The organism is Enterovibrio sp. FF113, assembly GCF_041439165.1.
GTDB classification, from domain to species: Bacteria; Pseudomonadota; Gammaproteobacteria; order Enterobacterales; family Vibrionaceae; genus Enterovibrio; species Enterovibrio norvegicus_A.
In genome coordinates this window covers 147126-204796 of record NZ_JBGONO010000003.1, presented here as the reverse complement: position 1 = coordinate 204796, position 57671 = coordinate 147126, and the positions used below count along the sequence as shown (strand labels likewise).

53 protein-coding genes (2 of these 53 cut by a window edge) are annotated in these 57671 nt (G+C 47.8%); 7 read left to right on the top strand and 46 right to left on the bottom strand.

What is annotated here, in order from left to right:
• Positions 1-569 carry the 3' portion of a sulfite exporter TauE/SafE family protein gene (locus tag ACED36_RS03875; protein WP_371732831.1) on the top strand. Its footprint begins 199 nt before the window's first position, so the window shows 569 of its 768 coding nt (coding positions 200-768); the start codon falls outside the window, past its left edge; the stop codon is at positions 567-569.
• A gap of 9 nt (positions 570-578) precedes the next feature.
• On the opposite strand, the gene ACED36_RS03870 is transcribed toward ACED36_RS03875, so the two are convergent.
• The 18 genes from ACED36_RS03870 to ACED36_RS03785 form a co-directional block, all read right to left on the bottom strand.
• Positions 579-1409 carry a MurR/RpiR family transcriptional regulator gene (locus ACED36_RS03870; RefSeq protein ID WP_017003851.1) on the bottom strand — a complete coding sequence of 277 codons (831 nt, stop codon included), beginning with the start codon at positions 1407-1409 and terminating at the stop codon, positions 579-581.
• Positions 1410-1566: 157 nt separating this feature from the next.
• Positions 1567-1821, bottom strand: coding sequence for a Rho-binding antiterminator (locus tag ACED36_RS03865; protein WP_016959145.1), 255 nt, complete (start codon positions 1819-1821; stop codon positions 1567-1569).
• A gap of 43 nt (positions 1822-1864) precedes the next feature.
• Positions 1865-2542: an OmpA family protein gene (locus ACED36_RS03860; RefSeq protein ID WP_016959146.1), complete on the bottom strand. Its 678-nt coding sequence runs from the start codon at positions 2540-2542 to the stop codon at positions 1865-1867.
• Between the two features lie 45 nt (positions 2543-2587).
• Positions 2588-3913: a TadE/TadG family type IV pilus assembly protein gene (locus tag ACED36_RS03855; protein WP_016959147.1), complete on the bottom strand. Its 1326-nt coding sequence runs from the start codon at positions 3911-3913 to the stop codon at positions 2588-2590.
• 9 nt (positions 3914-3922) lie between these two features.
• Positions 3923-4474, bottom strand: a complete 552-nt coding sequence (tadF, locus tag ACED36_RS03850; protein WP_016959148.1) for a tight adherence pilus pseudopilin TadF — start codon at positions 4472-4474, stop codon at positions 3923-3925.
• Complete coding sequence (locus tag ACED36_RS03845; protein ID WP_241824019.1) at positions 4458-4958, bottom strand: TadE/TadG family type IV pilus assembly protein; 501 nt, start codon at positions 4956-4958, stop codon at positions 4458-4460. Before ACED36_RS03845 ends, tadF begins: the two co-directional genes overlap by 17 nt.
• A gap of 36 nt (positions 4959-4994) precedes the next feature.
• Complete coding sequence (locus tag ACED36_RS03840; RefSeq protein WP_016959150.1) at positions 4995-6494, bottom strand: tetratricopeptide repeat protein; 1500 nt, start codon at positions 6492-6494, stop codon at positions 4995-4997.
• A complete protein-coding gene (locus ACED36_RS03835; RefSeq protein WP_016959151.1) occupies positions 6494-7360 on the bottom strand; it encodes a type II secretion system F family protein in 867 nt (288 codons plus the stop codon). Before ACED36_RS03835 ends, ACED36_RS03840 begins: the two co-directional genes overlap by 1 nt.
• Positions 7360-8286: a type II secretion system F family protein gene (locus tag ACED36_RS03830; RefSeq protein ID WP_016959152.1), complete on the bottom strand. Its 927-nt coding sequence runs from the start codon at positions 8284-8286 to the stop codon at positions 7360-7362. Before ACED36_RS03830 ends, ACED36_RS03835 begins: the two co-directional genes overlap by 1 nt.
• Positions 8283-9560 carry a CpaF family protein gene (locus ACED36_RS03825; protein WP_016959153.1) on the bottom strand — a complete coding sequence of 426 codons (1278 nt, stop codon included), beginning with the start codon at positions 9558-9560 and terminating at the stop codon, positions 8283-8285. Before ACED36_RS03825 ends, ACED36_RS03830 begins: the two co-directional genes overlap by 4 nt.
• Before the next feature lie 6 nt (positions 9561-9566).
• On the bottom strand, positions 9567-10829 hold the full coding sequence (locus ACED36_RS03820; protein WP_016959154.1) for a cellulose synthase operon protein YhjQ/BcsQ: 1263 nt from the start codon (positions 10827-10829) through the stop codon (positions 9567-9569).
• Positions 10830-10841: 12 nt separating this feature from the next.
• The gene (locus ACED36_RS03815) at positions 10842-11396 is read right to left on the bottom strand and encodes a hypothetical protein (RefSeq protein ID WP_016959155.1); all 555 of its coding nucleotides are present in this window, start codon (positions 11394-11396) and stop codon (positions 10842-10844) included.
• Positions 11393-12745: a type II and III secretion system protein family protein gene (locus ACED36_RS03810; protein WP_371732830.1), complete on the bottom strand. Its 1353-nt coding sequence runs from the start codon at positions 12743-12745 to the stop codon at positions 11393-11395. Before ACED36_RS03810 ends, ACED36_RS03815 begins: the two co-directional genes overlap by 4 nt.
• Positions 12746-12756: 11 nt before the next feature.
• Positions 12757-13530 (bottom strand): Flp pilus assembly protein CpaB, encoded by a 774-nt coding sequence (gene cpaB / locus ACED36_RS03805; RefSeq protein WP_016959157.1) that lies wholly within the window; start codon positions 13528-13530, stop codon positions 12757-12759.
• A 3-nt stretch (positions 13531-13533) separates the two neighbouring features.
• The gene (locus ACED36_RS03800; RefSeq protein WP_241819161.1) at positions 13534-13965 is read right to left on the bottom strand and encodes a prepilin peptidase; all 432 of its coding nucleotides are present in this window, start codon (positions 13963-13965) and stop codon (positions 13534-13536) included.
• 22 nt (positions 13966-13987) lie between these two features.
• Positions 13988-14185: a Flp family type IVb pilin gene (locus ACED36_RS03795; protein WP_016959159.1), complete on the bottom strand. Its 198-nt coding sequence runs from the start codon at positions 14183-14185 to the stop codon at positions 13988-13990.
• Positions 14186-14965: 780 nt separating this feature from the next.
• The gene (locus ACED36_RS03790; RefSeq protein ID WP_016959160.1) at positions 14966-15412 is read right to left on the bottom strand and encodes a YeeE/YedE family protein; all 447 of its coding nucleotides are present in this window, start codon (positions 15410-15412) and stop codon (positions 14966-14968) included.
• 9 nt (positions 15413-15421) lie between these two features.
• On the bottom strand, positions 15422-15862 hold the full coding sequence (locus ACED36_RS03785; protein WP_016959161.1) for a YeeE/YedE family protein: 441 nt from the start codon (positions 15860-15862) through the stop codon (positions 15422-15424).
• A gap of 239 nt (positions 15863-16101) precedes the next feature.
• Between ACED36_RS03785 and ACED36_RS03780 the strand changes: the two genes are divergently transcribed.
• Both ACED36_RS03780 and ACED36_RS03775 read left to right on the top strand, forming a co-directional pair.
• Positions 16102-17769, top strand: a complete 1668-nt coding sequence (locus tag ACED36_RS03780) for an FAD-dependent oxidoreductase (protein WP_371732829.1) — start codon at positions 16102-16104, stop codon at positions 17767-17769.
• Between the two features lie 193 nt (positions 17770-17962).
• Complete coding sequence (locus ACED36_RS03775; protein WP_016959163.1) at positions 17963-18388, top strand: DUF4399 domain-containing protein; 426 nt, start codon at positions 17963-17965, stop codon at positions 18386-18388.
• A 135-nt stretch (positions 18389-18523) separates the two neighbouring features.
• Here ACED36_RS03775 and ACED36_RS03770 read toward each other — a convergent pair whose 3' ends face one another.
• The 11 genes from ACED36_RS03770 to ACED36_RS03720 all read right to left on the bottom strand — a co-directional run bounded on the left by ACED36_RS03770 (position 18524) and on the right by ACED36_RS03720 (position 32650).
• Positions 18524-19177 carry a sugar transferase gene (locus ACED36_RS03770; RefSeq protein WP_198928791.1) on the bottom strand — a complete coding sequence of 218 codons (654 nt, stop codon included), beginning with the start codon at positions 19175-19177 and terminating at the stop codon, positions 18524-18526.
• Positions 19178-19185: 8 nt separating this feature from the next.
• On the bottom strand, positions 19186-20418 hold the full coding sequence (locus tag ACED36_RS03765; protein ID WP_371732828.1) for a glycosyltransferase family 2 protein: 1233 nt from the start codon (positions 20416-20418) through the stop codon (positions 19186-19188).
• 1 nt (position 20419) lies between these two features.
• Positions 20420-21490, bottom strand: coding sequence for a glycosyltransferase (locus tag ACED36_RS03760; protein ID WP_371732827.1), 1071 nt, complete (start codon positions 21488-21490; stop codon positions 20420-20422).
• A gap of 154 nt (positions 21491-21644) precedes the next feature.
• A complete protein-coding gene (locus ACED36_RS03755; RefSeq protein ID WP_371732826.1) occupies positions 21645-24005 on the bottom strand; it encodes a hypothetical protein in 2361 nt (786 codons plus the stop codon).
• Between the two features lie 40 nt (positions 24006-24045).
• Positions 24046-25551: a Wzz/FepE/Etk N-terminal domain-containing protein gene (locus ACED36_RS03750; protein WP_017003836.1), complete on the bottom strand. Its 1506-nt coding sequence runs from the start codon at positions 25549-25551 to the stop codon at positions 24046-24048.
• Positions 25548-26675, bottom strand: coding sequence for a glycosyltransferase (locus ACED36_RS03745; RefSeq protein WP_371732825.1), 1128 nt, complete (start codon positions 26673-26675; stop codon positions 25548-25550). Before ACED36_RS03745 ends, ACED36_RS03750 begins: the two co-directional genes overlap by 4 nt.
• Complete coding sequence (locus tag ACED36_RS03740) at positions 26672-27394, bottom strand: acyltransferase (RefSeq protein WP_016959170.1); 723 nt, start codon at positions 27392-27394, stop codon at positions 26672-26674. Before ACED36_RS03740 ends, ACED36_RS03745 begins: the two co-directional genes overlap by 4 nt.
• Positions 27395-27631: 237 nt before the next feature.
• Positions 27632-29056, bottom strand: coding sequence for a lipopolysaccharide biosynthesis protein (locus ACED36_RS03735; protein WP_016959171.1), 1425 nt, complete (start codon positions 29054-29056; stop codon positions 27632-27634).
• Positions 29053-30195, bottom strand: coding sequence for a glycosyltransferase family 4 protein (locus tag ACED36_RS03730; protein WP_016959172.1), 1143 nt, complete (start codon positions 30193-30195; stop codon positions 29053-29055). The genes ACED36_RS03735 and ACED36_RS03730 overlap by 4 nt, the downstream gene beginning before the upstream one ends.
• Positions 30192-31448, bottom strand: coding sequence for a glycosyltransferase (locus tag ACED36_RS03725; protein ID WP_016959173.1), 1257 nt, complete (start codon positions 31446-31448; stop codon positions 30192-30194). The genes ACED36_RS03730 and ACED36_RS03725 overlap by 4 nt, the downstream gene beginning before the upstream one ends.
• A 185-nt stretch (positions 31449-31633) precedes the next feature.
• Positions 31634-32650, bottom strand: coding sequence for a glycosyltransferase family 4 protein (locus tag ACED36_RS03720; protein ID WP_016959174.1), 1017 nt, complete (start codon positions 32648-32650; stop codon positions 31634-31636).
• A gap of 426 nt (positions 32651-33076) precedes the next feature.
• Here ACED36_RS03720 and ACED36_RS03715 point away from each other — a divergent pair, with 426 nt between their 5' ends.
• Positions 33077-34021 (top strand): NAD-dependent epimerase/dehydratase family protein, encoded by a 945-nt coding sequence (locus ACED36_RS03715; protein ID WP_016959175.1) that lies wholly within the window; start codon positions 33077-33079, stop codon positions 34019-34021.
• A 162-nt stretch (positions 34022-34183) separates the two neighbouring features.
• On the opposite strand, the gene ACED36_RS03710 is transcribed toward ACED36_RS03715, so the two are convergent.
• The 12 genes from ACED36_RS03710 to ACED36_RS03655 form a co-directional block, all read right to left on the bottom strand.
• Positions 34184-35617, bottom strand: a complete 1434-nt coding sequence (locus ACED36_RS03710) for a sigma-54 dependent transcriptional regulator (protein ID WP_016959176.1) — start codon at positions 35615-35617, stop codon at positions 34184-34186.
• A 118-nt stretch (positions 35618-35735) separates the two neighbouring features.
• Positions 35736-38696 (bottom strand): PAS domain S-box protein, encoded by a 2961-nt coding sequence (locus ACED36_RS03705; RefSeq protein ID WP_241819160.1) that lies wholly within the window; start codon positions 38694-38696, stop codon positions 35736-35738.
• Between the two features lie 160 nt (positions 38697-38856).
• Positions 38857-40386, bottom strand: a complete 1530-nt coding sequence (locus tag ACED36_RS03700) for a SpoIIE family protein phosphatase (RefSeq protein ID WP_241819159.1) — start codon at positions 40384-40386, stop codon at positions 38857-38859.
• Positions 40387-40400: 14 nt separating this feature from the next.
• A complete protein-coding gene (locus ACED36_RS03695) occupies positions 40401-41108 on the bottom strand; it encodes a tyrosine-protein kinase family protein (RefSeq protein WP_016959179.1) in 708 nt (235 codons plus the stop codon).
• The gene (locus ACED36_RS03690) at positions 41108-43210 is read right to left on the bottom strand and encodes an SLBB domain-containing protein (protein ID WP_371732824.1); all 2103 of its coding nucleotides are present in this window, start codon (positions 43208-43210) and stop codon (positions 41108-41110) included. The genes ACED36_RS03695 and ACED36_RS03690 overlap by 1 nt, the downstream gene beginning before the upstream one ends.
• Positions 43207-44016 carry an OmpA family protein gene (locus tag ACED36_RS03685; protein ID WP_371732823.1) on the bottom strand — a complete coding sequence of 270 codons (810 nt, stop codon included), beginning with the start codon at positions 44014-44016 and terminating at the stop codon, positions 43207-43209. Before ACED36_RS03685 ends, ACED36_RS03690 begins: the two co-directional genes overlap by 4 nt.
• Positions 44017-44045: 29 nt before the next feature.
• Positions 44046-44369, bottom strand: a complete 324-nt coding sequence (locus tag ACED36_RS03680; RefSeq protein ID WP_016959182.1) for an STAS domain-containing protein — start codon at positions 44367-44369, stop codon at positions 44046-44048.
• A gap of 289 nt (positions 44370-44658) precedes the next feature.
• Entirely contained in the window at positions 44659-46491 is a 1833-nt protein-coding gene (locus tag ACED36_RS03675; RefSeq protein WP_017003826.1) for a response regulator, read from the bottom strand.
• A gap of 13 nt (positions 46492-46504) precedes the next feature.
• Positions 46505-48022, bottom strand: a complete 1518-nt coding sequence (locus ACED36_RS03670) for an O-antigen ligase (protein ID WP_017003825.1) — start codon at positions 48020-48022, stop codon at positions 46505-46507.
• A gap of 206 nt (positions 48023-48228) precedes the next feature.
• A complete protein-coding gene (locus tag ACED36_RS03665) occupies positions 48229-49245 on the bottom strand; it encodes a succinylglutamate desuccinylase/aspartoacylase family protein (RefSeq protein WP_026024263.1) in 1017 nt (338 codons plus the stop codon).
• An 81-nt stretch (positions 49246-49326) separates the two neighbouring features.
• The gene (yfcC, locus tag ACED36_RS03660; protein ID WP_083248060.1) at positions 49327-50856 is read right to left on the bottom strand and encodes a putative basic amino acid antiporter YfcC; all 1530 of its coding nucleotides are present in this window, start codon (positions 50854-50856) and stop codon (positions 49327-49329) included.
• A gap of 307 nt (positions 50857-51163) precedes the next feature.
• Positions 51164-52039 (bottom strand): DMT family transporter, encoded by an 876-nt coding sequence (locus ACED36_RS03655; protein ID WP_016959187.1) that lies wholly within the window; start codon positions 52037-52039, stop codon positions 51164-51166.
• 329 nt (positions 52040-52368) lie between these two features.
• Here ACED36_RS03655 and ACED36_RS03650 point away from each other — a divergent pair, with 329 nt between their 5' ends.
• Positions 52369-52494: a hypothetical protein gene (locus ACED36_RS03650; RefSeq protein WP_016959188.1), complete on the top strand. Its 126-nt coding sequence runs from the start codon at positions 52369-52371 to the stop codon at positions 52492-52494.
• 169 nt (positions 52495-52663) lie between these two features.
• Here the strand turns inward: ACED36_RS03650 and ACED36_RS03645 are convergent, their stop codons facing one another.
• Together ACED36_RS03645 and ACED36_RS03640 are read right to left on the bottom strand one after the other, a co-directional pair.
• On the bottom strand, positions 52664-52954 hold the full coding sequence (locus ACED36_RS03645) for a putative quinol monooxygenase (RefSeq protein ID WP_016959189.1): 291 nt from the start codon (positions 52952-52954) through the stop codon (positions 52664-52666).
• Between the two features lie 54 nt (positions 52955-53008).
• Positions 53009-54034 carry a zinc-binding alcohol dehydrogenase family protein gene (locus ACED36_RS03640; RefSeq protein WP_016959190.1) on the bottom strand — a complete coding sequence of 342 codons (1026 nt, stop codon included), beginning with the start codon at positions 54032-54034 and terminating at the stop codon, positions 53009-53011.
• Between the two features lie 108 nt (positions 54035-54142).
• Between ACED36_RS03640 and ACED36_RS03635 the strand changes: the two genes are divergently transcribed.
• Entirely contained in the window at positions 54143-55150 is a 1008-nt protein-coding gene (locus tag ACED36_RS03635) for a LysR family transcriptional regulator (protein WP_017003820.1), read from the top strand.
• Positions 55151-55206: 56 nt separating this feature from the next.
• Here ACED36_RS03635 and ACED36_RS03630 read toward each other — a convergent pair whose 3' ends face one another.
• From ACED36_RS03630 to ACED36_RS03620, 3 genes are all read right to left on the bottom strand, one after another.
• Positions 55207-55410: a hypothetical protein gene (locus tag ACED36_RS03630; RefSeq protein ID WP_371732822.1), complete on the bottom strand. Its 204-nt coding sequence runs from the start codon at positions 55408-55410 to the stop codon at positions 55207-55209.
• Between the two features lie 156 nt (positions 55411-55566).
• A complete protein-coding gene (locus ACED36_RS03625; protein ID WP_017003818.1) occupies positions 55567-56085 on the bottom strand; it encodes a lipocalin family protein in 519 nt (172 codons plus the stop codon).
• A gap of 84 nt (positions 56086-56169) precedes the next feature.
• Positions 56170-56811: an SGNH/GDSL hydrolase family protein gene (locus tag ACED36_RS03620; RefSeq protein ID WP_017006571.1), complete on the bottom strand. Its 642-nt coding sequence runs from the start codon at positions 56809-56811 to the stop codon at positions 56170-56172.
• A gap of 345 nt (positions 56812-57156) precedes the next feature.
• On the opposite strand from ACED36_RS03620, the gene ACED36_RS03615 reads away from it, so the two are divergent.
• A protein-coding gene (locus tag ACED36_RS03615; RefSeq protein ID WP_371732821.1) for a formate--tetrahydrofolate ligase crosses the window boundary here: on the top strand, positions 57157-57671 show its beginning. 1216 nt of this gene lie beyond the right edge of the window; the window shows 515 of its 1731 coding nt (coding positions 1-515); the start codon lies at positions 57157-57159; its stop codon lies off the right edge, out of view.

The window sequence follows — 57671 nt, the reverse complement described above, 5'->3', positions numbered from 1 at the left end:
ACTACAAGAATGCGGATTACAGCGTCATAAAACGCATGTTACCGGGCGGGCTGGTGGGCATTGCGCTCGCAGGTTTTTATATGCATGCCGTGCCACAGGCGGGGCTGAAATTCACCATCGGCGTCTTGTCCCTGTGGTTCTGCGGGCACTATGTGCTGTCTGAACTGGGCGTCATGAAAGCCGCGAAAAGACGAAGAGGGAGACTGTCGGGATCAATTTGGGGCGGTATTAGTGGATTTTCGAGCACCACGGTGCATGCGGGTGGCGGACCCGCGAGTATTTACCTGTTGCCGCTGAAACTCGAAAAAGTGACGCTAGTAGCGACCATGGCGGTGTTCTTTGCCATGCTGAACGTGGTGAAAATTATTCCTTATGCCGCCATTGGTGAATTTGACCAAACCAACTTGCTGACGGCGCTGATCTTAATTCCTCTTGCCCCATTGGGTGTGGCGATGGGCGTGTGGTTGCTCCATCGCGTCAGCCAAACGCTAATCTATCAACTCTGTTATCTCTTTCTGTTTCTATCAGGTATCAAGCTTTCTGCTGATGGTCTATTGAGTCTTATCTGAGCGTTGCGTTTAAAGTTGCCTGCTCAATCGAAACGCGAGCGAAACGGCGAGCGATTGTGCCAAACACAAAGTCGCTGTTTGTGAGCGGAATGACTCAACTTCTGCTTCTTTAATCACAAAACACACATCACTGTTTGCCGCCAATGGGCTGACTTGGCTATCAGTAAACACGATTTGTTTTGCTTTGGCGGCGGCTCCTCGCTCACAAAGCTCGATGGTCTCGGGCGAGTACGGAGAAAAGCTGGCACCAATGACCACATCTTTTTCATTCACGAGTGCTAATTGCTCGGAGGCCATGCAGCCAAAGCCATCCACTAACACAACGCGACGTTCCAAATGGCGTAAAGCATAGGTCAGGTAAGAGGCAATGCTGAATGCGCGCCGCATGGCGACCACGTAAATGGTATCGGCGTTTTCCAGCAAATTCACCGCGGTATTCAGTTGCTCGGGACTCACTGCACTGGTTAGTTCTTGTAAAGCGACCGTATTGGCATGAGAAAACTGCTGAAGAATGTTGCTAGGGGTATCTAAGGACGCGTCAGTTTGGCTTTCTTTAAGCAGCTTGGCGCGTTCAGTGTAACTGCTGGTTTCTTCCACCAGATTCTTGCGAAAAAGCTGCTTCATTTCGTTGAAGCCACTGAAATCAAACGCATTGGCAAAACGGATCAGCGTGGAAGGTGGCACACTGGCATGGGTCGCAATCACGGCGACAGTATCAAAGGCGATGCTGTTTGGGTTGTCGAGCACATAATGGGCGACTTGTTGTAATCGCTTGCTCAAGTCGTGATAGCGCTGTCGGATTTGCTGTTGTAATTCAGCGAGGTGTGTTGCCGTTGCCATAGTGTATCCAGTTAGACTCCATCTATGGCAAGTGTAATGTTTCGAAATCAAATTGGAAATGGAATTTTTGTTTCGCCACTGGAAAGGTATCGCCCAATCTGGTGTTGGGCAAACCGTGATCAGTGAAATACGATTGGCGAAGACCTATTGCGAAGACCTATTGCGAAAAAGTGATGTGTTTAAAATGCGGATTGTCGATAAGGACATCTAATGTGAGTACTTGGTCTAACAAGACAAGCACAGTCTTGCTATTCACATTCATGGCGATGCATTCTTGTTTGTCGCCGTTGCGTGCTGTGTCTTGCGCAATTCCTTCCACCACCTCACCGGATTTTAATACGAGCTTGATGGGGTAATGAAACAGACAGACGATTTCTACATAGTCATATTCTTCGCATTTGATCAACGCCATATCCTCCTGTGTGACCCTTGTATTAGTGTCGTCTAGGATTATGTTAATTGCTCGTCGTGTCTTCAGGTAACACCAATGTACGCACTTCCACTCGTCGGTTTTGGGTTTTGCCTGCTGTGGTTTTATTACTGGCAATGGGGGCGGTTTCGCCACGCGTCAGTGTCTTGATTTTTCCTGATGAATTTGGGTTGACCGATGTCACCAACTGGACTTTTACCGACTCTGCACGTTGCAAGCCGAGTTTAAGGTTGTATGCATGGGTACCAACACTGTCAGTATGACCTTCAATGGACAGCGGCGTGTCAGTACGCTTTATGGTGTCAACGATGCCCGCCAGAATTTTCTTACCCGTTGGCGTGAGCGATGATTTATCAAAACCAAAATGCACCATGGCAATTAGCTGGTTGTGCTTCACTGCAACACTTGGGGTTTCTCTGACTAAAAACTCGGCACATTGTTTGTTTAAGCCAGCATTGACCATTGCTTCAATGAACAAAGGGGTCGCAGGATGGCTATCCACAGATCGTTCTAACTGCAGATATTGTGCGCGATGAAACAGAACTTCTGTGGAGGGTTCAAGCTTGACACGAAAGGCGACCTCGGTATTTTTGTCGACGCAAATGTCTTCAAAAACCGTGGCTGGAAGCGTTGCTGCTGCACATTGCATGGGCAGAAGACTCGCGGTAAAAAGCAAAGCTGTAAGAGTAAGCGCTGGTTTCATAATTATTCTCGTAGTGTTCTTTTTCTAAATTAGCCGAAATGAGCGTTATTGATCGTAGTGACGGAAATAGAGGTGGCCTACTTCTTCGCTGATGAGTTCGAGCACCGTGTCGTAGATCTCCTGATACGAATCAGCCGATTGAATATTGTCCTCGCCAGCACAGATTTTTAGCCCCGGGTTCTTATCAATGTCATAGCCAAATCCGATGACGAAAATCTTTGCTTCTACTTGTCTTCCCTCAATATTATTGCTTTCTAATGAGCTAAGAATATTATCGCAAAGGCCACGGTTGTAGAGCTGAAGTGCGGCATAGCCGGGGTATCTATTGTCACTGGAATTATTTTGGTTAGGAGAATCTTCGCCATCAGAAAGCACGATGATAAGTTTTCTCACGTTCTTGCCGCGGTTAACAATCTTCCCAGCTTCAATGATTCCTTCATAGGACGCCGTACCGTAAGAAGGATAGAAACGCGAAATGGTTGATCGAAAACTCGGGAAGTCTTCAGTGAGATCGAGTGTTCTGAATGATGAATAATCCTGGGCGTATCGGCCGGTGATACTGGTACGCTTGTTATTTAGTGGGTCGGAGACTGTCGCATTAAAATTGATGTTGGGAATGTTTTTCCACCACTCCCAAGTTAGGCTCGAATAGTTCCCGTAATAGTCCACATTGCTGTAATAGCGGCTTCCATCATGGGGATACATATTGTAACCAATTAAGGAAACGCGGTTGAGGATGCGCTGACCATTGAGCTCAAGTTCTGTTGACTCATTAAACGCTTCGAGTTTTTGAGTGATATCTGAAATCACCTTAATCACGCCTAAGTACTTTGTGTCGCCATTCCAACTATCCAGCATGGAGCCTGAAAAATCTGCCACAAAGGCGACATCAATAGTAAACCCTTGGTACTTTCGCGCGACGGCTGAGCCTTCTAATACCAAGGTTTCTTCATAGCCAGCAGCATAGTCATCTTCTGGGTACCAAGATTCAAATTCTGAGCTGAGAGTGACTCTGTATTCGGTGAATACCAGCCCCTCTTTATCGTATATCCCAGGTTTCCCGCAGTTGCTGCCGTATATCTGATCGCAACTTTTACGGACGATATTAATGTCTGATAGGGTGATTTCACCATCAGGCACATACGCGTCGACAATACCTTTTGCTAATTCCTGATTGGTCGTGGTGTCGAAGGTTGCATTTGCGGCGACTGCAAGTGACGCAACTTCAACGCTATCACCGATCCGTGCATGTGTTTGTAGGTAACGCGTCGATTCCACCGCGAGTGCGAAAACACTGAAAAGCAGCGGGAAGATGATGACAAAGATGATGGAGGCAATGCCGCGTTGATGAGAAGGCAAAGAAACCTGCATGGTGATTTCCTATCGACCGAAAGAAAGAGAGATAGAGCGAACGCGCTCGAATGTTTCGCCAGCCAAATCGCCGTACCAATTGTCGGTGCGATAGCACAGCGTGACCTGATAAAGTGCCAACTTGTTGTCAAACTGAGTCACAGGAGAGAGAGCCACTTTTTGCCTGAGCGCTTCCTCGGGCTCACAGGAATATGCACCTAGAGTAAAAATATGTTGGTTCACAACGGCAGTAATGGGGTTTTTATTTGCATCGAATCTTTGCTGCTCGATCACCATACCTAGGCGTGAAATGTCGAAGTTGCCCATGGTGCTGTTGAGCGAGCGTTGTATGAGTGAAAACGACTTAGCGGCCTCGTCGAAGGTCATGGTTTCATTGCCCTCGAACAGCTGTGAGCGTTCTCGCAATAGGCTAACTAAGGAATAGGAAAGGCGATCGAGCTTACCTTTCACGGTTTGTTTGACCACCACGTCCATGCTAAACACGATGATTAGGCTAAGTACGAGTAAGACCATCGAAAGTTCGATGATAAAAACACCACGTTGTTTACTGACTGAATGCATCACGCTCAAACTCTTGTAGGCCAAAAACTTCACGTGACAGTGTCACGGACTCGTCATCAAAAAATAGGGCAAAAATTGGCTTGTATTCATAGCTGATGCGATAGAGCGCAATGGGATTATTCTCTCTGTTGCTTCCGCCACTAAATGCCGGATTACTGACTTGGTTAAAGGAGGAGAAATAGCGCACTGAGACATCAAATTTGTTTGGGTCAACGATCTTCACCCACAGTTGGTCGCTATCAAGCAAAGCTTCGCGAAATAGCGCTTCATAATCCGCATTGGCTGAGGTTCGTGCCGCGCGTGATGACTCTGAAATAGAATAATCGACAACGGAAGATATAAAGCCCATCACACATATTTCTGCCCAAGCAATCATTGAGTAAAAAAGCATAATGAAACCCATCGCGAACTCGATACTGACAATACCTTGTTGCTTCTTTGATGTGGCTCGTCTGTGCGACGGCTTTTGTTTAAGCGATGACATTGTTGTGTTTTTTGGTAATAAACGCATAGCTTATCGTTAAGCCTCCCAGCGAATAGTGAGCGTGTTACCGTCTACAGCGACAACGGGTTTACCTTTCGCGCCATCACGAAGCGTAAGCACAATTCGCACGTAGTTTTTGTGCTCGCCAAGCTCGATCATTTTTGCGGGCCCCTCTTTTAAGTATTGTTTTCTCTTGGTGGTGAAATCCTTTGCACCTCGCACGTCAAACACCCATTTATTGCGTTTCTCGAGGAACATGGTGCGCACTTTTCCCAATTCAAAATCAGCCGTGGCGACATACTGTTCGTTACCACTGCCGTTGGCCGTGACAGGTTGGTATTGCATAGCAGTAATGAGCTTGCGAGAGCGCTTTTTGCTGCTGGTTTTTCTCTTTTTCGCTTTAGCTTCTGCAATTTCTTTTGCTTTTGCTGTTGCGGCCAGTTCGGCAACCTGCTTTGCTTTTTTTTCTTTGGCTGCTTTTACTCGCTCTCGCGCCAATGTAAGAGGATCACGGGCATGCTCTTTGGTTTTCTCGATTTGTGACGCTATGTCTTGGTTTGCTGCCGTATTGATGGCTTTGAGAGCTAAGGGCTTAGGTTGTGTTTTTTCGGGCTTGGCTTCTAGTACGGGTTTGATGCCTTTTTCTACATTGTGTTTTGGTTGGGCTGAATCCATGGCCTTAACCAAGTTGGAGGAAGGAGCCTTTGCTATTGTTGATGAAGGTGCGTTGTTTGGTGAAGGCGATGGCACTTTTGCGATAGTGCTTAGCCCTGCAGTGGATTGGGTTAGGTTTGTTAATGTGGTCGTCGGCGTCAACTGAGAATGATGGATCTTAGCGCTATTCAGGCTTTGGAATTTCTCAGCCAGATGGATATCGCTTTCACTGCCTGCGAGCATTTGGCTAAATGCTCGGGTACGTCCTGCTTTGGCAAAAGCCAGTACCAGATTGGCTTTGGCAGTATCGTCGGCACGTCCGCTTTGTACCAAAGGCATTAAAATATCAATGGCTTGATCAAAATCCCCTTGCAGCATTGCAATCATCGCCAGATTGTTCTTGACCGTCGCATCATCGAAATGAAATTGCCTTGCCGATTCAAACGCGACTTTCGCCTCCGCCAATTGACCTTTGCCAGCCAATATCAGGCCTCTCAAGTTATGTGCTTCGCCCAATTCGTTATCTATGCGAATCGCTGCGTTTGTGTATTGTTCTGCTGATGGCATTTTGCCTTGATCGAAAAACACGTTGGCGCGAAGCAAGGCAAGTTCGGCTGTATTCCGAGCCTTTGGTGGAATTTGAGAGAGCTGGAACATCGCGGCTTCAGGATCCCCCATTAAGTAATGCACATTGGCAAGCTTGTGGCGTACCTCGGCACTTGGCTCTTTTTGTAATTCTGTCTGATACCGTGTGATGAGTGCAGAATAGCTGCCAGAATCCATGAGAAGTTTCTCGCCGTTTTGGCGTGCGTAATCGCTAGGTGACGAGGTGGTACAACTCACAACCAGCAAGGTTGTGGCGAGCGCTAAGGGTATTTTCATTATCCGAGCATCCTCATAATTCCTGGTGCCGTGATGAGAATCACGATAGGCATCACGATGAATAAAATGAGTGGCACAGACATTTTCGATGATAGCTTTCCCGCTTTTTCTTCTAGCGAAAGTAACTGAATCTCACGAATGTCTCTCGCCAGCGTAGAGAGCACTTCATAGATAGATGTGCCGTGTTTCATACTTTGCGTTAGTGTCATCACAAAGCTGTGCATTTCAGGGGCGGGTACACGGTCGTGAAGTTCTAGCAAGGCTTTGTCTAAACCCACGGTTTGCGCTCTGTCTCGTAGTCGTTTGAGTACGTAGGCAATATCGCGGTCAAACGCAGCCATTTCTGAGGTCAGGTAGAACAGCGTGGTTTCAACCGTCATACCGGTCTGAACGCAAACTCCCATGATATCGAGTAGGTAGGGAAGTTGACGGGTGATTTTCCCCGCGAGTGAACGGCGGCGCATTTCGAGGTACATATCTGGCGCAATAATGACCAGCACCACAAGCAGGCTCAACCACATGATTTTTGTTTGGTAGTCTTCTAGCAGGGGTTTATCACCGGCAAATAAGATAATGCCGAAACCCACCGCGCCAACGGTGTATTTCACGAGAAAGTAATAAGGGGCAAAGCGTGTGTTGTAGAAACCCGCGCCGATAAATTTTTCAGAAATTTCGGTGTTGGTAGCGGAAAAGAAACTCGACGCGATCCGTGAAATCTCCGCCATGGCTGATGGCTTTTCAACCGAGGTTGTCAAGGTGCCTTTGATAGAGCGATGGCGACGCATGGAGGTATAGACAATCGTCAACAGCAACGCGCCCCCAAAGGTGAAAAATAGTGCGTACAGTACTAACGATAAACCGCTCATTACTTTACGCTCCGCATCAAGGCAGTGATGATAGACATGCCTATCGCTTGACTAATCAATGTGTAATAAAGCAAAGGACGACCTTCAGGATTATTCATGACAAAGTCATAATTTTCCGGGCTGAGTAACCGCATGACACCAAACAAGAAAAAGAACGGGATGGCACACACAATATACGCTGACATTCTTGCTTCAGCGGTCATTGCGCGCTTTTTCATGTCAATGCTTCTGGCATCAAACAACACCCGATTTAATCGCGTGATCACATGACGCAACTGTCCACCGCGATTCACATTGACGCGCATAGAGATAACAAAAAATTGAAAAGCAGGGGTTGGGAAGCGGGAACAGGCTTTGCGAAAAACGGTGTCCGTAGACTCCCCCATGTTCAGTCGCTCCCCCATGATCTTAAATTCTTTTCCGACAATGTTGTCGAGCGATTGACCGACAAATTGGATAGCGTGAAGCAAACTTTCGCCCGCAGACACCGAGCTCGCAATCATATTCAGTGCATCAGGGAAATGATTTTCAAATGCCCGTTGAGCGCGGATATCGAGATAGCGAATCCCTAAAAAAGTCGCGAGTGGCAAGACAATAACAAGACCAGCAAGCGTGCCGACCTTGAATAGCGTCGAGAGCATATAAACCCCAGCAGACGCAGTGACGAAGTAAAATGCGATGATTTTTAGTACGGCAAATTCACCAATGCCAGCGAAAATATTTTCAGCATATCGGCGTATACGCTGTGGCAAGGTAGTTTGTGTTAGGGCTTCCATGTCTACGGCACGGTTTTCTAAAAATCGTGTGACAGGCAGTGGGTTGTTATCACGAAGCATACTTTCTCGGCGGGCTTTTAGTCGCGTTTGCTTGTGAAAAATATACAAACCTACAGCCACGAATAGGCAATAGATAAGGTTCGCAATCATGCAGTTACTCCACTGAAAATGCTGTTTAGTTCTTTTTCAAGACCGAAATAACGTGCCTTTTCATACAAAGCAGAGCGCTCCATTAAACCGGCGGTCACGAAATCACCCAACACTTTGCCTTTACTTGATAGCCCCTGGTGTTCAAAGCGGAATATTTCTTCCATCACCACGTTCTGGCCTTCCATGCCAATCACTTCACTGATGCTCATCACTTTGCGGCTACCATCATGTAATCGACTGATCTGAATGATGACATCGACGGCGCTCACTACGGTGCGTCGAATGGCTTCCAAAGGGAGCGACGCTGTCGCCATCATCACCATGCTTTCGATACGGGAAATGGCATCACGTGGGTTGTTAGCGTGAAGGGTGGTCATGGAGCCATCATGTCCCGTGTTCATCGCTTGCAGCATTTCAAAGGCTTCAGAGCCACGACACTCACCAATAATGATGCGATCGGGGCGCATACGAAGTGCGTTTATCACCAAATTCCGTTGGTTAATTTCGCCCGTGCCTTCAATGCCTGCTGTGCGTGTTTCTAAACGAACAATGTGAGGCTGTTGTAATCGCAGTTCTGCCGCATCCTCAATGGTGACAATCCGCTCTCTTTCCGAAATGTACTGGGATAGGGCGTTCATCATGGTGGTTTTGCCTGAGCCGGTACCACCAGAAATCACGATGTTGAGCCGACAGCGAGAGGCAATTACCATCAGTTTGGCGACTTCCGGGCTCATGGCACCAAACTCAATGAGATCGCCAAAACCGATGCTTTTCTTTTTGAATTTACGAATGGAAATCGACGCGCCATCAATGGCGATGGGCGGTAAAACGATATTGACTCGACTACCGTCCATAAGGCGTGCATCACACAGTGGGACAGATTCATCAACGCGACGCCCCACTTTGGCGGCAATGCGTTTGGCGATGGTAAGGAGTTGTTCGTTGTCGATAAAGGTAATGGGTGATTTCTCAACCAAGCCGTTTCGCTCAATGAAAACGGCTTGAGGCCCATTGATCATGATGTCGGAAATAGAGTCATCTTCAATCAATGATTGAATGGGACCCAGCCCACGAAGTTCGTCATACATCATCTTCACATAGTCATTGCGAAGTGATGTTGGCATGGGCACATTGTCCTGCTCTGTTAGCAGGTTAATGGCTTGGGTGAGCTGACTGTTTAATTCTTCTTTTGACAGCGTGGTAATGGCTTCCGCGTCAATGGCATCAAAAATACGTTCGCGGAATGAGCGATAGAGTTCCTTTGGACCAAGCATAAATAATTACTCGCTACTGGAACGTGTAAAGGAGAAAAGCTTACGTTTAGGGGCGATTTCTTCGCCGATGATCCGTGAGCAAAGGTGCTTGATCTGGGTGCCAATTTTAGATTTCCCGGCACTGAGATAGGTGCCATTCAATAGCGCTTCTTCCACCGTGATCTCGTAGGGGAGAACAATGTTGACGGGAACATCTAGGTACTTTTCGACTTCCGCCTGCGTCACGCTGTTAAAGCGGGAAGCACGGTGGTTGTTCAACACTAAAATGATACGCACGGTGCGTTTGTATTCGGGCTCTTCGAATAATTTTTTCATTTTACTGAGCATCGCGGCGGTTTCGCGTAGACAAGAAATGGTCGGTTCCATCACCAGCACGGCAACATCCAGCGTTTTTAATAAGTTTCTGGGCTGTATATCAAACCCGACGGACGCGGAGTAATCGTCGAGAATAAAATTCGTGTCTGGGGCGAGATAATTGAGCACCAATTCAGTCATCTCATCCAGATCTGCAGATCGTTCGTCGCTGAGTCCGAGGGCGAGATAATCAAGGCGGTTACTCACGCGTGTGACGAGGTTTTTGGATGATGTTTGATCGATTTCTCCCCCGCCGGTTTCTGTATCGTTAAGCCGCCGTTTTTCGCGGTTTTTGATGCCGAGGAAAATATCGAGATTGCTGGAAAGGTAGTTGTGATCGACAACAAGACACGACGTCTGTTTATCGTTGGATAAAATCCAGCTAAGTTCTGCGGTGAGCATGGTGGTGCCCACGCCGCCACGCATGCCAATTACACCAATACGCTTGGCTTTGCGTCGACCGTGGAGAGAGTTCGCTTCAATATGTCGCGTTACGACCGTATCAACAAACTCGGCCAACTCAATTTTATCGACAGGCCAAAAAAGGTAGTAAAAGCCCAGTGATTTTAATTCTCGGATCACTGAAATTGCATCCACATCCCCCAGAATGATGACAGAAAGATAAGAGGGTAGCCGAGCAGATAACTGGCGACACTCTTTGAGCGTGTCTGGGCAGCCAACTAAATCAATGACCACGAGTTGAGCGTTATGCTCTTCGACCTGCGTGGGAATATCTTTGAATTTGTACGCATAGGAAATGGGGACTGAGTGACCATCAAATCTGAAGGTCTCATCCACCAGAATTTTAACTTCTTCAGTACGAAAGAATTGCAGAGACTTCAGGCCATGCTGGCTCCCGATCGCAGGTTCGCTGTCAGTCGTTTCTTTTTTTAGGAGATCGCCAAAATCTAACATAGATAACCTCCTTTATAGGGTGTCTGGTGTGATGATAGAAAGACGTCCTTGCCCAGCAAGCTTGTTTTCCGGATACACCATGGATTCCCATCGCATCGCCTCATGGATACAACCATCATTGTTACGATGATATTGACCGATAACGGCGTAACCACACGCTGGGTTTTGTACCTGATGGATGGTGGTGGACAGGGTCACGTTGCTTTGTTTTGTTCCCGTGCTTTTGCTCATGGTTTTGGCTTCTGAGAGCAACAATTTATCCAGAGAGATACCGCGTTTTATGAGCCACTGTTGTGCATGTTTCGCAATCGTCTTTCCGTGTCTACCATTCCATGAAATCGTGGCACCATGTACCAACAATGCATATTCGTTTTGCTCCAAGTATGCTGAAATTTCTTTCTGCGCGTGCTGCAGAGCCTTATTTTTGACAGTCACCGAATATTCGTAAACAACAGGGGTCACTAATAGGTGGCTACCCGTAATAGCAGGCCCTGTGGCGCAGCCCATTAAGGTGGTTGCAAGTGCTAACGAAAGAAATAGTGTTGCTCTGTGCTTAATGATCATCATTTTTTGAAGCCTCCAGTTGAGAGGATTTCTTCCTGCCACTTCGACACTTCAGGAGAACTGTTTATACCTACACCAAAGAACCGAGACAGTGCGGACGTTCGCTGCATACTGGGCAGTTTGACGTTGGTTGAAGAAATTGGCTCCACCAGTGAAACCGTGGCGACGATAATCAACTCGGTTTTTCGGCGGGTTGTTGAGGTATGGCGAAAAAGAGCACCCAAGATAGGCACATCACCGATAAACGGAATTTTAGATAAGGCTTCTTCATCTTCACTGCTGAGCAAGCCTGCCAGTACAAAGCTGTCACCGTCACCCAGTTCTAACGTGGTGCGAGCGCGTCGTACTTTAAATGATGGGATGTCGAGTAAGGTATCGCCGTATTGACTGTCCACTGAGCTGACTTGCGGCATGATGGACAGCTTGATTTTGTCATCGCGAAGCACTTCGGCAGCCAAATCAAGGCCAATACCGAACTCTTTATATTCAATGCGATAGCCATCATCAATACGATAGGTGATCGGGATTTCACCGCCGACTAAGAAGCTTGCCGTTTCGCCAGAAATCACCGAAACATTCGGCTCCGAAAGCACTTGACCGACATTGTCGTCATTAATGGCTGAGATGTAAGCCGCAATGTTGGTCGCGCTACCATTAAAGCCAGTAATGCCTCTAAAGAACTGTCCGTTACCGCCAAATCCGTCGGAAAAGATCGTTCCCCATTTAATGCCCAGTTCGTTAACCAGCGAGCTGTTGACCTCCGCAATGGTGAGTTTGACGTTGACCTGTTTTGTGACCGCGACTTCTAGATTATTCACTAATCCGTCATAGGTGCGTCGCGCCATGAAATCGATATCGAAACTTTCTCGTGTTGACGTTTTCCATTCCGTTCGCCGTTCGGTGAATTTCTTTTTCAACAACTCCCCAACAATGGAATAGATCTCATTTTTTTCTTTTTGCGTGGGCACAAAACCTGAAAGTACGACTTGCTCGCCAAGGTTAAGCACTGACACTTCGACATTGGGGTATTGAATCGCCAAAATTTGCTCAATCTTGGTGAGGCTTTGGTTAACGACAATTTTCTTTTTGGTGAGTGTTCGACTGTTTTCACCAAAAACAATCAGTGTGGTGGTGCCTATTTCACGTCCAAAAACGACAAGACGGTTGTTGTCGATAACTTGATAGTCGGCGACGTCTGGATCGGAGATGAAAACGGTGCCGATCACGGCATCAAAGGACAAAGATCGCGCGTCCCCTGTCCCTAGGTTTAAAATTCCAGCAGCAAAAGCAGAAGAGGTGCCACCGAGGAGCAAGCCAACAGAAAAAATGACAGATAAGTAATGGCGTCGCATGTTCTTGCTCTCTAGTTAAAGGCCTTATTTTGGCCACGAATTTCAGTAACGGATTTGAAGTTAGGAAGTACATCGTGAGTATCAGCGTTCATTGAACCACTGCTATAAAGCTCATTGCCTGATGCCTTGATGATTTCAACAATGCCTATTCGACGAGCGATCACCATTTTGGCGATTTGCTCACGATTGAGCTCAATCGTGAGAGGAAGCAATTCATCGTGGTCATCTTCAATCGCTAATACGCGTATGTTACGCAGAAGCGGAGACACGGAAAGTGAACGGAAAGACTCGATATAAGTAGACCTAGACGTTTCCCCAATATTCTGTTCGTCAGAGGTTAAAATCATCACATCAACTTTATCCCCCACTGAAATACCTGAGCCAATAAATTCTTTTCGATCAATGGTTAGGGCGTAGGGCGACATGCCATCTTTGATGACAGCATCTAAATAATTGGGGTCATTGGGGAGCAAAAAATCACTCGAGGAAAGGTACACGGCATCGCCAATATCGCGTTTGGCGACCATGCCGGGAACATGCGAGATGATGATATCGCTGACGATCCCATTTTTCAGGGCGTCTTCTTCTCGCAGTTTGAAATATCGGATGTTTTCACGAGTCAGAGTATCACCGCGTTTAACCGATGATTTTAGTTGAGCAACCTGATAGGAAATATTCGATATTCCGGATGCGGTAGTGTGCTTACTTTGGAAAAACCCACTTAGGCCTAAAACGCCTACACCTATGGACAGTAAAGCAATAAGAAAGAATACACGTTGGCTCATGGTTTAATTCAACTTACTTAAATAAATGCTAAACAAACTCGCAACCACAATGGGAACGCCATAAGGCACACCTTTATTGGTTTTGTTTTCTGATATGAATTGCATAACCAAAATGACTAATGCTGTTATTGCGCCTAGAAAGCTAATAATGAATATTGTTAATGAGAAATATTGGGTGTCAATAATGAGTGCATATGCTGAAAATAACTTTGTGTCTCCTGCCCCTAAAATCCCAAAATAAAATAGCACTAGCCCAATAGCGACAACAGATAGAGATTGATATACATGAAGTTGCAATTTCTGTTCGAAAAATGCCAATAATAGACATGTTAGAAGAATGCCAAAGCACAATTTATTGCTTATCTTTCTATGTAAAATATCAGTCGCCATCCCTGCTATTGAGCCAGAGATTAAAAGCAGTTCTAAAGCGCTCAACGAGCTAACCCGTTAGAGTGAATTAGCCCCCAGTGTTAGCAGAGGTGATATTGGTGGAAATCTGAGTCATAGCGTTACTGATAGCCGTTCCAAGAGTAGAATCGTTTGCGACAGCTGCCAGAATGATTGCTGAAATCGCAACGCCAAGTATTGCATATTCAACTGCTGTTACGCCACGTTCGTCATTAATAAAACGCTTTGTGATTTGAGATAATGACATAGATAAGCTCCGTTTGTTTAAGATGATATTTACTAAGAGAAGCATGTGCTTGCATAACCACTCTTTAAGCGAATTTCCCTTGAAGAATATATAAGCACATACTTCACAATAAGATATAACTGATATTAAAAATTATCCACCATCGGTTTTGTCTATTTTTATGTCATATACCGTTGGTTGCTTCAGTTATAAGACGGATGATTGGGTTTACTCTCTGTTTCATAAGCGATCGTTTTAATGCTTTGATGTCAATGACATGATTTACATCACGGTTGGATATATGAAACTAAACGTCGCTTATCATGGTTGAGAACAAATGAGACACTGTTAATTATTCTATTTATTTGATGGTTATCACATAGAAAAACATGAGGAGTGACGGTTTATTATACTATTTAAATTTCAGGATTTATTGGGTGCATAATAATCTGCATGAATAATTGAGCACTTATAAATGAAAGTTAGTCAAAGTGTAAAGGTGGTTATTAAATGTGCACTTTGGTTTTCTCTTTCTTTTGCCCAATATTTTATGCGATGAGTGTATATGGTTACGTTTTTTGGGCTGTTCTTTTGTGAGGTGGAAAAGAAAAGCGGGAGGTCGATATTTTTGTTTTTTAACGATAGACCCGAGTGATTTCAGGATTCCTGAGGCAGGATTCAGACCCTCTTCCGAGGGTGAATATTCGCGCTGAACAGGTTTCTTTAGATGACTTAGCTATCGTGTGCGAGGTGGGAGTAATGTGAGAGGCAAATGATTAAGCAAAAAAGCGAATATGAAAATTAACGCTGTGGGCTAATATCGAGCGCTGCGCGTTTGTCGTCAACGATATTTACCAGATACATTCCTGCGAGCATGCTTAGAAAGAACAGTGCGACGGAGCCAGAGCCAGAACCAAGCAGTGTGATGGCAGGTCCTGGACAGATGCCTGCCAAGCCCCAACCTATGCCAAACAGCGCAGAACCCGAGACCAATCGTTTATCTAACGATTGGTTGTCACTCAAGCAAAATGTTTCCGCAAGCATGGGTTTGGGTTGTCGACGAATCAACAAAAAATAACCCGGCATGAACACAAGCAGCGCACCGCCCATTACAAATGCCAAACTTGGGTTCCATTGGCCGAAAATATCGAGAAAACCAATTACATTGGTAGGGTTCACCATGCCAGAAATCATCATGCCCAAGCCGAAAAGTAAACCTGCTAATAGTGCGATTGCGCGAAAAAACATAGAAACCTCCTAGGCGTGAAGACGTAAAAATACGGTGACAAACGCTGCCGTCATAAAAATTAGCGTAGCGGCGATAGAACGTTTAGATAACCGACCCATACCGCAAATTCCATGACCGCTTGTGCAGCCATTGGCAAGCCGAGTACCGATGCCGACCAGTAAGCCCGCGAGAACTGCGATCATCGGCGAAATACTTGGTGCGAGAGAAGACAGGTCTGGGTATTCGAATCCGAACTGAGGGGCAGTCAAACCCGCGATAACCATGCCGCTAAGAAACAACAAGCGCCAAGAAAATTCGGATTTTCGTGGTTTGAGCAACCCACCGACTATGCCACTGATTCCGGCAATACGCCCGTTGAAAGCGAGCAGTACCAACCCTGAAACACCGAGTAGCATTCCACCGAACAATGGGCTCCAAGAGAATGTATCCCAAGGGATCTGAAACGACATAACTACTCCCTGATTTTCTTCAATTAAACAAATGCATATGCGTTTATGATGATATTAATCATACGACGATCTTTATTTAAGTCAATGCTAATTTAGAGTCTTGTATATGAGTTTAATCTAATATAGTGTAGCAGTTATTGGCTCGTACTGACAGAAAACGACGAGTCCCCCATTTTTGTTTATGTATCATTTTTCGATACCACGATGCATTCGTAGGTGGAGAAACACAGGAGTGAGTTATGGCGAAGATCCTTATTATTGGCGGCGTTGCAGGTGGAGCCTCAGCCGCGGCACGTGCCCGTCGATTGAGTGAAAGTGCTGAGATCATTATGTTTGAGCGCGGCCCCTTTGTGTCGTTTGCGAACTGTGGTTTGCCATATCATATTGGCGGAGACATTAAAGACCGAGCCAAGCTTCTTCTGCAAACCCCTGAAAGTTTCCTATCGCGATTCAACGTGGATGTCCGCGTGATGAACGAAGTCATCAGTATTCAACGTGAAGCTAAAACCGTTACTGTTAAAAATTTGCTCGACGACACTGAGTACACGGAAAGTTATGACTTCTTGCTTCTCAGTCCCGGCGCGAGCCCTGTTGTACCGCCTATTCCCGGTATTGATAACCCGCTTACTTTCTCGCTTCGCAATATTCCAGACATGGACAAGATCCTTACTTCTATCAAACACAATCAACCTAAACATGCGACGGTGATTGGTGGTGGCTTCATTGGCTTAGAGATGATGGAGGCGTTTCATCAATTAGGCATTGAAACTGCATTGGTAGAAATGGCTGATCAGGTCATGACGCCAGTAGACAAAGAAATGGCAGGATTTGTTCATCAAGAAATTCGCGCAAAAGATATTGATTTGCGTTTGGGGGTTGCGTTGCAATCGGCAGAGTTTCAGGCAGCAGCAGATGACGCAGAACGTGGCGCACTCACACTGCAATTGAGTAACGGTGAGAGCTTGAACACCGAGTTATTGATCATGGCGATTGGCGTTCGCCCTGAAACCACATTGGCACGCGCCACGGGACTAAGAATTGGCGAGCTTGGCGGCATTTGGGTGAATGATGAAATGCAAACCAGCGATCCGTTTATCTATGCCGTGGGTGACGCCATCGAAGAAAAAGACTTTTTGACAGGTAAGCAAACCGTGGTGCCACTTGCTGGCCCAGCAAACCGTCAAGGACGCATGGCGGCAGACAACATGTTAGGCGCACACGAAACCTACAAAGGCACGCAAGGTACGGCGATTTGTAAAGTGTTTGATTTGGCTGTCGCTTCAACCGGTAAGAATGAGAAGCAACTCAGGCGTGATGAAATGGCGTATGAGAAAGTCTATGTGCACACAGCCAGCCATGCGAGCTATTATCCGGGTGCGGAAGTGGTATCACTGAAACTGCTGTTCTCGCCAGAATCGGGCAAAATTCTGGGTGCGCAAGCTATTGGTAAAGATGGCGTTGATAAACGCATTGATATCTTGGCGGTTGCACAGCGCGCGGGTATGACCGTTGAACAGCTACAACATGTAGAGCTGACGTATGCCCCCCCTTATGGCAGCGCGAAAGATGTGATTAATCAGGCGGCGTTTGTGGCAACCAACGTGATGAAAGGCGACGTTAATGGCATTCATTATGACGCGTTGACGAATTTAACCGCCGACCAAGTTCTGTTAGATGTGCGTAATCCGGGTGAGCTGGAGTCGGTCGGTACATTCCCCGGCGCTATTAATATCCCCGTTGATCAACTTCGCGGGCGTATGAATGAACTGCCGAAAGACAAAGAAATCATTGTGGCGTGTCAGGTGGGCTTGCGCGGAAACGTGGCCTATCGCCAATTGGCGAACAGTGGCTTTATAGTGAAAAACCTCATTGGTGGGTATCGCACGTGGAAAACGTCTCAATGCTAACGTCTCAATGCTAACGTTTCAATATTACGCCTCATGGCGGATGACATCGCGCTAATTGACCCCTGAAAAATGATTCACCATGCCGCCCTTTGATTGGGCGGTATTTTTTTGCAAAGTCCCATTTCCTGACACTTATCCCTTCTCAACATCAGTCATGCTGAAAGCTGTTAGACGGCTTTATTAAGGGAACATTATGAAACATGCACTGCTCTCATCGCTATTGCTTGTAACCGCTTCGCTTCTGCCTTCATCGTTACTCGCGGCTACGCCTTCTGCTGCCGGTGCAGATGTGTATTTTGTGCAACCCAAAGATGGTGAAACTGTACCTGAGACCTTCAAAGTGGTGTTTGGGTTAAAAGGCATGGATGTCGCACCAGCGGGTGATAATCAACCCAACTCGGGTCACCATCACCTGCTGATTGATGTCGATTCGCTGGTGGATTTTGCCTTACCGCTACCCGCCAATGATAATGTGAAGCACTTTGGGGGAGGGCAAACTGAAACCCTGCTGACATTGCCTAAAGGTAAGCACACACTACAATTGTTGCTGGCGGATTTTGTGCATATCCCCCATGACAAACCCGTTCTCTCTCAAAAAATCACCATTAATGTTCAGTAACCTAAATTAAGTCATCTCAATGACCTGCTAGCGTCAATTGTGTACGCATGAAAAGGCCGTTTCCGGCTCGCTTTTTCGCGAAGGGAAACGGCGTTTTTTGTGATGAATCAAATGTATGAATGACCGCCTTTGGGGTTACTGGCCTCTACCACATACCATCACGACAATAGTACGAACCATGATGTAGCAATCCATCTTGAACCACGTTATTGGTGATGAAAGCGCCAATGCATAAGAGTGGTCGTATCCCACTTTAGATCGCACATCGTCAATACAAGTGTCGTAGCCTTGATTAACTTGCGCTAGACCCGTGATACCTGGTGTTACGCCGTATGTACGCTCTGCAAAGTAAGGGATAGCGTTTTCCAGCTTTTGGTAGAAACCTGGACGTTCAGGGCGTGGGCCGATCAGTGACATATCACCTACGAGTACATTGATAAATTGTGGGATTTCATCCAAGCGTGTTTTTCTTAGAAAACGACCAATGCGTGTGACACGAGGGTCCGTTTTGGTCGCCCATGTTGCACCAGAAACGCTTTCGGCATCGGTACGCATGGTGCGGAACTTCAGCATTTCAAAAATCAGACTTCTGTCAGGTAACGCACGACCGATACGCATTTGGCTAAAGAATACCGGACCACGGCTGTCGATCTTGATAGCAAGCGCAATCAGAGGAAACAGCGGAAGGGTTAGCCCCAGTCCAATTAAAGCAAAGAAAATGTCGAATCCACGTTTTGCTTTCGCTGTGATGGGGTTGATGTCGCTGTTCACGTTCGCGTTCAAATTCATGATGAGATTCATTTTGATGCTTCCTTGTGAGTATTCTTCGACACCTCAGAGATGCGGGTCCATTTCCCTGTCTCTAAGCCTGTGATGTAACGTAACGTACCGATGAAATTGGCGGTGTGTCCTGTAACCAAATACACCAGCGATTTCGCGATACTGCCTTTGGGCTGATAGCCCGAAAGGTGCCAAAAACCCACCGCAAGATAGATGAAGATTTGACCGAGCACCGCAAGGGCAAAGAACCCATTTGATGGTGCAAGCAGTGCGCTACCCAACAAAGCGGTTAGCATGAAAAAGGGCATCAATACTCGCAAACCTTTTCCTGATGCGAACGTGAAGGCGATGCCACCACGCGCAGGGTTGAGTAAACGAAAAAGACGCAGAAGTTGTTGGCAGTTCCCCGCGCCAATACGGAGGCGGCGGCGAAAATCTTGATGTGCATTGGTTGGCTCAAGCTCTACGGCTTGAATCGCATCGTGGACATCAGCACGAAAGCCTTTTTCCACGATTTGCATTGGCAACACGAAATCATCATTGATGGTGTCTTGCGCTAATGGTGTAAACAGATGGCCTCGAATGAAATACAACGCGCCATGTGCACCAAGCGATGAACCCAGTTGAGCTTCATTGCTCTGGATTTTGCTTTGATAATCCCAGTATTTTTGCTCTCCTTCGGCGGGGTTAAGCAAGCAGTAACGGCTGTTCAACACACCGACTGTTGGGTCTTGAAAATGGCGAGCCGCGATGTAGAACGCATCGATAGAAATCAGCGCCGAGATATCACTGAACGCCACAATGTCCGATTTGATTTGCGGCATGGTGGTATTGATCACCGCGACTTTTCCTGCGTTCTCTGTATATTCAATCACCGTGACATTAAGGTGAGCACACAGCGCCTCCGCGGCAGTTTGGCGGGCGATGTTTGCGGTATCGTCACTGCATCCATCACAGGCCAATATCACCTGTAACTTGTTGCTTGGGTAATCCAGTGCTGCGAGGTTACGGATCTTGTCTGCGATCCAGTTTGCTTCGTTGTAAGCTGGCATCAGGACACTAATGGTCGGCAAGTCGCTATCTGCAACACTTTCACGGTAGCCTCGAGCAGGCGTTCCTTCGTGTGTATTTTCTTCGTTAGAAGAAGGACGGCGCACCAGCAGTTTTAGCAGTAGGGGATAGCCGAGGTGATGGTATATCACCAAAAATATGCTGATGGCCGTAAGCCAGAAAATCAGTTGATGTGTCATGTTATAGACCCTCTGCGAGAGAATCGTAGGCATGTGCCATGGTGCGTACGTCTGCGTGTTTCGAGATAAATGCGCGTGGGTTTGATGATTTGACGCCATGAATTCGGGTGATGATTTTTTCCGCCATATCATTTGCGTCACCGGCTTTGAGTATCAGCCCTGATTCGGGGCACAGTGTTTCTACTGCACCGCCAACGTTGGTCACGGCAGTCGGAATACCACAGGCTTGGGCTTCCAATGGGGCAAGCGGAAACCCTTCATTGAAAGACGGCAGGCAAAATAAATCGAGTGATTGGTAGAACTGCGGCATGTTTTCGACATGACCGAGAAAGTGAATGCGATCGCTCAGGTTCAAGGATTTGGCCTTATCTTTTAACTGCATTTCCATTGAGCCAGAACCTGCAATGGCGAGGTGAATGTGGCTAGGTAACTCGGCCATGGCGGAAATCAACACGCCGTGTCCTTTAACTTCCTCAAGACGTCCGCTTGCTCCTACCATTTTTACGTGGGTGGGCAGTTGCATCGCAACGCGTGCAGCAGTTTTTTCACCTGGTACATATTTCGCCGTATCTACCCCATTTTTGATCACGCGAATGTCATTCATGCCTGATATTGAAGAGAGGGCGTGGGCAACTACATCAGCATCGGCAACGCGAATAGGGTTACCAAATATAGAAACGATACGATGCAGCATTTGGTGGCGCTTGTTGCTGTAATGCCAAGCATCATGCTCGGTATGAACATGAGGGATACGGCTAAGAAAAGCGGCGAGGCCGCCGTAAAAATACGGACCAATGTGGTGAGTGTGGATAAGGTCTGCATTTAACGATGTGAGCAGGCGCTTGAGTGAGACCACTGTTGATGGCGTGAACCCCGGTGCTTTATTCATGAACACCAACTGATTATCAAACTCGCGAAGACGAGGCCATGCTGCAAGGGCGGATGTTGCATCACCTTCAAGGCTGACAATCTTCATTGCGTGACCGTGATGAGAGAACTTCATCAGCTCTAACGCCATCACTTCTAATCCGCCTGGTCTGAGATGTTGCACTACCTGAACAATGGTCTTCATGACAACCTCGAGTAAAAAAACGAACAACTGAGAGTGTTATTGCAGAAGACGTGCCACTTTTTTTGGTGAGTATAATGTGTTGATTAAAAACGAACTAAGCCGGAAAAAAATTCTCCGGCTTAGTGTTTTCTCATTCTGAGAGTCGCCTTGACTGTCACTGAGCGAGTTGAATAATCTGTTGGCGCCATGTTTCCATTTGTTGAGGTGTGACTTTTAGCATGGCTTCCCATGTATCCGGCACATCACGTTTCAATTGAGTCAGAAGACGTTTGGCGTCAGGGTTCGTTTGGGCTTTATTCTGCAGCCATAACACCCAGCGATAATCCGTAATACCTTCCATGATGTCGTAGAGCGTGATGTTGATATCAGGTTCTTCAGGACAAGGTTCCTTTGATGGGTAGAGAAACTGCACATCATATTCTCGTCCGTCAGTGGGGTCGAACGGATCGGCGGTTGGCATTCGCCCATGCCATTTGAGAAAGCCGTCAGCGTCCGACTGCCAAAGGTAGAAGCCTGCGGCAGCACGTGGGTTGGGTAAGTTATACAACCACACCTTGCGTTCATCCCGTTGCGCTTGCTGTATTTCGTTTTTGTCCACGCCATAGCCGTCGTTTATCAAAATCAAATCGAACATGGAGAGGTATTCTCTGTCTTTGTCATGGTTTAAATGTCCGGCTAATTTTGCGGACGGGGCAAAGATAGAAAACTGACGATGCATGTCTTTAAATAAATCAACATTACCAGGGTTGCTCGGTTCATCGGCGATTGACCAATACGGCGTGCTTTGCAGACGTTGTTGGTGTTGCTGTTCAATATTCGCTACCACATTGGCTGCATTTCCTGCTCCGAGTGATTGTGTCAGCCGTTTCGCGGGTGTGTAGGCCATGGATTCACGAAAACCCATTTTATTCAGTGTGATAGACATGTCCTCGAACGCTTGAAGTGCCTCGGTGTTTTGTGGCGTGGGGTAAGGCGGTGAGATCCCCGTGAGTCCCAATGTTCTCAAAAAGGTGAGATCACACAACGTGGCTTGATGGCTTATGGCGGCGAGTTCCTTAAACCATCCAAAGTGCACCGACGGTTCAAGATAAATACCAACAGGTTTGGTCATATCAGGCAAAGACGCATTGACCACGTTAATGGAAAACGGTGCCTTTAGGCTTTTACCTTGCATCATCACAAACAGTTCTCCGTGATAAATACCGGGTGGTGTTGCGGTGGGTACATCGACACGAATAACCATGCGGCGCGGCATTGCAACGCCCTCGTTTTCTGGCATTAAGCCATAACGTAAAAAGTCATCATTTGCCTCTAACAGTGTTGAAGAGAGATGCGTCCGCGTTAATTGCCACTGACTCCAGTGCCAATTGGCGGGAATGGAAACACCATTCAACACGGGTTGGCGCAGCATCACCATGGGTGCGCCGGGAATATTGCCTTGTTCAAACGCAAATTGAAGCACAGCAGATGTACCCGGTGCGACGTTGGTTTCTGTGGTATTGGTTTGTAGGCGAGGTTGTCCGGTTGGCCATTTCTTCCAATTTGCGATGGGCCAATTCTTCTCCCACCATACTTTGCGTTGGCGTGTGAGCATGTCCAAAATCAGCGGGTTACTCTGTGGGACAGCCAGAATGCCACTCATAAACTGGGCATCGGTTGTTTTGCCACTTAACCGCAAGATCACGGGATTGCCATCACTGGAAATGTTGAAAGTGACACGGTCACTTTTACGTTCGCCATAATGTGTCCAACTGCTGCTATTGGGCGAAATATCTACATTGCGCCGGCCAAGGTAGACGTTTTCAATCCATTCAGTCGGTGACATGTTTTGAGTGAATACAGGCTCGCCGTTGGCAGTAATCTTGCGCTGAAGTGGATGGGGAAGGTATTCCCACTCGCCGGCATCGCGAAGCCAAAGGGTGATTTGCCAATTTCCTGCGGGCAGAGGGAGTGCTGCGGATTCGATACCACGTATACCATCAATGGTCAGGGCATCAGCAGCTTGTGCGCGGGCACCTCGATCAATGGCGTTGAGCCCCGGTCCCGTCAACAACCCTGACTTGATGGTGAGTGGTTGAAAGCCCGGCCATATTGCGCTGCCTACTGGGCCAAGGTCCCACGCATACACATTCTCCCCAAGTGGTTTTGGTGTTTCAATTCGTGCATTGGACAGAGCGAAACCGCGCTCACTGTTGCCAGAAAATACGATGATTTGCTGCAGTTTGTTGAGATCCAATTGGCGGCCGCTGGGGGTACGCAAGCTGGCAAACGGGATCTGCAATTCAAAACTACCTTGTGGGATCACACGCTCGATGTTGGCGCGATCTGAGTATCCAGGGTTCTTGGTGTCATCTGCACGTATGACGATAATGACATCGGAAGCGGTCAGGTTATTCCCGGAGATCAACAACATGCTGGTTTGCGATATGTCGATTAACTCGGTTTTATCGAGTCTTAAATCGGCAAGTGCTGGCGTGCAAAGCATCAGTGTTAGCGACAGTAGCCAATGTTTCATGAATTTATCCTCTTCAACTTCAACCTCAATCCAATCTCAATTAATTCACGTCAATGATTCTTCCGCCGCCGTTACCGCCGTTAGGTGGTGCGCTAGGCCCTGAAGGAAGAGGAGGAAACTCTGAGGTCATTTTAGGAACACGGGTCAGAACGGGAGTACCTGTGATGGCTTCCAAGGTTGAAATACGGCGAATAGTGGTATCGGTCAGCTCAAGGAGAACGGCCATGCCGCAACCGAGGAAAAAGCCGCCAATCAATCCTGCAATCGTAAAAATAATCAAAGGAAGGTTGCTGGGTATGCCCGGCGAATAAGGGCGATCGATGATTTTGATGCGCTTGTCTTGCTCGAACACACCGAGGGAGCTGGTCAGGCGCGCCATTTCGTGACGTTCTAGTAATTCTTGGAATAGCTGACGTTTCACGTCAAGGTCGCGTTCAAGCTTACGGATCTTCTGCTCTTTTTCGCCAGATTGGCTGGTTTTGTTTTCCAGTGTGAGGATCATCTTGCGCAAGCTGACGGTTTCTTCATCGAGTGTTTCGACTTTGCTTCGCGCCAGTTGAAGATTCTCTAGTTGTGAAATCAACAGAGGCTGAGATTCGGTACTTGAATTAATGGCTGCGCTGCTGGCCATGTCCCACAGTTTGTCGGTATCAACGGGCTGTTGGTTGGAAGCTAGAAGCTGAGTGCGTTGCTCTTCTAAACGACGTAACGTCCTCAACGCCCCCTGCACCAAGCTGTGTTGATCGGTATAGCGTGATTTGAACATGGCAAGTTCACTGCGATGCTTCACGATTTGATCTTCAATGCGACCCACAACGGGGTTGGTGCTGGAAAGCTGATGATCAAGCCCGCCTAGACTTCTTTTCGCACCCGCCATCTCGGCTTCCTTCTCAGACAATCGCTGTTTCAGTGTCTCGATACGCGCGTAATTGGCGAGCTGTAACTCAGGCAGACCATCAGCATGTTTACTGCGAAAATCTGACAATGCGGCTTCTGCTTTATCGAGTTCTATGCGGCGAAAATCGATGTGTTCGGAAAGAAAGTCGCTGGAGTCTTTCATCGACGAGCGCTCAGGTGCCAGCAATTCTTCGATGACATGGTCGCTAACAATCTGCAACGTCTCTTTCATCCCTTCGGGGGTATTAGAGCGGAACTCAATGCGGATCACGTCTTTGCCTATGGTCGACATGTTGAGGCCGCCAGAGAGCTGGGCAATGGTTTCGTCTATTTTTACGGGAGAGGAATCTTCTTCAATTAACCCGCGTTCCAGCGCCACTTTACCCAAGATATGGCGACTGTGAAGCAGAGTTTGCAAGCCACTGAAGCGCTCTTTCATCTGTGAAGAAACGGACAAGTCTTCGAGAAAGGGGTTCATCTTAGACGTTTCTTGGATCAGCATGGTGGTGTGTGAGTTGTATTTCTTAGGCGTTAGCATGCCAATGGCCGTGCCCATTAACGGAAAGATGATGATGGGCATGATGATCACATAGCGACGACGCCATGCACCATCAAGCAAAATGAGCAACTTATACGTTAACGTATTCATAAAGCATCCAACCATGTGGCAAGCTTTTCAGCCCGCGCATCCCAAGTGTGCGCGCTAACCGCAGTTTGCTGGTGAGCATTGGGTGCTTGCTCGGCCGCATTACGAAGCGCTTTGGCCATTTCTTCGGCGTTCTGTACCACTGAGACAAAGGTGCGATATTCATTCACTGCAGGAAAGGGCGTGCTGATGACAGGCCTTCCCGCAGCGAGATATTCTCGAAGCTTCAGTGGATTACATGCTTTGATTTGGTCGTTATTAGTAAAAGGTAGCAGACTGGCTGACCAATGCTGACTGTAGCCAGGTAGCTCATGGTGAGATTTAGGGCCGAGTAGGGTGACATTGTCGTGTTGCTTGAGCGCCAATGCGGCCTCGCAAGGTTTGCCGATAAATACGAAATCCCAATCGGGAAGAAGCGTGATGGTTTTTGCGAGCATCTTGTAGTCGAGCCATTCTGATAATGAGCCATAAAAACCCGCAATAGGACGGCCATTATTCGGTAAATCTTCGGCGCGAGGACAAAGGGTAGAAAATAGGGAATAGTCGACACCGTGTGGCAGTAAGCGAGTGCATTTATCAGAAAAGCGCGTGAAGAGCGTTTCACTCGCGGTCAGGATAAGATCGGCTTTTTCTACCAACTCCTGTTCGCGTTGAGCCACGGTGTGGTGATCAACCCCTGCCAATGAAGAAAAATCATCACCGCAGTAATACACCAATGACGAAGTACCGAGTTGGTCGGAAACGTCAACAGCGGTAGGAAGTGACGTCCACAAGATAGGATTGTGCAGATTTGCTTGCGCAATGATGGGTGCAAGCTGATTGCGCAGCATACCCGCCGCCAGTTTGCGTCCCAGCATCGTGCGTGGTGCAGGCAATGTCGAAGGGTTCACAACGGTGAGGCTCTGCGGCGTCGCACAGGTTTTTGATGCTCCCTTGTTGCTGACTGAGCGGGTTGTGAGTTTCTGCCAGGCACGTTTGCAATCATTAACCGTCAATGTTGGACGACGCAAACCAATGGAATTGACCCAAACAATTTTGCGATCTTGTGACAGGCGGCGGATCAAATGTTGTGTACTGGAGGGTAAACCGCCCCAGTCTTCGCCAAAAACAATCAGGTCGCGTTTCATTGGGTCATCTCCTCGACAGTGAGATTGCGAAGCACTTTAGCCGGGATACCGCCAGCAACGACGTTTGGGGGAAGATCAGACGTGACGACACTGCCTGCTGCGACAATGGTGCCATGCCCGATGGTGACACCTGCCATGACAGACACGCCAGTGGCGAGCCAAACATCGGGTTCAAGAATGATGTCGCCGACTTGGCTGTCTAATTCTGGCATGCCAGCAGCGCGATCTTGTGCGTTGATCGGGTGGCCGGGATAGCCCGCAAGAAACGCCCGTCCTGCAATGCGAACGTTGTCACCGATTACCACTTTTCGGCCGACTGCAATGGTGGTTTGCCAGCCGATATCGATGTTATCGCCAATTAACAGCTGAGGTTGTTCGTTGCTGCAGGTGCGACCTGAAAACGTGGTCTGTCCGGAGACGCGACAATCATCACCCATGGAAATGGAAAGAGGGCCACTGACTAACGGCATGCCGCCATAGAGATAAAAGTTTTTGCCTACGTGATGCAGGCGACCTTTAAACACGGGCGTCCACCATATTGTGCGTGTCATGTTTTCCCATAGCCCTTGAGTTAATCGGGTTAGCTGATACAGCGGAACAACAATCAGTTTTGGCGCGGGAATGCTCATGTGGAGGCAGGCTTTTAGGGTACGAAATAGGCCGCGAGCCACAGGGCTGGGGCTGTGCTTTAACCAATGTCGCGTCGCTTGTATGTTCATCGCCTTTCTCCTTGCTATTCCGGTACCAGTGACCGTCTAACAAGTGATAAAGCACGAAGCGAGCCAACTTATTTTATTTCTACTTATCAGAGAGATAGGGGGTATTCGATAAGGGCGGGGGGCACGTTTTTCATTTTGACATTCAAATAGACAAAAGCACGCGTTAAAGAAACCGCTGACTGCGATGATTGCAGTCAGCCGTTGTGAGTGCTAGGCACATCTCGTTGTCGAATGCGCCTATACGGTTTGTCCGGCAAAACGTTTGAATGACAATTTCGGCAGTAACCCAAGTTTTTGGCTTGCCAACATCAAGCTAAGTGGTGCCAGCGCGAGCAATATGATTCGGGTAACCGGTGACCAGTCGAGATGTGATACTGCTAACCAACCAAAACACAAAATGCCAAGTAGGATGAGTGAATATATTGGGTAAGGCAGGTGATATAGCGATTGGCTAACAACAAAAAACAGAACAAAGCGCAGACACTGTGTGAAGGCCAACGCCATCAGTACACCAAACACGCCGTATTCGTGACCCCACCACCATAGCGTTGTTATTGCAACGACAGCCGCTACCGCATTGATCCCCATTTGCGCATAAGTGGTGTCACCTGCAAAGCTGCCAAGGTTGACCAGTTCAGCCATTTCTTTGAACAAAGCTGCTGCTACCAAGAATGCGATAAATTGTGCGGCTAAAATGTAGCTTTCTGGCAGTAGCCAAGTAATGGCGAGTGGCGCGACAAAGGCGACGCTAACGGCAATCAACATCACCGCGACTAAACCGTAGCAAGTAAATTGTGTGGCTTTCTTTCTGCCATCGATGCCGTAGAGAACATCAAAGCGTTTAGGCATCCACCACATCCCAAAAGGTTGTAGCAATAACACCACGGCCAAACCAAACTTGGCGGCCACACCAAATTGCGCCAGTTCCTCTAATGAACTCACGTCTGCGAGCACCCAGCGGTCAAGGCCGTTGAGTGTAAAAGCCATGATGCCGCTTGCCATAATCGGCATGCTATAAACTAACGATTGTCCCGTTACCGAGCGTGAGAATGAAAACCCCGTTTCTTTTAATTGCACAATGGTCAGGATCACGGCTTGCGTTATTGCAGCAATAACGCCCGCTTCCAGCACCCCATCAATGCCTCTGCCATTAAGCAGCATCACTATGGTTAACCCCGCATGCAAAAAGGCGCGGCCTACGGCAACAGAGAAAAACGCGACGGCGCGGTTTTGCATTCTTAGCCAGCCTAATGGCACGGCGATGCAGCCTTCCAATGCCAGCATGAGTAACACCAAGCGCAATTGATAGGTTGTCAGTCCGCCCGGCAAATAGCTGTCGAGCATGGCAGCACCGACCCAACCTAGTGGAATCATTACGGCACAGACCATCAGTGTTAGAGTGAATATTCGAGCCGCCATGGTAATGCGTTCGCGTTGGGTTTTACTGCCACCCACAAAGCGATATAACGCATCTTCAAGCCCTAAACCCACAAGGATACTGCCAAGCGCTGCGATACTGCTGATAATTTCCAGTAGTCCAAATTCTGCTTGTGGCAGTTGGTGAGTGATAAAGGGCAACATCAGCAATGAAATCCCTTTCATCAATGCGATGCTGCTGCCGTAGAGCAGGGTTTGTTTCATGACGGGCGACAACGATTTCATCCTTGTACCTCATTGCGGCTCAATGACGAAAAACGCGATCCTGAGTTGGGCACTAATGCCTCACAGATATCAGAAAAACAATACTCAGCGCGATATTGCTGCGAGACGATATTGGCCGCTTTGCCGATGCACTGAAGGGTTCGCATGTCACTTTGTGCATCGATGAGTGAGCCAGCCAGCGCGTTCACATCGTGCGGTGCATATTTCAAACAGTTCACACCGTGGGTTAATTGGGTATCCCAATAGGCGCCGTCTTCGGGAATGATCACGCACATTCCGGCCGCCATTGCTTCAAGAATGGAAAGTCCAAAGGGTTCTTTGGTGCTGGTGGACACGAAAATGTTGGCGCGAGCGCGAATACCATCGAGGTCATCGGGCGCTTCATACCAGAATACCTTGCTAACGCTTTGTGGCGCGTCACTAACTGTAAGCGTAGTTTGCTCGGGGCGAATAAAACAAATATGTGTTTCAGCACGCTGAGACGGGGGAACACTGCTCAATGCTTGTATCAAGGTGTCCAACCCTTTCCATTTCAACAGAGATGCTGCCCAGAAGACGACGGCATAGTCGTGTTGACACGGGCTTGGCCAAGCACTTTTCGGTAAGCCGTTATTAAACGTTTGAAAGTGCGGGTACGCAGACACATCGTCCGTGTTGCCTGTGGCTTTGAGCGCCGAACACAATGATTCACGGGTGGAATCAAGGTAAAACACATGGTTTGCACGCATCAGACATCGTCCAATGGTACGGGAGGTGGCGACAGGGCCATGAACCATTTGCACGATTCGGTAACTTAAAAAAGGTTTGGCTAGGTACAGCCCTAAATCCACACCAGGGCCGGAAGCGGCAAGGGCGGTATCGATAGTGCCGATAACCAATCGAAACCAAAGCAGTTGTGCGGCGATCAGCAAGTGGCGAGCAAAGTAGGCCAATCCTTGTTCAGCACTTTCTAATCTTGCGGGCATGAATAAGTGTCTAACGTAGGCTTGGGTTTGACGCCAACTTTTGGCATCTGCCGTCAGCACAGACACGCGAACTTCTTTATTTTCAAGCTGCGCCAGCACGTGCTTGGTGGATACCTTTGAGCCCCCTGCAAAAGCGATGGGGTCAAGGATCAGTATGTGTTTTAACTTGCTCATACTGCCACCTCGACTGGATGCGGCTTGCGGTAGTTTTTTACAAACGCAAATGATGCTTTAACCGGTGGAACAAATTGCCAATGACTCATCCATTTGGTAGTCATGGCAGGGTTGTTGAGCAAACCATTGTAGAGTGCTTCGAAAGCCGAGGTATGCGTCTTAATGGTGAAATTCGCGAGCACATGTTGATGACCTTGCACACCAAGTTGCAACCTTTGGTTTTGGTTCACAAACAAATGGTAGATGGCTTGAGCAAGCGCATGCGCATCCTCCGTTGGAACCAATAATCCTGTTTTTTGATGGCTGATAACACTGGGAATGCCGCCGACGCGCGGTGCAATAACGGGGAGACTTGCCAAGCCAGCTTCTGCCAAGGTTAAGCCAAATACTTCTTCGCGAGCACCTGAAATACAAAGGTCAGCGCCACCGCGCATCAAGCCAACCACGTTGTGTTTTTCACCCACGAGATGCACATAGTTGGTGAGATGCGCTTCAGCGATTTGTGCTTCGAGCGCTTTTCTCTCTGAACCTTCGCCAATCACAACTAAGTGAACGGGCAGACGCAGTTCACGCAGTTGCTTACAAGCTTCAATCAGCAGATCGACACCTTTACGATGTATCAGTGAGCAAATGCTCACCGCGACGAATGCATCGCTAGGAAGACCCAGCGATCGTCGGATGTCTTCAACGGGTTGTTTCAGTAAGGCTTCAGTGTCTATTCCGTTAGGAATAACCTGACAACGATCGGGAACGGCCCCATCGGTTAACAGTTGGTCAACCACAGGTTGGCTAACACCAACCGCCATGCTGGCATGATGCAGTCCGAGAGTAATGCGGTCTCTTAGCGGATAGCGAGAATGCAAATGCAGCACCAGAGGAAGCTTGCGAGCACGGGAGACCAAGTTTAACCACTGGGAAGGCGCGCCGCTGTTGGAATGGATCAGAGAGATCTGATGTTCGTCAACAATACGCAATCCTAGACTCACTAATCGGCTGAAACCGATCACGTCCCACTTGGGGGCGCGTTCACCGAGCAGCAGCGTAAAGTTGCTGACATAAACCGGGATATCAAGTGGGCGGACTTCATTGGCGAGTCGTTCGCTGTTACACCAAAGCACTGGCTCGAACAATGTTTTGTCGAGGTGCGTGATGAGGTCAATTAAGCAACGTTCACTGCCGCGGATCCAATCATCACCATAATGGACAAACAGCACTTTTTGAGGGGTAGGTAGAACCTGAGGTGTTAATGTCATTTTCCTTCCTCCAGGTTGTTAATATCAATTCGTGACTTACGGGAATCGTAAGAGTATTGACTTAAAACATTGCAATGATTGAGCCATGTTCCTATCCGACTGATTTACTGGGATTTAAAAGAAAACCGCGATGCATTGCACCGCGGTTGACTGGCTTTTTGTCATTTTGAGAATCACTGGTGAGATTACTTTGCCACGGCGGTATAAGCTTGGAGCAACTGCGGAACCACGGCCTCGGCGGAATAACGTTGTTCGATGGTTTTAATGGCTCGCATGCGCCATTGCGCACGTTGAACCGCATCACTGTTGCGCCACATATGAATGACATTGACCAGGCTTTCAAAATCCCCTTGCTTGATTAACCAACCATTTTGGTCATGTTGAATAAGCTTATCTAACGCACCTACATTAAAGGCTGCGACGGGGATCCCTCGAGCCATGGCTTCTAAAGCCGACATAGGCAGCCCCTCCGCTCGAGAAGGGATCACAAGCAGACCAATGTGAATCCAGACTTTGCGCATATCACTTTGCGCACCATGGAATGTGACGTTTTGTGGAGCTATCCTTTCTAGCTGTTTGCGCATTGGCCCATCACCATAGATATGGAAATCAAGATGAGGAAATCGTTTCGCGAGATGCACAAAACGTTCAGGTGCTTTCTCCTTACTCAAGCGCCCCACAAACGCGATTTGATCGCCATCTGATGGCGGTGTGTTGTGCGTGTTCACGAAGTTATTGGCAAGCTTGGCAGCGCAAGGCAAAGATTCCAGCACGGGTGTGCTCACGGCATAAACTTGATTTGCGAGAAAGGCGGTATGGCGATCGAACCAGTCATAAAGTTTGATTTTCCCTTCTTTGACTTCGCCACTGTGGAAAGTACTGGCACAGGTGATCCCCAATATTTTAGTGATAGGACGAACGAGAATGCCGGCTTTGTAACCATGGGTATGAATGACGTCAGGTTTACCTTTGCGAATGGCTTGCCATAAAGACATGAAGCGACCGTCAAGAACGTCGCAGTGTAAACCGCAATAAAGCAGGCGCTTGTGAACGGGATGTTCACCATAGCTATTGAGAAATACAACAGTGACATCGGTTCGGGCATTACTCAGTCCCAGCGCCAGTTGTTCGACATGAGATTCAATGCCGCCAAACCCTCGGCTGTCCAACACTAGCCAGATTTTCTTTTTGTTCGTTGTCATGCTGTCACCTTCATCCTAGATAAATAGTCCTACGCACAGCTACAGCAAAGATAGTGCCAATGCGTTAACTCATTGATTCAATTTTAATATTAAGGATTTTTTGGTCTAAATAGGGCATCTTGAGTAATCAAAATGACAATCGCTAATCAGCGATTGGTCAAACCGCATGTCAAATTGACGAAAGAAAGGACGGGGTTGGGAGAAAAAGTGAATAAATAGAAAAATCGCGGGGTCTATTACCTAAAGAAAATCGCTAATTTGCTTCGGAACAGTACTCGGCTGAAAGAGATAAAGCCCTTATTTTCCTTGGGATCAATACTTCATGGCCAGTGGTGAACGTGGCACTGTGTGCAATGGCAAACAAGAAACTTGGCAAAGCCTTTGCATTGCTCCTGACAGATTTCTCATAAAAGCACAGAGGCGAGCATGGCAAGTTATTTAGTTACTGGAGGCTGTGGCTTCATCGGTTCACATTTAGTCGAGTCGTTGCTGGCTGACGGTCATCATGTTCGAGTGATCGATGATCTTTCGACGGGGTCACGCGGGAACGTGCCTCGTCATTGTGAACTCCGCGTGGCCGACATTTGTCAACCGGGTGTCCTTGAAGACGCAATGAAGGAAATGGATGGTTGTTTTCATTTAGCGGCGATTGCCTCTGTCGAACGTTCTAATCAGCAGTGGGTCGAAACGCACGAAGTGAATCTAACGGGCAGTATTCGCGTGTTTGAGGCGGCAAGGGCGGTCAAAACGCCAGTCGTGTATGCGTCTTCGGCGGCTGTTTATGGTGATAATGCGGACATGCCTTTGTCAGAGCGAGCAGTGCTTCGCCCATTGACCGCCTATGGCGCCGATAAGTTAGGGTCTGAATTACATGCGCGTGTTGCGTCGATGGTACATGGTGTGCCAACAACGGGGTTGCGATTCTTTAACGTATTTGGACCTCGCCAAGATCCAAAATCGCCCTATTCTGGTGTGATCTCGATTTTCGCTGACAAAGTGATGGATGCAGAGCCACTCACCATTTTTGGTGACGGAGAGCAAACTCGGGACTTTATCTATGTGACAGACGTCGTGCGTTTCTTACGCGCAGCCATGAAAGAAGTGTCTGTAACACCTGAAGTGTTTAATGTATGCCGAGGGGACGCCCTGTCGGTCAATCAATTGGCCACAATATTGATGTCACTAACAGGCACGACCGTTGATATGGAATACGTCCCAGCGCGTCGGGGTGATATCCGTACGTCCATCGGTAGCCCGGCAAGAGGGGCGAAAGAATTGACAGTGGTTGCTCAAACCTCTGTCACACAGGGACTGCGTGAACTCCTGAGTTATCTGGCCAATGGCAATCATACTCAGCGGTCGGTTGGCTAATCAGTGCCGTGTTTAAGGGAATACCCCGACAAGGTAATCATCCCGCTATATTTCCCCAGACTTAACCGACCATAAACATAAAAAAACGCCGCGACGAAGCGGCGTTTTCTACTTTTCTGTGTGGTGCGTTTAGCCGCTTAGATGCTATTTTGAAATTGTCACTCAGGCTTCATCGGTTTCCCACGCTTGCTTCTTACGATACAGCGTCGAGGGGCTGATTTGTAGCAACACGGCCGCTTTGAGCACATTGCCACCACAATGTGCGATGGCTTTTTGAATGGCTTCGCGCTCTAAATCACAGAGTGGACGTATACCGTCCTCTGCATTGGGTGATGAGATTTGATTGTCTATTGCGTTGGCATGGTTTACGGGCTCGGGTATCGCCAAATGTGCCAGCGATTTGATTTCCTGATCGCTTAAGGTTTCATTCAATGGTGGCGGAAGTTGTTTGATGCTGACCGCATCGCCATCATGCAATACCACCACGTTACGAATCACGTTTTGAAGCTGACGCACGTTACCCGGCCATGGGTAGTGGCGCAATACCACTTCTGCTTCGGGCGTAAAGCGCGAGAATTTCTTCCCTTCCTCTTGGGCATAGGTCACCAAAAAGCTCGTCGCAATCGACAAAATGTCATCACCACGTTCTCGCAAAGGCGGCATGGCTAAAGGTACAACGTGCAATCGGTAATAAAGGTCTTCACGAAAACGCCCTGCTGACACTTCTTGAAGTGGATCTCTGTTGGTGGCGCACAAAAAGCGAATATCGGCGCTTTCCTCTTTGCTTGCCCCCACTTTTTGGAAGCGTCCGGTTTGAATGAAACGCAGGAGTTTCTTTTGCAGTTCTAAATCCATTTCGCAGATTTCGTCAAGAAACAGTGTGCCGCCTTCAGCTTGAGAAGCGGCCCCTTTACGGTCATTACTGGCACCCGTGAATGCCCCTTTTATATGACCGAAAATTTCGCTTTCCATCAAATCGTGGGGGATCGCACCACAGTTGAGTGCAATGAAAGGCGCGTTGGTTCGAGGGCTTTGGTGGTGAATGGCTTCCGCACAGACTTCTTTGCCTGTGCCGCTTTCTCCTGTAATAAATACAGTCGCTTTGCTGGGGGCTGCAGCATCAATAATGCGATACACATTTTGCATCGGCAGGCTGGAACCAATGAATCCTTGATAGGTATTGCGTTCGAAGTTGCTTTGGATGTCTTCAACCAACCCTTGAAGTCGCGTGCGTTCGAGCTGATTTCTAATCGTGGTTTTCAGACGCTCAGCACTGACGGGCTTTTCGAGAAAATCCACCGCGCCTTGGCGCATTAAATCTACGGCGGTATTGACAGAGCCATGGCTGGTCACCACGATAACCGCGCATGGGATTGCCTGCTCGTTGATCCACTGGAGGATTTTCTCGCCGGACATGTCCGGCAGTTTGAGATCCAGCAAAATCAAATGAGGTGTCGAAACCTGAAGGTGATCAAGTGCAGCTTGGCCAGTTCCAAGGCAAGTAAGCTCAATGGGCTCGTTGGCAAGGTACTGCATATAAAGGTTCGAAAGAGGCTCCGAATCCTCAATGATAAGCACGCGATACGTTGACTTCATGTGAAAAGAATCCCTTTTTTTACTGTCTGCCTACGTCATGCCATCGTAAGGTAAAGGAGACGTAACGTTATGATAGTTATTTATATTCAGCGTAAGACAGACTTGTTCTGTCTACGGTTTATTTCTTTGTGTTGCTTTGCTCGGTAAAGCCGAGAAGCATTCTTTCTTCTAATGCACTTAACGATGCTGGCGCTTCTTTTCCTAACGACGAAGCGATGTCTAAGGCTTGTTCATAGTCTTGATTCATGCATTTTTGTTCTAGTTCACGACAAAGGCTGCACAGTAAACTGTTGCCATGAGACGCGGCGCTGCTGCCTAAGGTGTGCGCCTCAAATTCCAAGGCGTAATAGTCATTTTTAGCGGCTGCGTCCGCGATCTTATCGATGCGTTTTTTTGCATCTGTGATGTAAAAAGCGATCAGATTTGGCACCACGTCTGCTGATGTGTCCTGCACCAATTGGTTTAAAGTACCTTCATTCACCATTTCTTGGCTGGTTGCGGGTGCAAGTGCAGTGTTTGGTTCATCTTGTTCAGGCGCAATGACCATGTCGTTCTGACTCAGAGCTACCGTTTTGGGTTGCCAGCGTGCGAGACAATCTAGAATGGCTTGTCGTGTAAACGGCTTTGAAACGAAATCATCCATGCCCACATCGAGAAAGTGCTCTTTGTCCCCTCGGATAGCATGCGCAGTCAGTGCAATTATCACCACATTCTTGGCCTCAGAATCGAGGGCACGAATACGACGGGTTGCTTCCATTCCGTCCATTTCTGGCATTGAAATATCCATTAATACAATGTCATAAGGAATACTGGAAACGGCTTCGATAGCCTCTAGTCCATTGCTCACGATGTCGGCGGATAGTCCCGAAAATTCCAGCATGGTTCTCAGCACGATCTGATTGGCAGGGTTGTCTTCCGCCATCAATATACGGATATCTTTTGCAATCGACGCATTGATGGGAAGAGGTTCTGGTGTGGTGACAACACAATCATCTTGTAGCGCCAGGTCCAAATTCAATGCAAAACTAAAGACGGAACCCTTGCCGACTTCGGTGACAACCGACAATTCCCCTCCCATTAGATTGACGATTTGTTTGCAAATCGCTAGGCCCAATCCACTGCCTTCATGCCCGCGATCATAGTTACCTTCGGCCATGGTAAATTCGTTGAACAGTGTTGGGAGGTGGCTGCTATCGATGCCGATGCCAGTATCCACCACGTCGATTTGTATCTGACTATAGGTGGAACTTTGATGATTACATGTCAGCGACACTGTGACTGTGCCGCGCTTGGTATATTTAACGGCGTTGGACAACAGATTAAGTAAAACCTGTCGGATCCTGTCACCATCACCAATGAGGTATTGCGGTGCTGAGTCAGAGATTTTAGCCGTGAGTCGTAGGTTCTTTTTCTCCGCTTGAGGGCGCATGATGTCAATAGTTTGATGAAACAAATCAAAGACATCAAACGGGTTTTTCTCAAGCGTTAGTTTACCTGCTTCCATTTTAGAAAAATCGAGGATGTCATTAATGATGGCTAAGAGGAGTTCGCCAGATTCACGCGCAGTTAGCACCAGTTTCTGTTGTTGATCAGTGAGGGGCGTTTCTTTTAATAAACCGAGAACGCCAAGCACACCGTTCATGGGGGTGCGAATTTCATGGCTCATGGCGGCAAGGAATTGACTCTTGGCACGGTTGGCATTTTCAGCCGCTTTTTGTGCCTCTAAGAGAATCTGCTCCGTGTTTTTTTGTTCAGTCAAGTCAAAGAAATGTGCCACGTAGTGGGTTAACTGTTCGTTTTCATCTTTGACTGCCGTGATACTCATACGGACCGGAATGACACGTCCTTCTTTGTGAAGAAACGTAATCTCACCTTGCCAGCTGTCGTTTGCCAATAGTGTTCGCCATATTCCTTTATGAAATGCTGCATCGTGAGGGTTGGCGGTTAGTGATCGCGGTTTTTCACCTTTGACTTCTGTCCCTGAGAAACCAGTTATCTTGGTAAACGCAGGGTTGGTGCGAATGATGTGCCCTTTACTGTCGGAGATAAACATGGCTTCTGAGGATTCAAAGGCATGGGCGGCAATTTTCAGTTCAGTCTGATCTTTAAGTTGTTGTGTGATATCGCGAATGTAGGAGACGAAAATATGCCCTTGCTCAGTCTTGGCGGGCGAGATGGAAATTTCGATGGGAAATTCTCGCCCACTTCGTCTTATGGCCGACAACTCAATACGTTGATTGAGAACGGGACCTTCTCCCGTAGAAAGGAAATGACGCATTCCCTTAATGTGTGCTTCGCGCATGGTTTTTGGGACGATGGTATCCGCCATGGCTTTACCTACCACTTCGTGGCGTTCCCAGCCAAATATCTGCTCTGCTACGGGGCTAAACTCAATGATAATATCGTTGTCGTTCGCCACAATAATCGCATCGTGTGACGCGTTATAAATGGCTTCGTTTTTCTCTTCTATCTGACGTGCTTCACTGTAGGAGTATTTTTGATTTTTAAGCGAAGCGTGTAATGCGTTATAGCTGTTGTCCAGCTTCTCGCGCATTGCGTTGACCATACTCACTGTTTCGCTGACATCATCTTGATAGAAAAACTGAAAGTGAGAAGGGGAATCTGACGTGTCACTGACATCGTGCAATTGCCGAAGTGGGCGAGTAACCGCAACCATCATCATGTGGATCAAAATAATGGAGAGAAGACCGACGCCAAGCGTTCCCCAAATAAGCAAATGTTCAGAGAATAAGGCGACTGGCGTGGGGGAATGATCATAGAACCCAATCACTACCCAACCTTTTGGGTTACTGACATCGCCAATTGGAGCGCTCCTCGTGGCGAGTTCGCCAGATGCGTCCTTATTTAATTGACTGTACGCAATGACATTGCCGTATTGTTCAACGCTGAGAAAAGTGAAGCTTTCTTCTGCGATCACACGATTTGTGAAGGCTTTTAGCCCCACCAGATCTTCATTTTTGATGTAATCGTGTGCTGCAGCTGCCGTAATGTTAGCGATCTGCTGAATATGATTGTCGGGAACGTCAGCGTTGGTTTCGATATGACGATTAAAAGACATGACAATCAGCGCCATGAGAATAAAAGTGAACGCGCAAACGGTGACAAACACAGTTTTAAGGTTGATATTCAGAGCGCCCCCTTACTTGCAGTTTAATTATTGATACTTAAGTGTCAATTTGAAGATGTCTGCGCTTTTGAGTTTAGACCAGTTTGAGCGCTTATATTTTTTCCTGCGGCGCGATTTGGAGCAAAATCAGCGTCGCATCGTCTTTGTGTCGCTCGCCGTAATGTTCAAAGGATTGCATGACCGCCTCAGTTGCTTCATGAAGGGGTAACGCCAGTGTTTGTTGCAGGGCTTCCATCACTTTATCGGTGAGTTTTTGACGCGCAGCGTTGTCTTCGGCGGCTTCAAAAAGCCCATCAGTATAAATGGCGATTCGCTCTCCCTCTTTGACGTCTAATGACAGCACCTCGTATTCTGCGCCATACAATACGCCGGGCAGAATGCCGCCTATGTCTAAGGTTTGTACGTCGTTGGCCGAGACTTTGATGGGAGCAGGGTGGCCGGCGCTGGCAATTTGCATATGGCCATTATTGAACAAAGCGATTGAGCTGCAGGTGAGGATAACCTGTGACAATAAGTTATCTTCAAGGGCGCAGTCTGAAAGGCGATTAAGCAATGTTGCGCAAGGGTCATCTTCCTTTTCGACCTGATACATTAGGCCGCGAAGGTAGCCGCCGTAGGCGTATGAGAAAAACTTAGCCGCCACGTCATGACCCATGACATCGGCAACGTTGAGCATGAGAAAATCGGGGGTGTCGCGGTATAGCACCAGATCGCCGCCACCTATTCCTGTGTTTCTACTCGCAACTGCCAACTCCCAACCGTGTGACGACCGAGGTAAAGAAGGAGTGAGCGCGTTCGTGATTCGCTGATTAATTTTGTTCGTTAATTGGCGATAGATTTGGTCGGATCGATTCAGTACCCGTTGCACACTTTGCATGAGCGACGTTTTGGCCACGGGTTTGACCATGTAGTCATCAATGCCTAATCCCAGCGCATTGTTTCGTGTTTCTGGGTTGTCGGAAAACGTTAAAAAGATAAAGGGTGTGAGCAGGGTGTTGGTATGTTCATGGAGTGCTTTTTTGAGGCTTAATCCGTCCATGCCTGGCATGCGAATATCCGAGATCACGAGGTCAACGGGGTGATGCAATAAAAACGCGAGCGCTTTCTCGCCGTTTTCCGCCTCAAAAATTCGATAGTGTTCAGAAAGGTAAGCACTGTATAAGCGGCGTTGACTGTCATCGTCTTCGACAATGAGTACGGTCGGCTTGGTCGTGATCTGTTGGATAGTCCATTTCAGCGTTAAACGGTTGGTACCAAACGTTGTACGTTTGGTGTATTCCATATCATCCGTCAGGCTTTGTATCAGCGCTAATCCCCTACCTCCCTCTTTTTCCTCAAACGTATCTAAGGTTTGCACTCTGTTTGGCAGCGTTGGGTTCCAACTTTGACCATCATCGGAAAGGTGCAATAACCAAGACTCGTTTTGGCACTCCAATGCCACATCAATGAACGTGGGCTGTGGACTGGCATGATTCACCAAATTGGCCGCAGCTTCTGCAAAACACAGCTGAATTTTGTTGGAAAGATGATCACCAACCCCACGCTTTTTCAGTGTTTCACCAATTTCTTTTCTGGCAGAGCTGACCTTTTTGAGCGTAGCGGGACGACATTGGACATTCACAACCGACACCATGGCTAGATCTCCAACGACAACAAGTGGCTACTTAATATGGCTTTTCTTAGTCGTCCTGCAAGTTTCGGCATGCGTTTAGAGAAGCGGCCAATTTCGCGCAAGATTTCGACTTTCAGAGACGGGTTATTCTTATCGTTGAGTACGCAGCCCAGTAAATGTGCGCCTGCATCATTGAGCTTTTTCACGGATTCAGAGGCTTGCGCTTCCGTAGTTTGCCCTGTCATAACGACCATTATGGTGCCGTCTGCGGCAGCGGCGACTCGCTCTGGGGGAATATTATTGGCATTGAGGCGTGAAATTGGCGAGGTATCAAAAATGACAAGGTCGAAATCTTTGTGCCACTGCTTTACATACTCTTCCAATGAACCAGGACGGCGTAACTCCATGATAGTTTCACGTTTAGATGGCGCGATGATACCGGTGAAGTAAGCGTTTTCGCCTGAAACGCCAACTAATTCAGGACTAGGAAGCTGGTGGTTATCATAGGTTGTGACTGTCATGCCTTGGCTTTCAAGGCTGGGGTGATAAAGGTTTAAATCCACCACCAGTGTGGATTTTCCCGCCAGCAGCGATCGGTGTGCAATGGCACTGGCTAATGACGTTACACCTTCACCAGACTCTGTCGCGGTGAGTGCGAGGGTTTTGTAGTCATTGCGAACAATCTGAAAGTAAATACGCTCAACTTCAATGTTCCATGGAGGGATAATCATCACAGTACTCCTATCAGTGCGGCGATGCCGACGAGTTGGAAGATGTCCGTAATACCTTGACGGATTTTCTCAGCAGTACTCTCTTCTTGGGTTGGCACGTAAACAGTGTCACCCACGCGCAAGACGGGAAGGTCTTGGAAGCGCGCCGTACGGCTAAACTCCGACAGGTCAAAGGTTCGAGCTTGATCACGACAGCAGGACATATTGACGACCGTGATTTTTTCAATATAGGCATTTGAGCTTGGTCCACCGGCTTCTGCCAGCAAATCTAAAATGGTCATGTGGTCATCGAAGTCATAACGACCGGGACGGCTCACTGCGCCAAGAACACGAATGGTTTCTTCTTTAGGGCGGTCCAACCAATTACCGTTCTTTTCAGGGATGTAAATCGTGTCACCAATATTCACTTCAGGCAAAATTGTGGCATCGCCCGTTTCGAAAAACAGGGCGAGATTGAGTCGGCTTACGCGAGCCACTTTGCCATCAAGATGGGTGATGCGAATGTTGTGTATATCAGCGGATGCGGTTGGGCCATCAGCGGCGGAGAGAATATCCAAAAAGTGCATCTCTTCCGTGAATTTATAGCGCCCTGGTGCGCCGACTTGCCCAAAGACATAAATCGATGTGTCTGAACTTTGGCGAACCCATTTTGCTTTGTTTTCCGTGGGGTCGTCAGGAAGATCGTGTACACGTATCGTAGAGCCAGCATTGACTGGGGGTAATTCTGAATCGGACAGACCGTCGCGAATAAAGGTGTCGAGGTTAAACACGAACACCTCAGATTTTGTGGGAGAGACAGGCGTGACCACTTCGATCTTGCTGGTGTCAGCGCGTGATGTTGGCCCCCCTACGTGGGCAAGTAAATCCAGCAATGACATCTCACTCGACCATTCCACGCGGCTTGGGCGTACCACTTCACCGAGCACGCGTACCGCTCTGTCAGGGGACACTTTCAACCAAGATTTTTCATTCATGTCGAGTTTTTCAGGAACGAAAATGGCGTCACCCGGCTGCACCAGTGGCAGTGGACCCGTCAGTTTTCCTTCTGAGAATAAAGTTAGATCGAAGGGCACCGTGTTGCCATTCGCTTTAATAATGCGTATCTGCCGGCTTTCAGCAAAACGAGTTGGGCCACCGGCATTGGCGAGAATATCGATAAAGGTCGCGCCTTCTTTACCTTCATAGGCGCCGGGCTTGGCGACTTCACCCATCACATAAACTGTGTTCGAACCGGTTTTGATTTCTTCTTCTTGTTTAGGCACAAAAATGGTGGAACCTTCAACAATGTTGGGCAGTAAGTTTTCGTCGCCGCTGTCCAGATACTGCTTCAGATTGAAAATGCGAGGCTTGCTTTGAGATATAACGCGGATTTGCTCAACCGCCGCAAAGCGTGTTACGCCGCCCGCGCGCATCAATAAATCCACTAAATTGTTTTCTTCTTTGGCGGAAAAACTGCCGGGGCTAATGACTTCGCCAAATACTTTAATGGCTTTTCTGTCCTCGGCGGCGTCACCGGAATCAGCCAGTTGTGATGGGTCGAAGCTTTGTTCAACATTACCCGTCATCGGCGAGGCAGGAATAAACAAAGTATCGAGCGACTTGAGGTCGGGTAACAAACTGTCATCGCCCGAATCTAGGAACTTTTTGTAGTCAAAGATAAGGACTTCTTCACCACGACGAAGCTGAAAACGGTCGAGTTGTGCGCCGGGGCGAAGCCCTCCCGCCGCATACAGTGCCATTTGAATAGACGCGTTATCTTTTAGGGTGAATTCACCGGGCTCAGCCACATACCCTTGAATGGTAACGAGAAGCTGGCGTTTGCTCACGAATACTTGAAGGGAAGACAAATCGCGGATCACTGAGCCTAGTGTCTCTTGCACCGCTGCGGACAGTTCGGTTTCTGTCATGCCTGCCGCTTCAATCATGCCGACTTCGGGCAGTGTTAGGCGGCCTTGGCGGTCAATTTGAAACTCTTGATTAAGCGTGACTTCACCCGGCAACATGATGGCGATCTGATCGCCAATTTGCGCTTGATACTCTTCTGCATGTGCACTAATGACACTCAGCATTGAGAACAAGATGAAAGTCAGGAGGCGTTTCATTGTGAGCCTCCTAGGCTATTGTTGGCTTTTGAGCGTTCAACCAATTCTATGGACACGCGACGATTGACGAGACGTTCCTGCGGGGCGTGGCCTTTAAATAAAGGATCGTTAGCGCCGACGGCAGCGACGGTTAACCGTGATGGCGCAATGCCAAAAATCTGCAAATATCGTTTTACTTGATTGGCTCGAGCAAGTGACAGTGCTTGGTTTGCTGCTTCATTTCCCACGGAGTCGGTATGACCAGTAATGTGCAGCGAATACTGTGGGAGTTCTCGAAGCAGATGCGCCGCTTCGGCCAAGTGACCCATGTATTTGGGGTTTACTGCTGGTGAGTTAAACGCAAATTGGTTATCGATATTGAGTAGTGCATCAATTTCTGTCGCCAGCGCCGCAGATGAGGCATAGCTGATGTCACCTGGTGGGCTGCATGCGCCGCTATGTTTAACGGCATCGAGTTGTTTTTCAAGACGCTCAAGCGCAGCGCGTTGAATAATGAGGTCGTTAGCGGCGTCGAATTCTAGGTCACCGTGTAATTCTCTAACAATGCGGTCTTGCATGCGACGAGCTTGCAATACAGTGGCGGGGAAACAGAGTTCGGCACCTTCCAGTACCAACACATCTAAATGGCGAGCGGATAATTCCCATTCAAAACGCAATCCATGCTCTGGCCCCAATGGTTGGTCGGCTAAAACCGGAGAGAGCGCTGAATAGTGATGTTCGGCCATGCCACCTTGACCGTGATCGGGAAACATTGAGCAACCTGATGACAGAGCTGTGATGGTGATGAGCGCGAAAATTTTTCTCATGACGTTTCCCTTGTCAGGTCAGCGTGCAATTAACTAGCGGGTGCCGCTTCAACTGAAATTGCGCTGTTAATGCGCAACAGTTGAATGATTTCCATAGGCTGACCGTGAACATGGGTAAGCGCCAAGGTTTTTCCGCATGCTTTCAATCGTTTAAACAGGAACACAATGGCACCAATGCCGGAACTGTCTAAAAAGTCCACTTGGCCGAGATTTAACGTGATATCAGATAAAGGATCTGCGCCTACCAGCGCATCGAGTTCAGGTTGAAGCTCACTACAGCCTTGAGCATCCATGTCCCCTTGAATGAGGATGAGAAGGGAGTCATCAGGTTGTTGGATACGTTCGATTTGCATGTTGTATAGCCTCTCCGTTATGAGCACATGTTCTTAAGCGAAATGCATGCCAAGTATTTTTATTCTTATTAAACATAAGGATATATTTACTTGTTCATGAGGGGACAGGGAGTTTCTCATTCTGACAATGAAATTGGGAAAAGCCATTTTGGCATGTCCCAATTTCATTCTCTTTGGCTCACAATGATGTTAGTGACTTGCTCGTATCTCTAAAAAAAAACACCTGTCCATTTTTAAAGATAGTTTTAAACTCTCGAAAGCGACACTTAGTTATGCTCGAAGACACGCGTTATGCCTTGAAACTGATATGTTTTCGCCCTGTCCAGTTGGTGATGACATCAATCATTGTTTGTTTGTTGACGGGTTTGGCGAGGAAGTCATCCATGCCTACTTGGCGACATTTGTTTCTGTCTTGTGCGCTGACATTCGCGGTCATGGCGAGAATGGGCGTGGTACGTCCTTGTTCATTGAGGTCACGAATAGCTTCACATGCGGTGAATCCGTCCATTTCTGGCATCTGTAAATCCATCAAAATGATTTCATAGTGTGCGTTTTCGATGGCTTTAATCGCTTCTTTACCGTTGCTTGCTATTGATACCTTGAATCCAGCGTTTTCCAACATAGTCTGTGCCACGAGTTGGTTGGCGGGGTTATCTTCGACCAACAATATAGTGGTTTCATTTTCTGTTGTGGTCGTTTTGAACGCTTTGCGTTTCGTGCTTGCTTGTAAAGCATCTTCTGGGTAGTGCATTTCACAGGGCAGAGTAATGGTGAATACGCTGCCGACTCCCACTCTGCTTTCTAGTGTGAGTTCGCCACCGAGTAACTCAACCAACCGTTTTGAAATCGCCAACCCCATGCCTACACCACCATAGGTACGAGAAAAGGTTGCGTCCTTTTGTTTGAAAGGTTCGAAAATAAGGGTTTGATACGCGGGTGCAATCCCGATGCCTGAATCAGAGACTTGTAATTTCAAGCCCTTGGGATAGACATGACTCATGGTTAATTCGATTTCGCCTTCTTGTGTAAACTTGAGCGCATTGCAGATTAGATTCGTGAGTATTTGGCTGATTTTCCCTTTGTCAGTGACGGCAATGAATCGATGGTTGAGGCGATCATCAAGAACCATGTCGATGTTTTTAGCGCGGGCATTTTTTTCAAACATCGACATCACGTTTTTGCCTAAAGCGCCGACGTCAAATTCTTCGCTAAAGACTTCAAGCGCACCAACATCAATTTTGGAGTAATCGAGGATGTCATTGAGCTGACTAAGCAGCAATTTGGCAGCGTCATTTGCCATTTTGGTTAAAGGTTTACAATGCACAGGTAACGTTTCTTCGTTCAAAATGTCGATAGCACCCAAAATAGCGTTCATCGGAGTACGGATTTCATGACTCATCGTGGCAATGAATTGTGATTTAGCAATATTTGCAGCTTCAGCGGCTTCTCGGGCGAGCTTTAATTCTGCTTCGCGTTCTTGCTGTCTTTTTAAGTGAATGTCCAAGTCTTCCACGCATTGGTTCAATCGAGAAATTTCATCGTGTGCCGACGAGTGATAGTCGTTCGTTTTTGCAAAACCGAGTAGGCGGCGGTTAATACGCGAAAGTGGGCTGAAAATTAGAAAATGAGAAACAGCAAATATCAGAAGACTCAGCAGCAACAGGGTTAATGCCACGTAGCCACGGATTTGATTACCGTGCTGCGTAATGTCCTGCAGCATCTGTTTTTTGCTCATGGATATTTGCATAGAGCCTATGTATTGGCCCTTTACACTGACGGGATTGACAAAATTTAGCGCCATCGGGTTGTCATCATGCGGCTTGTCACCCCATTGGCCAATTTCGACGCCTTGGTCTGTGATAATGGAGACATAACACAGATCGGGATAGTGTTCGGCCATCAGCAATAACTTCTGATTTAGTGTGCCGGGTTGCTGCGTCACAATATCGTCTGAAAGCGCCGAAATGAGAGCAGAGAAATTCGCTCGGATCTGTGTGTCCATGCGGTTTTCGAGGTAATTGCGTTCAAACCCACGAGCCGCTTCACCTGCCATATAACTCAGTCCGGCAGTCAGTACGAGGACAGAGGCAATGTATTTAAGCCAAAGAGGTAAACGCTTCATAGTAAAGACTCCTTTAACGCAGGTTCGGTTTTGAATATTTGTTTCTGCGGGTTTCATTGTTTGATGGATGAACCTCAGTCGGGTCGCTCCCTTCAGTGTTGGGTTCTGTGTCTTGTTCCCCTGTCGCTACCAGCGATGCTTCGGTTGTTTTGACGTAGTGTGCAACTGAGGCGGTAAGCGCGACGAGAATGTAGATAGGCCAAGTAAACCCTTGGGTCAGAAAGGTGCCTGATACGCAAAATGCGACCATGCCTGAAAATAGCCCTTCTGAAATACAGCGCACTACCGGGGGGTACACATTTGGTTTTTGGGTCACGAGATAGACCGTTTTTTGCGCTGAGCGAAACACGATGAATGTCATGCTTAAAAACGCAGCCAAACCCAAAAATCCGGTTTCACCTAATACGCCGAACCATGTGCTGTGAACCGCATGGTTAAGCCCATCCCAATGTGGGGAATAGAAGAAATAATTGAAGTAGAAATTGTTCAACCCTACGCCTGAAAAAGGGTTGTCGACGGCCATAAAGAAAGCAGCTTCCCAGGCATACAGGCGGCCTTTTGCGGATTCGTCTAAACCTTCTTCTTCTGCACCGCCAGACTTACGGCCACTGATCCCTGCTGCGATAAACAGAATAAAACACAGCACACCGCCGACACTAAACAGCAAGGCTTTCGATTTGACGCGTCGCCATGCAATGGTGCCGAGTGCCGAGAGGATACCTAAGATCCCGCCGCGGCTTTGTGTGGCGATAATGGCTGAAAACAGCGCAATTGCTGTCAGTAAACCCAAGAAGCGGGCTTTTTTAGGTAGACCGTCTGTGATAGCAATGCTGACCGCAAAAGAAAAAGGGAACAGAAGTACGAGCGCCAAATCGTTAGGGTCACCTAATACTGAGCCAATATCTCGACCGACGGTCACCCGCGTTTCTTCCACCATCCCAATGCCGTTCATTTTGTTAAAAAGGGTGACCAGTGCGACCGACATGCCCGACGCCACGATCATAACAAGCGCATTTCGATAGTGCTTGGCATGACAAAGCAACCACGCCAAAGCGGGGGTCATGATGCCGATTTTGACGTAGGTGTTTTTGTAGTAAGCAAAGGCTTCACCGATATTGCCAGAGAGCGGAATACCGATAGTGACGAGCGCAAGAAAGACGTAAAAAGCGTTAAGTTCCTTGCTGTGGAACATCTTGATTTTACCGCTAAGCCCGATGTGCCAAGCCAATGTGGTCAGTGTGCCCAAAGACAACATCAGCGGAATTTTTAGTGAATACAGTTGAGGGAACGCTTCATGGAGGCGAAAGAAGGAAAAAGCAATGAACAGTAAACCCAGTAAAACAGGTTGAGACAGGGTGATCAGAAGGGCCAGCGGGACAAGGCCAATGGCGATAGGGATGACAGGATGAGGAATGATAAACCACACCACACAAGACAAAGCGACAAACATCGCTGTGACGTGCACAAAATGGGTTTTCATTCGCGTTAGCAGCAAGTTTTGCTGTTCGCTCAGCCAGTCAAGTAGTTGCATTACCCGCACTCTTCGTGATTCATACACGGTTACAGCAAAGAGTGTGCCACTTACTGATCTGAAATTTAATTCTATGAAATCAGTTAATTATAAATTCACAGATGTAGACAGAAAAGAAAACCACGCATCAAGGGCGCGGTTTTCTTATTTTGACTGTCAATTCGACAAACTAAACGAACATGGGGGATTTTCCGAATTGGCGTAACTTATTGCGGATGAATGAGACGAATCACCAACGCGCCCGCAGCACGCATAGATTCCACATTGTGGCTGAGTACCACTGCTGATTCAGGCGCGCGATACTGATGTACTTCTTCACCAAAGCTGTCGTATTGAACGGCAAGGAGTTGATCGGTTTCTACATGCTGCATCAGTGAAACTTGCGGCAAAATAAAGCCACCTTGAATGGCACGAAGACTGGTGACGCGCGCACTTTCAATGGCGGGGGTTATCGCCTGAGGCATTTCATCAAGCAGATTATAATGCTTGAAAATATTCATTGCGCCATCGACTGCCCGCGCGACCATAACAGTGTCGGTATAACGGCCCACGCCAAGTTCAACCGTGATGCTTGGAATATTGCTTTCATTCCACACGGTTTCCAATATGCCTGGGTCACCCGGGTCGTCCAAAATCGCATCAGGATTCATCAACCGCGCCATGTTGACGGCATCAGCAATGCGAAAATCTGCAAACGCATACAGCGGGTAAACGGTGCCGGTGGTTTGGGTATGTAGGTCGATCGCGAGTTCCGCGTTTGGCTTCATCAAGTTGTGCCAGATCGCATGAAGAAAACGCTGTGGCTCATTGCCGTCAGCATTACCCGGAAAGTGGCGGTTGAGGTTGCCACAGGATACATCGGGATCAGACGAGAAAAAATCGCGGCTGTGGTTAAGCATGCCGGAGAGATTCAGTGTTGGAATAATGGTTATGCAGCCAGCGATTTCTTTGTTTTTCAGCTCTCGGGCAATGGCTTGCGCTGCCAAGACGCCGTTGTATTCATCGCCATGAACGCCCGCAGTAATGACAATCTTCTTGCCTGCTTTTTCGCCTTTAAATACCCAGACAGGTAAGTGTTGCGATTGGCCTAATGCATTGGTGGCTGCACGGAACCAGAATTTGTGTTGTCCTGCTTCTAGCTGGGTGACATCTAATGCGCTGATCACGGCCAGCCCGTCGATTTGATTACCTTCAATAATTGTTGTCATACTGCGTGTCGCCATACTCTATTCAGGTCAAAAAAAGGCGAGATGTCTATCTCGCCCTTGTTATTCATTTATTGCCTTGGGCATGCTGCGTTGATGCTAGGCAAAGCCCATCATGTGCGCGCCAATTACCGTGACACTTGCGATGGTAAAAAGCAACAGCATAAAGCGCCAAACAAATCGTGCCCAGTTGCCCCAATCAATACGACATACACCCAGTGTCGCCATCAAAGATGCCGACGTCGGCACAATAATGTTGGTAAAACCATCGCCCAATTGGAAGGCCAGTACCGCGACTTGGCGTGTTACGCCTGCAATGTCGGACAACGGAGCCAGTAAAGGCATGGTGAGTGCTGCTTGCCCAGATCCTGAGGTCACAAAGAAGTTGAACACAGACTGGAACACATACATCAACCAAGCCGCCGCTGCAGAAGGCAATTCACTGATTGCGCCCCCGGCATTGTGCAAAATCGTGTTTAGCACGCTGGGGTCGTCTGAACCGCCACCAAGAAGCAGTAACACGCCCTTAGCGAAGCCAACCAGTAAAGCCGGTGCGAGCATGATACCAGCGCCTTCTTTGAATGCGTCAGCCACATCATTGAAGCGCATGTTGTTGAGCTTAAAAAGGATAGCGATAATGGCGACCACGAAGCCCATGGTGAAGAACTGGGATGCGATTTCAGGAATGTACCATGCATGCATGACCACACCCCAGACAACCCAGATGGTGGTCGCAATCACTGTCAGGATCACTAACGTGTCGCCAAAGCCCCAACGCGCTTCGTTATCTTCTTGTGCTTTGTCTTTCAAATACGCATCAGATTCGAAACTGTAGGAAGCTTTCGGGTTGGCTTTGATTTTGGCGGCATACATCATGGTAAAGGCAATACCAATGAGGGTGAAGCCTGCCCACATCGTCATGCGAAATGACATGCCTGACAGTACAGGAACACCTGCAATGCCTTGTGCGATAGCCACCGAGAATGGGTTCATCCACGAGGTAGCAAATCCCACCTGCGTGGCGACATACGTGACCATCACCGTCGTGATGCCATCATAGCCAAGACGAACCATTAATGGCGCAATGATAATGGCAAACGCGACGGCTTCTTCTCCCATGCCGAATACGGCACCGCCAAGTGAGAACAGCGAAAATAGCACAGGAATAAACAGCGCTTCACTGCCTTTGGTCTTGTCGATGAGCTTCAAGATACCGTTATCAATGGTACCTGTGCGCATGACAATGCCAAACGCACCCCCGATGATCAGCATGAACATGATCACGCCAATCGCTGAACCCCATTTTGAGCCTGAAACCAGACCTTCAAACGGGAAATTCATCAAGCCAATACCACCGCCCGATGCGAAGAATTGTACTTGGTTGTAAACCGAATCTCCGTTTTCGTCAGTGACCAAACGAAAAGACTCAGGGTTGATCACGGTGCGTGTTTTTTCAGCGCCGTCGACCATGAAGGAAATTTGCTGGCTGTCAAACTGACCCACAGGGATCAGATACGTCATTGCAGCAGCGAAAAGGCCAACGATAAAAATCAAAATTAGGGTGTCAGGCATTTGCCATTTTTTGTGATCAGACACCCCATCTTGGGTTTGAACATGTGTTTGAGACATTCCATCATTCTCAAAATAAAAGGGGCATAAAATGTCGTTAAATCCGAATAAAAAGTCAAAGCATTTCATTTGTTGCGGAGAGGTAATTCACTAATCCTTATTTTCGCTCAAAAAGCAGAGAGTATGACTGATTAAGGATTGAGCGGTGTGATAGATGAGTTGCGACAATGCATAAAGAAAAAGAGAAAAAGAGAAAAAGAGAAAGAAAGTAGAAAAGAATGGCTCGACTAGGCAAGACAATGGGAAAACCTGAACAAGATACTGACTGAGAGAAACGTGCCCTCAGCCAGTATTCATTGAAATTAGATTATCGAAAGGAGAGCTTCGGCGCTTTCATCACCAAATACACCGCCAGCGCACAACAGGCAAAGCCGATCAATGTCGCGCCGGAAAACGCTTCATCAAAAAACAGCCAGCCTTGGATGGCTGCCAGCGGCGGAACAAGGTAAATGTATGACGTGACTTTGGATGCCGCACCTTGACCGACCATATAGAGATACAACAAGACAGCCACAACGGAAAGCACGAGCACGGACCAAATCATCGTCAGAGTAAAAGTGAGTGTCCATGTCACCTGGAAACCTTGGACGAACCAAACGACAGGTAAGAATACGACAGCTGCCGCGACATATTGCCACATGGCCGAGGCCACCAAGTTCATACCCTGACAAAAGCGTTTTTGGTACAAGGTGCCGAAGGTAATACCAAGCAGTGCAGAGCCAATGAATATGTAGGCATAAAGCGGTTGCGCATCCATACCCCAGCTCATTTTCCCTTGTACGACAAAAGCAATCCCAACGATGCCTGCAACAAGCCCTAGCCATTGCGAGAAGCTGAGTCTTTCCGCCGAGGTATTCACGACAATCACCGCAGTGAGAATAGGCTGAAACCCTACCAGCAAGGATGACAAGCCCGCAGGCATCCCTAATTGAATGGCGGCGAATACGCCACCTAAGTAGAACCCGTGAATCAAGAATCCGGACACCAGCGCATGAATAAGCAGCTTTCCTCTGGGCATCATCGGTCTCATCACGGCCAGAATAACCAAGAACACCAGCACATTTAGCACCATACGAATCAAGAGAAACGTGGCAGCGTTCGAGTCCAGCAGGCCAAATTTTGCGCCAACAAAACCTGTACTCCAGAGCAATACGAATATAAAAGGGATAGAGCTTTTTAACATCAGTTGGCAATCCTTGGCGAAGACAAATAGCGTGAATGCGACGTGCAAGAGAGTGATTAGAACGTATCTGTTGGAACGCTACAACCTAAGAAAGATTTAACGACTTGAAGTGATGGGTGTGATTTGGTGATGAGTGTGGATTGGGTTAAACGAGAAAAGTTGGGGAGCCAAAGAGAGAACTCGTACATTTGTGTCGACAGACTCCCGCACGCAATGCCTTTTCCTGTTAATTCATAAAGCAAGGTAAAGCTACGTAAATCGGCTTTTTATTCCAATGAAAACAACGATACTAGCGCCGATTTTTGCATAATAAGAAAAAGGAACACGCAATGAAAAAATTGGCAATCGGCGCTTTGGTTCTATTTGGTTTGATGGGAACTGCATACGCTTTTGATACGCATTGGACACACAGTTGGGACATGCCAAGCTTTTCTATGATGGGCTGTGGTCACTGATAAATATTGGGCTTATATCGGTAATTCGATTGCGGAACCGGCAACGTCAAGAAAGCCTAAATCACCAATTTAACGGGTATAAAACGTGATGCGTAAAGAGGGGCTGTCGCCCCTCTTTGATTACTTGAAAATGTGCGTTTATATGTACATGTTATTGTTGGCCAAAGAATCAGCCAATCACGGTCATTTCGTTCAGAGTGAAACTCGCGACAGCGCCGTCTGTTGCCGCTAAGTAGTCAGCAAGATGTTGCGCGCTCATGTGTGTTTGCCAAAGGTCGCGGTTTACCCAGTTTTCATAAAACATGAAGTGTGCTTGGTTCTCGTTGTCCTGGTGCAAGTCATACTGCAAGCAGCCTTCTTCTCCGCGGGTGATCTCAATCAGCTTCAAAAGCTCTGTTTTCACCAATTCAATCTTGTCTTCGTTAGCAATAATGTTGGCGACGATGGTTAATTTGGTCATGTTCTTGTCCTTTTTAAGTTTGACTGTTAGCAGCGTAAATCTGTATTCGGTTTATTAGAACCCTTCCAATACGATCTTTCCGATTGAGCGTCCGGACTCTAATTCTTCATGGGCTTGACGCAGGTTGCCTGCGTTGATTTTGCCCAGATGTTTGCCTGCGGTGGTTTGAATGTGGCCCAAATCAACCAACTCCGCCACGCGATTTAACAACTGGCCTTGCTTATCCATATCTTTTGCTTCAAACATCGAGCGAGCAAACATGAACTCCCAATGCAGCGATAAACTCTTTGGTTTGATTTTGTGAATGTTCATTGTCTTTGGGTCGTCAATCAGTGCAATCTTGCCAAACGGGGCAAGCAGTTCCGTATAGGTATCAAAATAGTCTTCGGTGCAGTTCAAACTGGCAACATGGGTGACTTGGCCAACGTCCAATGCATCGATTTGAGTCTGAAGCGGTTTGGTGTGGTCAACCACATGATCCGCACCCAGTTTGGTCACCCAAGCTTGCGAGCTTTCACGTGATGCGGTTGCAATGATGGTTGCGCCAGTAAGCTGTTTTGCAAGCTGCACTAAGATAGAACCTACACCACCTGCCGCACCAACAACCAAAAGGACATCGCCTGATTTCTCTTTGGATTCTGGATCTTGCTGCGCCAATGCTAGATGATCGAACAAAAGTTCATATGCGGTAATGGTTGTGAGTGGCAGTGCCGCTGCTTCGGAGTCGGATAAGCTTTTCGGTTTATGTCCAACGATGCGCTCATCGACCAGTTGGTATTCTGCGTTGCTGCCCTGACGGCCCAATGCGCCTGCATAGTAAACGATGTCGCCAGCTTGAAATTTGCTAACCTCATCTCCGGTTGCGATCACTTCGCCCACTGCATCCCAGCCAATCACTTTGTACTCGCCATTTTCAGACGCCATGTTCTGGCGAATTTTGTAATCCACAGGATTAACCGCAATGGCTTTGATTTTCACCAAAAGATCATGGCCAGTAGCGATAGGCTGTGGTAGCTCGATATCAAGCAATGACTCTGTATCAGTAATAGGCAGTGAGTTTAAGTATCCAATCGCTTTCATGCTTTATCTCCGAATCCACAATGTTGTGCGTTGAAGAGAGAATAGGTGTTGATTGGTTTGTAATAAACAGCATAATAATTGAATGATTATCAAATTATTTTTGACAATATGTTGATTGAAGATCTGCAAGTCATCCTGAAAGTGGCCGAGTGTCGTAGTATTACTGCCGCGGCGACACAATTGGATATGCGTGTGGCAACCGCCAGTGCGGCGGTTAAGCGTGTGGAAAGCGTCCTTGGTGTTGAGCTTTTTATCCGGACGACAAGGCAGTTGCGCCTTTCTAATGCTGGGGAGCGCTATCTTCCTCAATGTGAACAGGCGTTGTTGATGCTGGCGCAAGCCAAGCAAAATGTGAAAGAAGACCTCGACATTGTCGATGGTGAAGTGCGTATTGCGCTGTCATCAGATTTAGGGCGCAACGTGATCCTCCCTTGGCTTGATGAATTTATGGATACGCACCCAGACGTGAGATTGCGAGCGAGTATCAGCGACAGCAACATTGATTTCTACCGTGATTCGGTTGATATGGCGTTGCGATATGGCTCGCCAACGGATGCAAACGTGTATGGTTTTAAGATCTGCAACGTTCCCCGCGTTCTCTGTGCCACTCAGGATTACCTTATGGATAGCGGTCTCTTAGAGGGTGATCTAGTGGATAGCGCAGCGCAAAGCGGAAGCGTGAACTGCGGAAACAGGGGAAATCGAGTCACCGTTCCGCTGCAAAAATTGCAGCAATACAATGCTTTGCTCTATCAGTTGAATGACGTATTGCATGACGTGTGGGTGTTTTCAGATGGCGAGCGTGAGCAAAAAATCAAGGTGAGGGGGGATCGCGCCTCAAATGATGCTGATTTAGTCAGGCGCTGGTGTGTCTCAGGGAAAGGCTTGGCATCCAAGTCATCACTTGATATGGCTGCGGATCTTCTAGCCGGCAGAGTTATCAGCTTAGATTTAGAGATTCCGCCTGAGCCATCGGAACTTTGGTTGCTCTTTCCTAGCCGTCAATCGATCACGCCCGCCGCCAGATTGCTGCGGGACATGCTGCAAGAGAAGTGCAGAGCATTGCTCAATCAATTGGTTGAAAAAGGGATATTGGATAAGAAAGATCTGATCTAAGGGTCGGCTGAGTCAGCGAAGCTTCATCAGCCATCCGGTTCAAGGCTTAGTGAAACTTAAGCGTCAGCCTTGGCTGCGTTTCCCATTGCTTTTTTTAAGCCCCGGTTTTTGTTCAGCTCAATTTTGTAAGCAGAAAGCAGGGTAGACAGATCGTTGACCTTAATCTTGCATTCTCCGTTGGTGTCAATGGAGGCAATAGCATCTTGGTTCAGGCGAGCAAGTGTCTCTCGCATTGCAGGGGTATCAGTCGTTATCGGCATATTATTGATTATCTTATTAATATCGGGCTATTTAAGCAGAAAGGAAGGATGAAGTTTAGTCCTTTGTTTAAGGGCGACCGAGTTTGCGGAATATTTAATCAAAAAGCGGGAAGTTGAGCCCAATCTCTCGTTGAAAGTGATTAGGCTCAGTCTGTATTACTCTTGAACGGGGAAGATAATCTCGTTGATGTTAAACCCTTTTTCCTCTGCAATGGTTAAGAATTCTGCCAGTAGTGCGTCAGAAACGGTGGGCGTGCGAGCTAACAGCCAGAGGTAGTTTGTGTTGTAACCAGACACGAATGCGTAGTCGTAGTCTTCACCCAGTTCGAACACCACGTAGGATGAAAAGAAAGGACCAAAGAAAGAGACTTCCAAATGCGCGGTATCGCGCTCATCCACGAAATACGCTCGCCCTTCTGCGTCAGACCATTCTTGATCTTCTGTGTTAAAACCACGGTTTAACACACGGATACCCCCATCTTCTCGCACTGAGTATTCGGCGGTGACATTGCTTAGACCACGCTCGAAGCTGTGATCGAGACGAGCTACTTCATACCATTTGCCAAGATAGCGTTGTTCGTCGAACCCCGTCACAGGCGTCACGCCGTCGGGAACGGATTGGCAAGCAGTGAGTAGCAGCAATGAAAGTACGGCGAAAAGGGTTCGAATCATCATTTTTCTTCTTGTGTTGTGTGTGAGCATTCAGGTGTTAGCCAATACGGGTTCAATCTAGTACTACGGTAGCGAACATCTTCAGGATCAGTCGGTTAACCCTTCTAGCGCTTCGTAAATGAATGCTGCCAATGCTGCATGGCCTTGCGCATCTATGTGTAAACCGTCTATCGGTGAGGCTTCGCATTCTTGGCCTGCATCTAGGAAATGGCAGCCTTCTTCTTCTGCAACGGTGTGGAAGTAAGACGCTAATTGCAGTGATTTCTCTCTCCCATTGATAAAACCAGACGCCCATTTATTGGCGTCATGCATGGGCGCGGGAGAAACGATGAGGATCTGCGGTGCAGTTTGTCCTGCATTGTCGGTTTCGCGAACCTGACCCACTAACTTTCGAACGCCTTCTGCTATCCATGCTGGCTCTGATGGGTATTGAGATTTGAGATCATTCGTGCCAAGCATGATGACAACCCAATCCAGCGGGCGATGGGTCAGCAAGACCATTGGCAAGGCCGCGCTGCCGTCACGGTGAGGTTTGAGCACGTCATTCCACATGGTGGTGCGTCCGTTAAGGCCTTCTTCAATCAGTGTCCACGCCGTTGGCTTTTGCGATTCGTCATTGAGGTGTTGTTGAAGTCGTGATGTCCAGCGAACGCCATCAGGCCATCGCTCGCCATTGGAAGGGTTGTATCCCCAAGTGTTTGAATCACCGAAGCATAGGATCCGTGGCATAGCGTTTTTTCTCCGTTTAAAAGTACTTGGGTATAAAGCGAAGCATTTAGAATATCGCCCGTTCAAGAGTAAATACCGTCACAAGATAATATTCAACGGATATACCCAAGTAACTGACGGTTATTGTTGAAATAGTGACGCTATCCTTTCTTTTTCATTGACCCGCATCAAGCCAATTTCCTCGCGCTTACTGTCTACTTAGGCTCCCGCAAGCTCTCGCTGAACACGCATCTTGAGATGACTGGTTTTTCGCGCTTCAGGAGAGCAAAAAGATTAGAAAGTGTCGCAAATGAAGAATATCGAGTACGGGCAAACAGCCCATACTCACAAGCAGTTCGAGTACAAATGACCAATAATCATAATAATGCAGTACTGGCAGAATTAACTATGACAGTGTTACCTCCTCCGGGCGCACCGGATATTGAAATCGCGCGAGCAGTAAAACCTTGGCCCATCTTCGAAGTGGCTCAGCGTAAACTTGGCGTCGCTGCACACGCGCTGATTCCTTATGGACATTACAAAGCCAAACTGGATTTGGCGCAGCTTGATACCAGTAAAAAGCAAGGCAAGCTGGTATTAGTGACCGCGATTACACCGACACCTGCTGGTGAAGGAAAAACCACCACCAGTATCGGGTTAACCGACGCATTGAATGCGATTGGCGTGAGCGCCAGTGTTTGCTTGCGTGAACCGTCACTTGGGCCATGTTTTGGCGTGAAAGGCGGCGCGGCAGGTGGTGGGCGTGCACAAGCTATCCCAATGGAAGATTTGAACCTGCACTTCACGGGGGATTTTCATGCCATTACTTCTGCCCATAACTTGCTGGCTGCGCTGATTGACAACCATATTCACTGGGGCAA

Coding starts and splice junctions, on each gene's coding strand:
- ACED36_RS03830 (WP_016959152.1), bottom strand. CDS start 8,286: ATGATTGCGAACCTTATCTATTGCCTATTCGTGGCTGTAGGTTTGTAT.
- ACED36_RS03715 (WP_016959175.1), top strand. CDS start 33,077: ATGGCAAGTTATTTAGTTACTGGAGGCTGTGGCTTCATCGGTTCACAT.
- ACED36_RS03635 (WP_017003820.1), top strand. CDS start 54,143: ATGTTGATTGAAGATCTGCAAGTCATCCTGAAAGTGGCCGAGTGTCGT.
- ACED36_RS03775 (WP_016959163.1), top strand. CDS start 17,963: ATGAAACATGCACTGCTCTCATCGCTATTGCTTGTAACCGCTTCGCTT.
- ACED36_RS03770 (WP_198928791.1), bottom strand. CDS start 19,177: ATGAATTTGAACGCGAACGTGAACAGCGACATCAACCCCATCACAGCG.
- ACED36_RS03640 (WP_016959190.1), bottom strand. CDS start 54,034: ATGAAAGCGATTGGATACTTAAACTCACTGCCTATTACTGATACAGAG.
- ACED36_RS03630 (WP_371732822.1), bottom strand. CDS start 55,410: ATGCCGATAACGACTGATACCCCTGCAATGCGAGAGACACTTGCTCGC.
- ACED36_RS03870 (WP_017003851.1), bottom strand. CDS start 1,409: ATGGCAACGGCAACACACCTCGCTGAATTACAACAGCAAATCCGACAG.
- ACED36_RS03795 (WP_016959159.1), bottom strand. CDS start 14,185: ATGTCATTATCTCAAATCACAAAGCGTTTTATTAATGACGAACGTGGC.
- ACED36_RS03785 (WP_016959161.1), bottom strand. CDS start 15,862: ATGTCGTTTCAGATCCCTTGGGATACATTCTCTTGGAGCCCATTGTTC.
- ACED36_RS03860 (WP_016959146.1), bottom strand. CDS start 2,542: ATGAAACCAGCGCTTACTCTTACAGCTTTGCTTTTTACCGCGAGTCTT.
- ACED36_RS03650 (WP_016959188.1), top strand. CDS start 52,369: ATGAAAAAATTGGCAATCGGCGCTTTGGTTCTATTTGGTTTGATGGGA.
- ACED36_RS03760 (WP_371732827.1), bottom strand. CDS start 21,490: ATGAAGACCATTGTTCAGGTAGTGCAACATCTCAGACCAGGCGGATTA.
- ACED36_RS03855 (WP_016959147.1), bottom strand. CDS start 3,913: ATGCAGGTTTCTTTGCCTTCTCATCAACGCGGCATTGCCTCCATCATC.
- ACED36_RS03840 (WP_016959150.1), bottom strand. CDS start 6,494: ATGAAAATACCCTTAGCGCTCGCCACAACCTTGCTGGTTGTGAGTTGT.
- ACED36_RS03755 (WP_371732826.1), bottom strand. CDS start 24,005: ATGAAACATTGGCTACTGTCGCTAACACTGATGCTTTGCACGCCAGCA.
- ACED36_RS03690 (WP_371732824.1), bottom strand. CDS start 43,210: ATGAAACGCCTCCTGACTTTCATCTTGTTCTCAATGCTGAGTGTCATT.
- ACED36_RS03865 (WP_016959145.1), bottom strand. CDS start 1,821: ATGGCGTTGATCAAATGCGAAGAATATGACTATGTAGAAATCGTCTGT.
- ACED36_RS03620 (WP_017006571.1), bottom strand. CDS start 56,811: ATGCCACGGATCCTATGCTTCGGTGATTCAAACACTTGGGGATACAAC.
- ACED36_RS03725 (WP_016959173.1), bottom strand. CDS start 31,448: ATGACATTAACACCTCAGGTTCTACCTACCCCTCAAAAAGTGCTGTTT.
- ACED36_RS03815 (WP_016959155.1), bottom strand. CDS start 11,396: ATGATGATCATTAAGCACAGAGCAACACTATTTCTTTCGTTAGCACTT.
- ACED36_RS03740 (WP_016959170.1), bottom strand. CDS start 27,394: ATGAACATACAAGCGACGCGACATTGGTTAAAGCACAGCCCCAGCCCT.
- ACED36_RS03720 (WP_016959174.1), bottom strand. CDS start 32,650: ATGACAACGAACAAAAAGAAAATCTGGCTAGTGTTGGACAGCCGAGGG.
- ACED36_RS03645 (WP_016959189.1), bottom strand. CDS start 52,954: ATGACCAAATTAACCATCGTCGCCAACATTATTGCTAACGAAGACAAG.
- ACED36_RS03655 (WP_016959187.1), bottom strand. CDS start 52,039: ATGTTAAAAAGCTCTATCCCTTTTATATTCGTATTGCTCTGGAGTACA.
- ACED36_RS03835 (WP_016959151.1), bottom strand. CDS start 7,360: ATGAGCGGTTTATCGTTAGTACTGTACGCACTATTTTTCACCTTTGGG.
- ACED36_RS03695 (WP_016959179.1), bottom strand. CDS start 41,108: ATGATTATCCCTCCATGGAACATTGAAGTTGAGCGTATTTACTTTCAG.
- ACED36_RS03845 (WP_241824019.1), bottom strand. CDS start 4,958: ATGTCATCGCTTAAACAAAAGCCGTCGCACAGACGAGCCACATCAAAG.
- ACED36_RS03670 (WP_017003825.1), bottom strand. CDS start 48,022: ATGCAACTACTTGACTGGCTGAGCGAACAGCAAAACTTGCTGCTAACG.
- ACED36_RS03765 (WP_371732828.1), bottom strand. CDS start 20,418: ATGACACATCAACTGATTTTCTGGCTTACGGCCATCAGCATATTTTTG.
- yfcC (WP_083248060.1), bottom strand. CDS start 50,856: ATGTCTCAAACACATGTTCAAACCCAAGATGGGGTGTCTGATCACAAA.
- ACED36_RS03750 (WP_017003836.1), bottom strand. CDS start 25,551: ATGAATACGTTAACGTATAAGTTGCTCATTTTGCTTGATGGTGCATGG.
- tadF (WP_016959148.1), bottom strand. CDS start 4,474: ATGCATTCAGTCAGTAAACAACGTGGTGTTTTTATCATCGAACTTTCG.
- ACED36_RS03730 (WP_016959172.1), bottom strand. CDS start 30,195: ATGAGCAAGTTAAAACACATACTGATCCTTGACCCCATCGCTTTTGCA.
- ACED36_RS03625 (WP_017003818.1), bottom strand. CDS start 56,085: ATGATGATTCGAACCCTTTTCGCCGTACTTTCATTGCTGCTACTCACT.
- ACED36_RS03745 (WP_371732825.1), bottom strand. CDS start 26,675: ATGAAACGCGACCTGATTGTTTTTGGCGAAGACTGGGGCGGTTTACCC.
- ACED36_RS03825 (WP_016959153.1), bottom strand. CDS start 9,560: ATGCTTGGTCCAAAGGAACTCTATCGCTCATTCCGCGAACGTATTTTT.
- ACED36_RS03790 (WP_016959160.1), bottom strand. CDS start 15,412: ATGTTTTTTCGCGCAATCGCACTATTAGCAGGTTTACTTTTCGGCTTG.
- ACED36_RS03680 (WP_016959182.1), bottom strand. CDS start 44,369: ATGCAAATCGAACGTATCCAACAACCTGATGACTCCCTTCTCATCCTC.
- ACED36_RS03685 (WP_371732823.1), bottom strand. CDS start 44,016: ATGAGAAAAATTTTCGCGCTCATCACCATCACAGCTCTGTCATCAGGT.
- ACED36_RS03675 (WP_017003826.1), bottom strand. CDS start 46,491: ATGAAGCGTTTACCTCTTTGGCTTAAATACATTGCCTCTGTCCTCGTA.
- ACED36_RS03665 (WP_026024263.1), bottom strand. CDS start 49,245: ATGGCGACACGCAGTATGACAACAATTATTGAAGGTAATCAAATCGAC.
- ACED36_RS03780 (WP_371732829.1), top strand. CDS start 16,102: ATGGCGAAGATCCTTATTATTGGCGGCGTTGCAGGTGGAGCCTCAGCC.
- ACED36_RS03820 (WP_016959154.1), bottom strand. CDS start 10,829: ATGTTAGATTTTGGCGATCTCCTAAAAAAAGAAACGACTGACAGCGAA.
- ACED36_RS03710 (WP_016959176.1), bottom strand. CDS start 35,617: ATGAAGTCAACGTATCGCGTGCTTATCATTGAGGATTCGGAGCCTCTT.
- ACED36_RS03735 (WP_016959171.1), bottom strand. CDS start 29,056: ATGAAATCGTTGTCGCCCGTCATGAAACAAACCCTGCTCTACGGCAGC.
- ACED36_RS03810 (WP_371732830.1), bottom strand. CDS start 12,745: ATGCGACGCCATTACTTATCTGTCATTTTTTCTGTTGGCTTGCTCCTC.
- ACED36_RS03705 (WP_241819160.1), bottom strand. CDS start 38,696: ATGTCTTTTAATCGTCATATCGAAACCAACGCTGACGTTCCCGACAAT.
- cpaB (WP_016959157.1), bottom strand. CDS start 13,530: ATGAGCCAACGTGTATTCTTTCTTATTGCTTTACTGTCCATAGGTGTA.